Raw genomic sequence first — 54,136 nt, forward strand, 5'->3', positions numbered from 1 at the left:
ATGGAGGTTTCCGGGCCCGGGGGCCCGGGGGGCCCCGCCCCGGCGGGGCGCCGCCCCCCCGGGGGGGGCCCCCCCCCCCCGCGGCACCGAGGCCCAGCACCGCGGCGAGCCCGAGCGCGCTGCGCGGCGCGTAGGCCGCCCGCCACAGCCCGCCGTGGACGGCGGCGTACGCCTCGTCCTGCCACGGCTGCTCGTGCCGCGGCCCGCCTCCGGTGTGCAGGTCGTGCACCAGCAGCGCGGCCATGAGCACGTTCGACGTCGCCGGCTCGAACACCTCGACGCCGAAGCGGTGCGCCCCGGCGTAGGCGGCGGCCAGCGCGCGGTTCTTCACCACCGAGCGGGTGCGGGTGGGCGGCGCGACGTTCATCGACACCGTCGTCCCGGCCGCCCGCGCGACGGTCGCCCGCCACCGCTGCAGCCGCTTGGCCAGCGCGTAGTTCGGGCCCTGCTGCGCGACCAGGCTGTCGCTGATGCCCGGGTCGGTGCCCGGCACGTACGCCCGCTGCAGCAGCCGCCCGGCCGAGAGGGTGCGCAGCGGCCGGCCGAGGAGCTTGCCGGCGCGGGAGCGGCCGGCGTAGGCGCGCGCCGACTGCTCGACGGCGTCGCCCGGGACGGCGAAGACGTCGGTGGGCGTGGCGAGGAAGGCCAGCGCGAGGTCGGGACGGTCGCGCTGCAGGCGGAGGGTGAGCGCGTCGACCGCCGCCGACACCCGCACGTTGGTGGCGCCGTCGGCGTAGACGTAGTCGCCGAGCACCGGGTCGCCGGGCAGGCCGGCCACCCAGTCGCCGACGGCGGGCACCTCGCGCACGAGGTCGGCGCCCGCGGTGCCGGCGAGGTCGCCGTCGTCGGCGGTGGCGGGCAGCAGCAGCCGTCCGGCGCCGCGGCGGGCGGTGTCGAGCACCCGCCGCCACAGGTCCGGCCGCGGCAGGTCGACCCCGGCCACGGTGGCGCCCCACCGCAGCAGCGCCGTCAGCGGGCCCATCTCCGCGCCCGCGCCGAGCACGACGACGGTCCGGCCGGGCAGCGCCAGCCACTCCGGGTGCGCGGCCACGGTGCGCACCGCCTCGCCGAGGCTGGGTTCGGCGATGCCGCCCTCGACCCAGGTGTCCACCTGGCGCAGCAGGTCGTCGCCGCGCAGCCGCCGGCCGTGGAAGGGCAGCGTGAACTCGCGCTCGGGCTCGGCGGTGCCGGCCACCTCGCGGGTCCGCAGCACCCGGCCGGCCGGCGCCGCGGGCAGCGCGGCCAGCGGCTGCTCGCCGTCGTCGGCGGCCACCCGCAGCCGGGCGTGCACGGCGTCCAGGCCCGCCGCGGCGATGGCCCGGGCCGCGTCCGGGGAGGCGAGCCCCGCCTCGACCAGGCGGCGGAAGTGCACCAGGTAGCCCGCCCGCCAGTTGGTCTCGGACTCGGCGGCGCGGGCGCCGGTCGGGTCGACCGGGCGCAGCGCGTCGGCGACGACGGCGCGCCCGACCGCCGCGGTGCTGCGCCGCCCGTCGGGGCCGGCGGGGAAGACGACTCCGGTGTCGTCGGTGCTCATGGGCTCCTCAGTCCGTCACGGTCGGCGGCGGGTCGAGCGGGGCGCCGGCCTCCAGCCAGCGCAGCAGCGTGCGGACGCCGAACCCGGTGCCGCCCTTGACCACCTCGGCGTCGTCGGAGCCGGCCCGGGCCGGGCCCGCGATGTCGAGGTGCGCCCACGGCAGGTCGCCGGCGAACGGGCGCAGGAACAGCGCGGCGGTGGTGCCGCCGGGGTTGCCGGGGGCGTTGTTCGCGTCGGCGACGTCGCTGTCGAGCAGGTCGGCGTACTCCTCGGCCAACGGCATCCGCCAGACCCGCTCGCCGGCGTGCAGCGCGGCGGTGGACAGCGCGCCGGCCAGCCCGTCGGTGGTGGCGTACAGCCCGGCCGTGCGGGCGCCGAGCGCGGTGCGCATCGCGCCGGTGAGCGTGGCGACGTCGACCAGCGCGGTGGCGCCGAGGTGCAGCCGGGCGTGGGCGAGGCCGTCGGCGAGCACCATCCGGCCCTCGGCGTCGGTGTTCCTGACCTCGGTGGTGCGCCCGCCGACGTGCCGGACGACGTCGGCCGGCCGGTAGGACGACCCGGACACCGCGTTCTCCGCGGCCGGGACGACGGCGGTGACCGCGACCGGCAGCCCCAGCCGCGCGGCGGCGTCGACCGCGGCGAGCACCGCCGCTCCCCCGGCCATGTCGGTCTTCATCTCGCGCATGCCGGGGCCGCGCTTGATCTGCAGGCCGCCGGTGTCGAACGTGATGCCCTTGCCGACCAGCACCGGCCGGCCGGGCCGGGCGCCGGGCGGCTCGTACGCGGCGACGACGACCCGCGGCGGGGACGCCGAGCCGCCGCCGACGGCGAGCACGCCGCCGAAGCCGCCCGCGGCGAGCTCCTCGGGGCCGAGCACGGTGACGGTCACGTGCGGCAGCCCGGAGAGCCGCTCGACGGCCTGCCCGGCCAGCCAGGCGGGGTCCTTCGTGTTGCTCGGGGTGTTGACCAGGTCGCGGGCCCAGGCGACGGCGGACCCGGTGACCTGCCCGGCGCGGGCAGCGGCGACGACGGCCGGGTCGTCGGCGCCAGCGGCGACCACGGTGACGGTGGCCAGCCGGCGCGGGTGCGGCTTCGACGTCTCGCGGAACCGGTAGCCGGCCAGCAGCGCGGCCTCGACGGCGGCGCGGACCTCGTCGGCGCCGGCGGGGGCGGCAGCGCCGTCGAGGGGCAGGACCAGCCGGGTGGCGCCGTGCTCGGCGAGGGTCTGCGCGCGGCGCACGGCGGTGGCGACGTAGCCGCGCAGGTGCGGCAGCGTCCCGTCGCCCAGGCCGACGGCGACGACGCTGCGCGGGGAGCGGCCCGGGACGGGCAGGTCGGTGACCTTGCCGGGCCGTCCGGTGTTGCCGGTGTCCTGGAGCGCGCCGGCGAGCAGGTCGGCCGGGACCGGCGGGGCGGTGCCGGGGGCGGGCGAGGTCAGCCAGGTCGGCAGCGTGCCGCCGGACCCGACCGGGACGGCGAGGACGTCGTCCCCTGTGAGGTGCGGCAGGCGGGCCACCAGTTCGACCTGCGGCAAGGGTGCGGCCCCGGTCGCCGGCGTGCTGCCGGTGGCCGGGGCCGCGTCGTCCTGCGCGGTGCTGCCCGAGGGCGAGCTCGCGGGGACGTTCAGCTGGTCGCGCCCTTCAGCGCCTCGGACAGCGCCGCGGCCTCGTCGGGGGACAGTTCGACGACCAGCCGGCCGCCGCCCTCGAGCGGCACCCGCATGACCAGGCCGCGCCCCTCCTTGGTGACCTCCAGGGGACCTTCACCCGTGCGCGGCTTCATGGCCGCCATGCGTGCCTCCTTCGCCGGCCACCCGTCGCCCCTGTGCGGCTGCGGTGTGGCTGTGTCTCGGTGCAGTGAGCTCCGCTACCCATGATCCCGTATGACTGCCGCGGAACCAACCGGAGCCCCCTCCCGGGTGGCGCGGAAGCAGGTCGCGACGTGGTCGTCGACCATGCCGGTGGCCTGCATGAGGGCGTAGGCGGTGGTCGGTCCGACGAAGACGAAGCCCCGCCGCTTGAGCTCCCTGGCCATCGCGGTGGACTCCGGACTGGTGGCCGGGACGTCGGCGAGAGTGGCCGGTCGCGGGCGCCCTCCCGTCGGCGCGAACGACCACAGCAGCGCCGAGAGACCCTCGGGGACCTCCTGCGCGGCGCGGGCGTTGCGGATCGCGGCGGCGATCTTGGCGCGGTTGCGGACGATGCCGGCGTCGGCCATCAGGCGGGCCTCGTCGTCGGCGGTGAAGGCGGCGACGGCGTCGATGGAGAAGCCGGCGAAGGCGGCCCGGAACGCGGGGCGCTTGCGCAGGATGGTGATCCAGGACAGGCCGGACTGGAACGCCTCGAGGCAGAGCCGCTCGAACAGGGCGTCGTCGCCGTGCAGCGGGGTGCCCCACTCCTCGTCGTGGTAGGCGACGTACTCGGGGGCGCTGTCGCCCCAGGCGCAACGCACGCGGTCGGTGGTCGGCACGGGCTCCACGACGGTGACGCTAGTGCCGCCGTCCGACAGGTCGGTCGTCATGGACACCTCCTACGGCCGTCCGGCCCGGCTGCACGACGGCGATCGGAGATCTGTGGACGGACCGCTGACCTGGGGATTCAGGGTGCAGGCGGTCGTCGGACCCACTAGACTTCGATCATGTGTTCGGGTGAGCCGGGAAGCGGTGACGTCCTCGACGACGTCGCCGCGCTGGTCGCCGAGCGCAACCGGATCGACGCCCGCCTCGCCCGCGCGGTCCGTGCCGCGGAGCTGTCCCGGGCGCCGGAGCGCGACGGCCTGGCGTCGATGGCCTCGTGGTTGCGCGGGCACTGCCGGCTCTCCGGTGCCGCCGCCGCGCGGCTGGTGCGCACCGGGCGGGCACTGGAGCACCTGCCCGCCCTCGCCGAGGCACACGACGCCGGACTGGCGACCTCGGAGCAGATGGCGAAGGCGGCCGAGGCGGTGACACTGGAGCGGCTGGCCTCGGCCGTCGAGCAGGGCGTGGACCTGGCGGTGATCGACGCGGTCTTCACCGGCGTGGCGGTCGAGCAGCCGCACGCCGACCTGGCTCAGGTGGTGCAGCACTACTGCAACGACCTCGACCCGGACGGGCCCGAACCGGACCCCACCGAGGGGCGGTCGTTGACGCTGGCCCGGCACGCCGACGGCTCCCTCACCATCCGCGGGCACCTGGACGCCGTGGGCGGCGAGAAGCTGCAGGCCGCACTCGAGGCGCACGTGCAGGCCGACCGCCCCGCCGGCGACGGGCGCACCCGCGCCCAACGCCTCGGGGACGCGCTGGTGCAGGTCGCCGACAACGCCCTCGCCGCCGGGTCGCTGCCGACGCTGCGGGGGCATAGGCCGCAGATCGCCGTCGTCATCGACCTCGACAACCTGGTCGACCCGCACGGGCGTCCGAACGCCGGGCGGATGGGCTTCGGCGCCACCATCTCCGCCGCCCGCGCCCGCTGGCTGGCCTGCGACGGCGCCGTCTCCCGCGTGGTCTTCGGTCCCGACGGCGCCCCGCTGGACCTCGGCCGGGAGCAGCGGCTGATGAGCCGCCACATCCGCCGCGCCGCCGAACTCCGCGACGGCGGGTGCGTGTTCACCGGCTGCAGTGCACCGACCTGGTGGTGCGACGTCCACCACCTGGTCCACTGGATCGACGGCGGCGACACCAGCCTCGACAACGCAGCCCTGCTGTGCGAACGCCACCACACCAAGGTCCACCACGGGTTCCGCGTCGAGCGACAACCGAGCGGCACCTGGCGCACCCGCCGGCCCGACGGCACCGAGATCACCACCCCGGCACCCCTGCTCGCACCCGTCGCCTGAGAGCCACTCCGGTCACGTGCGGGACCAGGAGCTGTCCTGCGGAGAACACGAGCCGTCACTGCTGCCGGTGCCCCTGAGCGGCCCACCATGAGACAGGCCCCGCCGCGGCTGAGCCCCTGTAGCGCATCGCGATTCCACACCACCCCTAGGCCTGCTCGGCGCCCCAGCGTGCGAGCGCGACGATCGCCTCGCGTAGGGCAAGCCCGCGATCGGTCAGCGCGTAGGCCCGGGTGTTGTGCCGGAGCGGCAGACGGGTCAGCACGCCGGCCGCTTCGAGCTCGCGCAGGCGGGTCGCGAGCATGTTCGTCGGCACTCCGAGGTCGCGCTGCAGATCGCCGTAGCGCTGCGGCCCGTCGAGCAGCCGCTCCACGACGAGCAGTGCCCACCGTGCTCCGACGATGTCGAGGGCGGCGGCGAGGTCGCTCACGCGGTCGGATCGTCGTCCGGCTTCATCCAGAACGGCGAGTAGTGGTAGCCGTCGGGGTCGTCGAACTGGCGCTGGTACATGAAGGGGTAGTCGTCGGTGTCACCGATCCGCCCGCCGGCGGCGCCGGCGCGCTCGGTGAGCTCGTCGACCGCCTCGCGGCTGCCGAGGTCGAACGAGACCGTGACCTTCGAGGGCGTGTGAGGTCCGCCGACCAGCTCCTCGACGCCGCCAACGCTCGCGTACATCTCGCGGCTGGCGAGCATGACGTACTGCTCGGGCGCGATCGCGAAGCACGAGACGTTGTGATCGGACATCTCGGCGTTGAGGGTTCAGCCGAGGGCGGTGTAGAAGGCGGTTGCGCGCTCGACGTTCTCGACCGGGCAGGTGATGAAGAGGCTCATGCGGGCCCCACTTGCAAAATGCAAGTGCGACGTCAAGTCCCGGCGGAGCGCTCAAGTCGAGAACGGTTCACCGGAAGCGGCGCCCCAGGAAGCGCCTCATGTCCCCGATCGATGTCCCTCAGGCCGCCTTGAGGGACGCGGTGAGTCTGCGTTCGTCGTCGCCGGAGCCGGATCCCCTGCGGGAGACCGGCGGTTGGCTCCCCGCTTCGCCCGGAGGTCGCCGTTGCGCGTTTCCTGGCGGGACAGCGTCTGCGCCTTGCCGCTCAGGGGCCCTCGGTGGCCGCTGAACTCCTCGACGACCGGGAGGCGGGCCGGATAGCTGCTCGGCCCACGTCCGCGCCTGCAGGGCGCAATTGATCGCCACGGCGCGGTCACTGGCGCGGAACAGGAAGCCCACGCGGGCGGCGGTGCGGACGAATCACCCTGCTCCGTGGCGGAGGGAGCCGGCGCTCCTCGTCCCAGGAGGGCCCGTGACCGCGAGGAGAGTGGAGATTGGCGGTCGGGGAAGTCCGTGCCGACCATCACCCGCAGCGCGTTGGCCTCGAGCGCGATCCGCACCGGCGTGCGTCCGCGGATCTCGCCGTCGACGTCGAGCGCGAGGGGCGGGTCGGTCTCCACCCAGACCTCGCCGGCCGTAAGGAACCGGGTGCGGGCCAGCGGCCGGCGGGGCCCGAGGACCGTCTGGCGGACGGTCGCGAGGCTCAGCCGGAGCCGGTTGGCGTCGCCGAGCCGGTACACCACCAGCTCGCGGTCGTCGAGGCCGGTGTCGGAGGCGATCGCCCGGCCGGCGTGGTGACTGCCGTTGGCGATGTTGAGCTGGTGGGTTACGAGTTCGTGGACCTCCTCGCCGATGCGCAGGCGCGCGGTGAAGGGCCGGTGGCCGGGCAGCAGGGCGAGCGCGGTCAGCGGATAGGCAGCGCGGCCGAGTACCCGCTTGAGCCGGTGCGGAACGTGCTCGGCGACCTGCACCGACAACCCCAGGCTGGTCAGATTGGCGAAGTGGCGCCCGGCCACGTGGCCGAGGTCGACGTCGGCGACCCTGCCGGCGGTGAGCACGCCCAGGGCGGCGGGCAGGCGCAGCGGCAGACCGAGGCCGCGGGCGAAGTTGTTGGTCGTGCCGAGCGGAACCACGCCGAGGCAGACGTCGCGGTGGGCGAGCTGGTGCGCGGCCTCGCTCAGCGTGCCGTCGCCGCCGCCCACCACCACGAGGTCAGCGCCGCTGTCGGCCGCGGCGGCGAGCGCCTCGGGCAGGCCCCCAGGGTCGGCGACCGGGCGCACGTCGACCAGCTGCACGGTGGCCTGCAGCCGTTGGTGCACCGCCGCGAAGTGACGGCGTCCCCGGCGGGACCGGACGTTGACGACCAGCGCGGTGCGGCGCCGGGCGCGGATGTCGGCGTCCAGTGTCGCCTTCGACCGCTGGTGCATAGGTCCCGTCACGACGATCTCCGTCCTCCCGGCGCGGGTGGTTGCCCTCGCGAGCGCCGCCCGGACGGCAGCGGCAACCTCGGCGGGACCTTGACATCCGGGGCCGGAAAGCCCCGTCCGTCGAGGATCCCTCGCCGACGACGGTGACCGCGGGCCCGCTGACGCGTCCCTGAGGGCGGCCTATGGCACCGGCCGCGGCTCGCCGCCAGCTGCTCTGGCAGGCGCCACACCTGCTGGCTTCTGCCGGCGCTTCGCCGAAAGCGGGTCGTCCGGAGTCGAACCGGAACGTGTGGCTCGATGCTCTGCCGTTGAGCTACGACCCTCTTCCTCGTCAGAGGGTGCGGTTGCCTTCGACCGCCTTTCGCAACGCAATCAGCTCACCATGGACCTTTCCGGTTCCAAGTTGAACCGCGAGTGCGATGATGCCGACCTGCAGGGCCAGACCGATCACGAGCAGGATGAGGAATCCGCCTGTGTTCACTTCTTCTGTTCTCCCTGAGTAACAGCGAGGGCGACTGTCCTGGGTCACTTCGGTCGGCCGACGTCATCACTCAAGTCGAGAGACAGGGTCAGCTTCGGTCCGATTGACGTGCGTACCCCCGGGGGACTTGGCCCTGGGTCGCTGACGTCCTTGACTGGCCGCCTCCTCGACCTTCAGACGGCACATCCTCGGCCCCAGCCGTCCGCCTGGTGTGTCCTAAGGTGGGCCGCTCTGTCGCACCCCGGTCCGGCCGGGCGGTCGACGCGGGCCTCTCACACCGATAGGCGACAGCTGATCCCTCGTTCGCGTCTGCTTGGGCAAGGCCGCGGCGCGATCGGGGCCAGTCCTCGGCTGTTGCCCGTCCGGTCGCGTATGACACCTGTGATCTTGCCGTCCTCCGGGCATGCGGCCTGGGATGAGCTCGCCGCCTGGCGGCTGTCCCGCTACAAGCCCTCCACCCAGCAGACCTACGCCAGCTATCTGCCGCGCTGGAGCAGGTGGTGCGCCAACCGGCGCATCGATCCGCTGGCCGCCCGCCGCGCCGACGTCGAGCTGCGGCTGCGCGCCGTCGCCGACTCCGGGCTCTCCCGCGCCTCAGTGGCCGCGCACTACGACGCCGTCGCCAGCCTCTACCGCCTGGCGTATGAGGAGGAGCTGGTCCCGGCCGATCCCTGCGCCCGCGTCACCCGGCCGAAGATCCAGCGCGAGCTGCAGCGCCGGAAGGTGCTCACCGTGCTGGAGTACGCCGCGTTCCTCACCACCGCCCGCACCTTGGGTACCAGCCACCACGCCATCGCGGTGCTCGGCGGAATGATGGGCCTGCGCGCCACGGAGATGGCCACCCTGACCGTGCCGTCCTTCGGCACCGTCCGCGGCTACGCCACCCTCACCGTCCTGGGCAAGGGCGACAAGCCCGCCCGCGTGCCGGTGCCCATCCCCGCCCTCGGCGCCGTCCAGGTCGCCATCGACGGCCGCACCGCCGGGCCGCTGCTGCGGACCCGGACCGGCGCCGGCATGGACCGGCGCACCGTCTACCGCTACGTCGCCGCGACCGCCAAGGCAGCCGGGATCTCCCGGTCCATCGGCCCGCACGCACTGCGTCGCACCGTGGGCACCGTCGGGCTCAACCAGGGCATCCCGCTGCGCGATGTGCAGCGACTGCTGCGCCACGCCCGCCCGGGGACCACCCTGGGCAGCTACGACATCACCGGCGAAGCCCTGGAGCGCCACGCCTCCCACCAGGTCGCCGGCTTTCTCGCCGGCTGGGCCGGCTGAGCTTTGTCCTTGAGCGGCCCACTTTGGGCGATTGGGGCGCGCAGGGCCGTAGTCCCCTCCTGGGCGGGATCGACGACTCTTAGCATCGGCCCATGACTCGGAAGCCACTGCGGTGCCGCTTCGGGTTTCACTCCTACGTCCAGCGACATCCGGACGGCGAGCAGCCCTTGAGTGTGGACGACAAAATCTGCCGGAGGTGCGGCAAGCGCACGGGCGCCCCGTTCGCGTGGGCGCCGCACGTCTTTCCCGGGTGATGTTCTCAGCGATGGTGGCGGAGGGGTAAGCGACCAGAACGTGGCCCTAAAGCCGCCTTCAGGGACACGGGCAGCGGCGCACACGGTCTGCAGGACCGGCCTCAGGCACGCGCGGCGCTGGGCACCGTCGCCCGTCCGTGCACGTCGTGCAACCGACAGTCCGCGACCGCCTCCGCGGGCGGCTGTCCGCCCCGGCGTGACCGCGGGCCTCAGGGGACCGCGGCGTCCACCGCAGCGGGAGCCGGAGCCGGGGCGTTGCGCCGGGTGGCGAGCACGCAGCCGACGAGCACCAGGGGCAGCCCGACGGCGAGGCCGAGGGTGAACGGCTCCCCGAGGAGCAGGACGCCGGCCAGCACGGCGACCGCCGGGTTCACGAACGTGATCACCAGCGCCCGCTGCGGCCCGACCTCGCGGATGAGCGCGAAGAACAGCACCAGCGCCACCGCCGTGCACACCACCCCGAGCGCGACCAGCGACGCCAGGGCGGGCACCGACGCGTCGGCCACCTCCCCGACCCGTGGCAGCGCGAACGGCGCGTACACCAGGGCGGTGATCGTCAGCGCGAGCGCGCTGACCGCCACACCCGGGACGTCGGCCAGCGACCGGCTGGCCACCAGCGGCGCGGTGCCGTAGCCGACGACCACCAGCACGACGGCGAGCACCGGCAGCAGCGCGATGCCCTCCACGTCGAGCCCGAGCAGCGCGGCGATGCCGACGACGCCCAGCCCCATGCCCGCGAGCCGCACCGGCGTCAGCCGCTCCTCACCGCCCAGCAGCCGCGCGGCCAGCGCGGCGACGAACGGCACCGACGCCACCAGCAGCCCGGTCAGCGAGCTCGACAGCGACACCTCGGCGTAGGACAGCAGCAGCCACGGCCCGGTCATCTCCAGGACCGTGAACACCAGCAGCGCCCGCCAGTGCCGCAGCGCCGGCCGCACCTGCCCGCGGGCGAGCGTCCACGGCAGCAGCAGCGCCGCTCCGATCACGCACCGGGCGAAGACGACGACCACCGGCGACGTCTCCTCGACCGCCACCTTGATCAGCAGGTAGGGCACTCCCCAGATGACCGACATGGCCAGGAACAGCGCCCATCCGCGACGACTCACCGCGACATCCTCACCGATCCGGTGCGCGTCCCCGTTGCGCATCCCCGGTGACCGGCGTTGGACTCCTCGTCGTGGACCCCGGCCGGCGCTTCGACCTCCTGGTGGAGGCCCTCGCCACCCGGCCCGGCGTCGGCCCGCCCGGCGCGGGCGGGGGGCGGGGCTTCGGTTCGGGCGCGCTCACCGTCGACGGGTCCATCTTCGCGATGGTCGTCGGCGGCGCGCTGGTGCTGAAGCTGCCGCGTCACCGCGTCGAGGGCCTGGTCACCGCCGGCACCGGACTGCCCTTCGCCGCGGCCAACGGCACCCCGATGCGCGAGTGGGTCGCCATCGACCACGGCACACCCGAGTCCGACCTCGCCCTCGCCGAGGAGGCCATGGCGTTCGTGGCCGCCCGCCGGCGCAGGTGAGGTGCTGGGACGGCCACCCTTCAGGGGCCCGCGCCGAGCTCGCGAGGCGTGGGGGGAAGGGTGGTCCTTCCCCTACTCGGGGCGGCTGAACAGCCAGGCGGCGACGGCGAGCAGCGCGGCGCCCACCCCGGCCACGACGACGACGTCGAGCCAGACCGGCACCGGCCAGTCGCCCCAGTGCAGCGCGACGGCGTCGGCGGCGGCGGGGTCGACGTACCGGAGGACCAGCCGCCGCACGGCGTCGACGCCGTAGGTGATCGGGTTGGCCAGCGCCAGTACGTGCAGCCACCCCGGCAGCGCGCCGCTGACCGGGAAGAAGGCGCCGGACAGGAACATCAGCGGCGCGAGCAGCAGCTGCACCCGGGGCATCACGGTCTGGATCTGGTCGACGCGGACGGCGATGACCAGGCCGAGCGCGGTGATCGAGAACGCGACAAGGAACAGCAGCGCGATCGTGCCCACGATCATCAGCGGCGCGTACGGGACGCCGACCAGCCCGGCGAGCGCCAGCAGGACGACCGACTGCAGCGTCGCCACGGTCGCCCCGCCCAGCGCCTTGCCCAGCACGATGCTGGTCCGGCTGACCGGCGCGACGAGCATCTCCCGCAGGAAGCCGAGCTCGCGGTCCCAGACGATGGAGATCGCCGAGAAGACGGCGGTGAACATGACCGAGGTGGCCAGCACGCCGGGGAACAGGAACGTCGAGTAGTCGGCGTCGCCGAAGGTGTCGACCGGGATCGTGGCGCCCAGGCCCTCGCCCAGCACGAACAGGAACAGCAGCGGCTGGGCGAACGACGACAGGATCCGGCCGCGGTCGGTGCGGAACCGCAGGAGGTCGCGGCGCCAGACGACCTTCACCGCGCGCAGCTCGTGCCGCAGCCCGCGGCCGGCGAGCCGGACGGGAGCGGTGGTCGCCGTCATCGCCGGCCTCCCCGGAGCATCGCCGCCACCATCGGGCTGCGGCCGGCCGCGGCCTGGCGGTCGGCCATGCGCGCGCCGGTGTAGGCCAGGAACACGTCGTCCAGCGTCGGCCGGGACACGCTCACCGAGCGCACCGTGAGGCCGAGCTCGAACAGCCGCGGCACGAACTGCTCGCCGTCGGGGGTGAGGACGACGAGCGCGCCGCCCTCCCGCTCCGTCTCCACGCCCAGCCGCTCGCGCACGAGCGCCTCGGCGGCGTCGTCGTCCGTGGTCACGACCCGCACCCGGTCGTGCCCCACGCTGGCCTTGAGCGCCGAGGGCGTGTCCAGCGCGCCGATCCGGCCCGCGTCGACGATCGCGATGCGGTCGCAGCGCTCGGCCTCGTCCATGTAGTGCGTGGTGAGGAAGACGGTGATGTCCTCCTCGGCGCGCAGCCGGTCGACGTAGCGCCACAACGACGCCCGCGACTCCGGGTCCAGCCCGATGGTCGGCTCGTCGAGGAACAGCACGCGCGGGGAGTGCAGCAGCCCACGGGCGATCTCCAGCCGGCGCTTCATGCCGCCGGAGAAGGTGCGCACGAGCGAGGCGCGGCGGTCGGTCAGGCCGACCATCTCGAGGACGACGTCGATCCGCGGCGCGACCTCGGCCCTGGGCATCCCGTAGATGTCGGCGTGGAAGCGGAGGTTCTGCTCGGCGGTCAGGTGGTCGTCGAGGGTCGTCTCCTGGAACACCAGGCCGATGTGCCGGCGCACCTCGGTGCGGTCGCGGACGACGTCGAAGCCGGCCACGCGGGCGGTGCCGGCGGTGGGTCGCAGCAGCGTGCACAGGATCTTGATGGTCGTGGACTTGCCCGCACCGTTCGGACCGAGGAAGCCGAACAGCTCTCCCCCGCGCACCGACAGGTCGATGCCGCGCACGGCCTCGACCTCGTCGAACGTCTTGACCAGACCGGCGACCTCGACCGCGGGCGGACGGTCGGCAGCGGCCTCCCCCGAAGGGGTCCCTAACGCCGTTAGAGTCACTCTGCCAGCGTCCTCGAACACCGTTAGAGTGTCAAGGTGCCGATCTCGAGGGACGACGTCGTCCGCGCCGCCGTCGAGGTGCTCGACGACGAGGGCCTCGCGGGGCTGACCCTCCGCGGGGTCGCCGCGCGGCTGGGCGTGAGCGCGCCGACGCTCTACTGGCACGTCAGGGACAAGCGGCACCTCCTGGACCTGGTGGCCGACTCCGTCCTGGCGGAGGTGCCGGAGAGCACGCGGGCGCCGCGCCCGGGCGAGCCGGTCTGGGAGTGGCTGGCCGAGGCGAGCCGGGCGCGCCGGGCGCTGCTGCTCGCCCACCGCGACAGCGTCCAGGTGGTGGCCGGCAACCGGCCCACCGAGGTGGCGCTGCCCGGCATCGAGCGCACGCTGCGCGCCCTGGTGGAGGCGGGGCTGGAGCCGGGTGAGGCGGTGCGCGTGGTCACCGCGCTGGGCTCGTTCGTCCTCGGGGACGCGCTGGAGACGCAGACGGCGCTGGACCGGCCGACGGGCGAGCCGGGCGGCGGACCGCCCGGCGACCCGGACCGCTTCCCCATCCTCGCGGCCGCGGTCCCCACGGCCGGCGGCGACGAGGAGCGGTTCGAGGAGGGTCTGGCGCTGTTCCTCGACGGGCTGCGCGCCCGCCTGGAGCGCCGCGACCGCGCCCGGCGCGAGGCGGCCCTCGACTGCCCGGGTCCGGAGGTGGAGCGCCTGGGCCCGGGGGCGCCGGTCCCCGCGCGGGACTGACCCCGGCACCCCTCGGGACGCACCGGCCCGCGGTGGCCGCTGCGTACCGTCGGCCGCGTGGAGTGGTCGGGGTACGGGACCTTCGTCGTCCTCGCGGTCGTGCTGGTCCTCGTGCCGGGGCCGGACGTCGCCGTCGTCATGCGCAACACCCTCGGCGGCGGCCGGGTGCGCGGCTCGTGGAGCGCGGTCGGCATCACCGTCTCCAACGTCCTGCAGGGTGCGGCGGCCGCGACCGGCCTGGCCGCGCTGGTCGTCCGCGTGGAGCCGCTGTTCCAGGCGATCCGCTGGGCGGGGGTCGCCTACCTGACGTTCCTCGCGCTGCAGGCGTTCCGCTCGGCGGTGCGCGGCCGCTACCCCGACCTCGGCGACGGCGGGCCCGACGCCGGGCGGGCCGCGCTCACCGGCCTGCGCCAGGGCTTCCTCAGCAACGTGACCAACCCGAAGGTGCTCGCCTTCTACCTCGCCGTCCTGCCGCAGTTCCTCGCGCCGGGCACCGCCGTGCCGGTGCTGCTGGCCTACGCGCTCACCCACGCGGCGGTCGGGCTGGTCTGGCTGCTCCTGCTCGTGGCGGGGCTGTCCCGGGCGCGGCGGGTGCTGGCGCGCCGCCCGGTCCGCCGGGCCCTCGACGCGTTCACCGGCTGCGCGCTGCTCGCGTTCGGCGCACGGCTGGCGGTCTCGCGCGGCTGACTCAGGCCACCTCGACGTGCGGGGCGTCCGGGTCGGCGTCCCGCGGGCTCCGGTAGACCTCCGCCGGGCTGCCCGCGCGCTCGAGCCCGCGGGCGTCCACCCAGGCGCCGACCGCGTCGTAGGCCCCCAGGATCCCGGGGAACTCCGCCTGCCGGCGGGACAGGCGGGTGACCGCCTCGCGCCCGGCGTGCTGCAGCCGGATCCGCAGCTCCCCCGCCGGCACCACCCGGCCGGTGAACGGCTGCACGACCTCGACCGGCCCGTCGCCGTCCTCGGTGACCGTGCCGTGGTAGACGACCCGCAGGGGGCCGGCGGGGGCGGCGCCGGAGCGCTCCAGGTGGGCGGCGATCTCGCCGGACGCGCCGGTGACGAACCCGTCCAGCTCGTCCACGGTCAGCCGCCGCTCGGCGGTCAGCACGGTCCGCTCGGGCACCGCGCGCAGGGACACCTCGTACACGTCGTCCTCCTCCGTCGGTTCCGCGGTCAGCGCGGCGACCAGCGCGCGGCGGCGCCGGACGTCGTCCTCGACGCCGGCCCACCAGCGGGCGACGGCGGCGCGCCGCTCCCGCGGGCCGAGGTCGACGACGTCGCGCACGCGGGCCAGGGGCATGCCCGCGCGGCGCAGCGCGGCGATCAGCCGGGCCCGCTCGACCTGCCCGGCCGCGTAGCCGCGGTAGCCGCTCCACGGGTCCACCGCGTCGGGCACGAGCAGCCCCTGCTCGGCGTACAGCCGCAGCGCCTTGGCCGACAGCCGGGTGCGCCGCAGGAACTCGCCGGCCCGCAGCAGGTCTCCGCTCACGCCGACGAGCGTGCGGCACGCCCCAGGGGCACGGTCCAGCCGGGCCCGTTTCCCGGCGGCACCGGCCGGGCAGCGCCCGGGGACACGCGACGACGGGAGGGCCCCGTGCCCGACGCACTCCCCCGGCCCGCGCCCCGGCGCCGGCTGCTGGTCTCCGGCCTGCTGCTCGGCGCCGGCACCGCGGGCGCGGTGGACGAGATCGTCTTCCACCAGCTGCTGCACTGGCACCACTTCTACGACCGGGCCGGCGGCGCGGCCGGCCTGGTCTCCGACGGGCTGCTGCACGCCGGCACGTTCTCCGCCGCGGTCGCGGGGCTGGCGCTGCTGGCCGACGCCCGCCGCCGCGGCCCGTTCGCCGCCGTCCTGTGGTGGGGCGCGGTGCTCACCGGCGCCGGCGCCTTCCAGGTGTGGGACGGCCTGGTGCACCACAAGCTGCTGCGGCTGCACCAGGTGCGCTACGGCGTCGACCTCACCGGCTACGACGTCGCGTGGGTGCTGCCCGGCGTGGCGCTGCTGGCCGCCGGGGTCCTGCTGCTCCTGCGCGCGCGGGGACGCCCGGTCCCGCGCCCGTGACCGCCGTCCTCGCGCTGCTGCTCGCCGCGGCCGCCGCCTACGTCGCCGCCACCTGGCGCTGCCGCCGTCCGTGGCCGCTGGCCCGCACCGCCGCGTGGCTCGCCGGGCTGGCCGCCGCCGCGGGGGCGGTCGCCGGGCCGGGCACCGCCCACACGGACCTGCACGCGCACATGGCCGCGCACCTGCTGGTGGGCATGGTCGCCCCGCTGCTGCTCGTGCTCGCCGCCCCGGTCACCCTCGCGCTGCGCGCCCTGCCGCCGCCGGCCGCGCGCCGGCTGGCCCGGCTGCTGCGCACCGCCCCCGCCCGGTGGCTGGCCGACCCGCTGGTCGCCGTCCCGCTCAACGCCGCCGGGCTGTGGCTGCTCTACGGCACGGGGCTCCACACCGCCGTCGCGCACCGGCCGGTCCCGGCCGCGCTCGTCTGGCTGCACGTGCTGGTCAGCGGGTACCTCGCCACCGCCGCGGTGCTCGCCGTCGACCCGGCGCCGCACCGCCGGCCGGTCGCCGTGCGCGCGCTGGCGCTGGCCGGCGGGGCGGCCGCGCACGACGTCCTGGCCAAGGCCCTCTACGCCTCCCCGCCCGCGGGCACCGTCGGCGCCCAGGAGGGCGCGCGGCTCATGTACGACGGCGGCACGGTGGTCACCGTGCTGACGGCGGCGCTGCTGTGGCGGCGCTGGTACGTCAGCCGCGACGCGGTCCGGGCGGCCGCTCAGCCGGGATAGGTGCGGGCGAAGCGGGCGAACCGGCGCAGCGCGACCCGGAAGCCCGCGACGACGAACGGGCGCGCCAGCGGCCAGCCGGCCCGGCCGAGCAGCCCGAACGGCGGGTACCACCGTTCGGTCAGGACCAGGTCGGTGCCGCCCCCGGCGGGCGTCAGCTCGAAGATGCCCGGCCCGCGCACGATCCGGCCGGTGTGCTGGACGACCACCCGCCGCGGCGGGTCCCACTCGGTGACCACCATCGTGTCCAGCACGCCGAGGTGCCGGCCGCGCCGCCACGGCAGCGGGACGCCCGTCCGCGCGGCCAGCCGCACGCCGACCCCCTCCTCCGCGGCGGTGACCACCTCGACGTCGGTCGCCGGCATCCACCGCCCCTGGCCGCGCCAGTCGGTGAGCGCCGCCCACACCTGCTCCTGGGGCGCCGCCACGTGCACCGGCAGGACCAGCTCAGGCATCGCGGCGCGCCCCGTCCCCGGTCGGCGCCCCGCCCGCCCCGTCGCCGTCCGGCAGGGGCAGGTCGGGGTCGGTGTCGGCGTCGGCGGCCCGCGGCGGCGGCACCGCGCGCAGCGCCGCGATCGCCTCGTCCCGCTCGTCCAGCGCCAGGGCCAGCTGCTCGAGCAGCCAGTCCACCTCGCTCATCCGGTAGCCGCGGACGGCCACCGACACCTGCAGGCCGCGCACGTCCTCGCCGGTCACCGGCCGGTCGTCGGGCAACTCGACCGGCGAGCGGTCCAGCTCGGCCGGCGGCTGGGTCTCGCCGCGGCCGAGCAGCAGCGACCCGCCGAGGAACAGCAGCGCCCCCACGACGGCGACCGCGGCGGTCCCGACCAGCAGGGACAGCACGGCCGCCTCAGCCCTCGACCGGCTCGACCGGCGGGGCCAGCGGCGCCCGCATGCCCCCGCCGCCGTCCCCGTTCTGCCGGGCGGTCTCCGCCTCGCGGACCAGCGCGAGGACCTCGTCGACGTCGTCGGTGACGGTGAACAGGTCCAGGTCGCCGGCGTTGATCGTGCCCGCCTCGACCAGCGTGCCGCGGATCCAGTCGACCAGGCCCGACCAGTACGCGCTGCCGAACAGCACCACCGGGAAGCGGGTGACCTTGCGGGTCTGCACCAGCGTCAGCGCCTCGAACAGCTCGTCGAGGGTGCCGAAGCCGCCGGGGAGGATGACGAAGGCCTGCGCGTACTTCACGAACATCGTCTTGCGGACGAAGAAGTAGCGGAAGCTGATGCCGAGGTCGACCCACTCGTTGAGCTCCTGCTCGAACGGCAGCTCGATGCCCAGGCCCACCGACAGCCCGCCGGCCTCCGAGGCGCCGCGGTTGGCCGCCTCCATCGCGCCCGGCCCGCCCCCGGTGATGACCGCGTAGCCGGCCCGCGCCAGCGCCGCGCCGATCTCCACGCCGGCCGCGTAGTGCGGGTGGTCGGGCTTGGTGCGGGCGCTGCCGAACACGCTGACCGCCCGCGGCAGCTCGGCGAGCAGGCCGAAGCCCTCGACGAACTCGCTCTGGATGCGCAGCACGCGCCACGGGTCGGTGTGCACCCAGTCGGTCGGCCCGCGGCGGTCGAGCAGCCGCTGGTCGGTCGTCGTCCCGACCGCCTGCGGGTCCGGCTCGCCGCCGCGCAGCATGATCGGGCCCCGGTGACGGGTCGGGCGCGGCCTCCGCGCCCCGTCGGGCGGCGGGGTGGTCGTCATGCGCTGCCTCCGGACAGGTAGGCGGTCAGGGCGTCCTCGGCCGGCTGCAGCCGGTCCACGAGCACGGACTCCTCGCGGGTGTGCGCGAGTCGGGGGTCCCCGGGGCCGTAGTTGACCGCCGGGATGCCGAGGGCGGCGAACCGGGCGACGTCGGTCCAGCCGAGCTTGGCCCGCGCCGGCCGGCCGACGGCGGCGACGAAGGCCGCGGCGGCGGGCTCGGTCAGCCCGGGCAGCGCGCCGCCGGCGTTGTCGACGACGGTCAGCGTGGCGCCGCCGGCCAGCGCGTCGGCGAACACCTCGCGGACGTGGGCCTCCGCGGCGTCCTCGTCCCGGTCAGGGGCGTAGCGGAAGTTGACCGTCACCCGGCACTGGTCCGGGACGACGTTCCCCGCGACCCCGCCCTCGACGCGGACGGCGTTGAGCCCCTCGCGGTAGGTGCAGCCGTCGATCTCGACCTGCCGCGCCTCGTAGGCCGCCAGCGTGCCGAGGATCCCCGCGGCGCCGTGGATCGCGTTCACCCCGAGCCAGCTGCGCGCCGAGTGCGCCCGGCGGCCGGTCACCTCCAGCACCGCCCGCAGCGTGCCCTGGCAGCCGGCCTCGACCTCGCCGTCGGTGGGCTCCAGGAGGACGGCGAGGTCGCCGTAGAGCCAGCCGCGCCGCTCGCGGGCCACCCGGCCGAGGCCGCTCTTCGCGGACTCGACCTCCTCGTTGTCGTAGAAGACGAACGTGACGTCGTGCGCGGGTCCCGCCCCCGGGACGCCGAAGCGGCCGGCCAGCCGCAGCATGACGGCGTCGCCGGACTTCATGTCGCTGGTGCCGCAGCCGTAGACGCGCCCGTCCTCGAGCCGGCTGGGGACGTTGTCCGCGATCGGCACGGTGTCCAGGTGCCCGGCCAGCACGATCCGGGTGTCGCGGCCGAGCGTGGTGCGGGCCAGCACGGTGTTCCCGACCCGCTCGACCTCCAGGCCGCCGAGCGCCCGCAGCGCGGCCTCGACGGCGTCGGCGAGCAACCGCTCGTCGCCGGAGACCGACGGGGTGTCGACCAGCGCCCGGGTGAGGGTGAGGACGTCGGCGGACGGGTCCAGGTCGAGCGCGCCGGTCACGGTGCCCGAGCCTACGGGCGGGCGGCACGGCGTCGCTGGGTAGCGTCGGGACCGTGACCGCTCCCCGCTCCGCCGCCGCGGCCGGCATCGCGACCATCACCGCCTCCGGCACCGTCCTGGACACCTGGTACCCCTCACCCGCCCTCGGCGGCGACGGGCCGGCCGGGACCCACCAGCTCGGCACCCTGGAGCTGGAGGGCGAGCTCGGGCACGAGTTCTCCGGCCTGGTGCGCACCGACGACGCCCGCGGCGTGCGCGTGGTCGGCGTCCGGACGGTCATCGCCGACCTCGACGCCCCGCCGGCCGACGCCCACGACGTCTACCTGCGGCTGCACCTGCTCTCGCACCGGCTGGTGCGCCCGCACGGGATCAACCTCGACGGCGTCTTCGGCCTGCTGGCCAACGTGGCCTGGACCAGCGCCGGCCCGGTGCTCGCCACCGACCTCACCCCCGCCCGCCGCGCGACCCTGCGCGCGGCGCACGGGCACGTGACCGTGCTGTCGGTGGACAAGTTCCCGCGGATGGTCGACTACGTGGTCCCGTCGGGCGTGCGGGTCGCCGACGCCGACCGCGTGCGGCTCGGTGCGCACCTGGCCGAGGGGACGACGGTCATGCACGAGGGCTTCGTCAACTACAACGCCGGCACGCTCGGCCCCTCGATGGTCGAGGGCCGGATCAGCGCGGGCGTCGTCGTCGGCGCCGACAGCGACATCGGCGGCAGCGCGTCGATCATGGGGACGCTGTCCGGCGGCGGCAAGGAGGTCGTCTCGATCGGCACCGGCTGCCTGCTCGGCGCCAACTCCGGCATCGGCATCTCCCTCGGCGACGACTGCGTCGTCGAGGCCGGCTGCTACGTGACCGCAGGCTCGCGGATCACCCTGCCCGACGGGTCGGTGGTCAAGGGCCGCGAGCTGTCCGGCCGCGACGGGCTGCTGTTCCGCCGCAACAGCGTCTCCGGTGCCCTGGAGGCGCTGCCGCGCTCGGGCCAGTGGGGCGCCCTCAACGCCGCCCTGCACGCCAACGACTAGGACTCCGCGGGCATCTCCGCGGGAGTGCCCCGTGCACTCCCGCGGAGATGCACCTCAGGTCAGGCCGGCGGGCTCCTCGGCGGGGGCGTCGAGGTGCTCGAGCAGCGCGACGACGAACTCCTGCGGCCGCTCGACGTGCGGCGAGTGCCCCACCCCGGGCAGGACCACCTCGCGGTAGGCGCCGCCGGACGCGGCGTAGCGGTCGAGCACGGCGCGGGTCTGGGTGACCGTCGGCTGCGGCGGGCAGGCCTCGGCGCCCGGCCAGCCCGGCACGGCGCCGAGCTGCCCGAGGTACGCCAGGTCGAAGACCGAGGTGTCGGAGACGATCGCGTCGGCGTCGCCCCGGATCCACAGCACCGGCGGCTTGTCGGCCAGGTCGGCGACGCCGGAGACGTCGAACACCGTGGGCGCCATGGTGTTGAGCACCCCGCGCGTCCCCGGCGCGGTCCCCGGCCAGGTGTCGCTCGGCACCGCGTCGCCCGGGTAGTGGTCCTCGCCGGTGCGGGTGGACAGCATCGCGGCGACGAAGACGTCCTCGAGCTCCGGGTCCAGCGGCAGCGCGCCCGGCGCCACGTAGAAGGCGCGCAGCACCGACCGCGGTGAGGACGGCGACGCGTCGGAGGTGTCGCCCGCCGCCAGCGCCGCCACGAACTCCGGGTTGGCCAGTCCCCCGCCGGAGCCGGCGCCGTCGTCGGCCAGCCGCCGGCCGTCCGGTCCGGTGGTGCCGCCGAAACCGTGGGGCGACACCGGCGCGACCAGCGTCACCGAGGCCACCCGGCCCGGCGCGTCGAGCAGGTGCTGCAGGACGACGCCCCCGCCCATGCTCCAGCCGACCAGGTGCACCCGGTCCAGGCCCAGCGCGTCCAGCAGCGCGCCGAGGTCGTCGGCCCACTCGCGGACCCCGCGGCGCGCGTCGACCGGCAGCGGGTCGGTGTCGCCGTAGCCGCGCAGGTCGACGGCGAGCACCCGGTGCCGCCCGGTCCCGTGCACCGCCAGCAGCGTCTGCTGCCAGAACAGCGCGGAGCTCACGTTGCCGTGCACGAGGAGCACCGCCTCGCCGGGGCCGGCCGGGTCGGTGCCCTCGGGGTGCAGCACGTTCTGGGTGAGCCGCGCGGTGGGCACGCGGGTGGCGGTGATGCCGGGCAGCAGGACGTCGGGCATGCGGGCTCCAGGGGATCGCGGGCGGGAGGACGGCGGAGGCGGCCGTCACGGTAGCGATCACGCCCGTCCCACGACACCCGTCCGCACCGCGACGTCCGGGGTCCCGCCGGGGAGCGCACCTACAGTCGGGGGCGATGACCAGCGCACGGACGGCTCCGCCCCGCCGGCCGGCGACGGGTACCCGGCGCCCGCCCGCCAAGCGCCCCTCCGGCGGCCGGCCCGCCCCGAAGCGCACCCCCGCCCGGCGTCCCGCCGGCCGGACCCCGCGGCGCGGCGGCCCGGCCGCCCTGCGCACGTGGTGGCCCGCCTACCTGATCGGGATCGTCGTGGTGTTCGCCCTGGCGTGGAAGGCCGACCGGTCCGAGCCGCCCGCTCCGGCGGCGACCGGGATCTGCACCGTCCCCTCGACGTCGGTGACGCTGTCCGCCGAGCAGTGGAGCAACGCCCAGACGATCGCGGCCGTCGCCCGGCAGCGCGGGCTGCCCGAGCGGGCCGTGGTCATCGCGCTGGCCACGGCGATGCAGGAGTCGACGCTGCACAACCTCGACCACGGCGACCGCGACTCCCTCGGCCTGTTCCAGCAGCGGCCCTCGCAGGGCTGGGGCACCCCGGCGCAGGTGCAGGACCCGGTGTACGCGGCCGGCCAGTTCTACGACCGGCTGGTGCGGGTGCCCGGCTGGGAGACGATGCGCCTGACCGACGCCGCGCAGTGGGTGCAGCGCTCCGGTTTCCCCGAGGCCTACCAGCGCTGGGACGGCTTCGCGCAGGCGCTCACCACGGCGCTGGGCTCCGACGAGCGCGAGCGCAACTGCGGGTAGCTCAGCTCAGCCGGGCGCGGCTCCTGCCGTGGAGCTCGGGGCGGTCGAGGGCCACGGGCACCCCGGCCGGGCCGGCCAGGCTGCGGTTGCGGTGCAGGTGTGCCTCGAGCGCGACCAGCGCGACGAGGACGGCGACGGGGAACAGCAGGAACAGCACGAGGAACACGGCAGGGCCTCCGCGACGGGGCCGGGCGGGCTGCCCGGCTGACGGGGACCACCGTGTCGGTGCGCCCTTGCGGTGCTCTGGCGGAGGACTGACGCCTGCTTGCGGGCGGCTAGTGGCGGCCGCGGTCCCCGGCGGTGAGGCGCTGCACCGCGGCGTCGATCCGCTCGTCGGTGGCGGTCAGCGCCATGCGCACGTGCCGCGCGCCGGCCGGGCCGTAGAACGAGCCGGGCGCGGGGACGATGCCGAGCCCGGCCAGCCAGTCGACGGTCGCCCAGCAGTCCTCGTCGCGGGTGACCCACAGGTAGAGGCCCGCCTCGGAGTGGTCGATCCGCGCGCCGGTCGCGCGCACCGCCGCGGCCAGCCGCTCCCGGCGGGCGCCGTAGCGCTCGCGCTGCGCGTCGACGTGCGCGTCGTCGGCCAGCGCAGCGGCCATGGCGGCCTGGACGGGCCCGGGCACGAGCAGCCCGAGGTGGCGGCGCACCTCCCACACCTGCCGGACCAGCGCCGGGTCGCCCGACAGCAGCCCGGCGCGGTAGCCGGCCGCCGTCGACTGCTTGGACAGCGAGTGCACCGCCAGCAGGCCGGTGTGGTCCTCCCCCGCGACGGCGGGGTGCAGCAGCGAGCGCGGCTGCACGTCCCAGCCGAGCGTCGCGTAGCACTCGTCGGCGACGACCGGCACGCCGTGCGCCCGGCCCCAGGCCACCCAGGTGCGCAGCTCGTCGTCGGACAGGACGCGGCCGTGCGGGTTGCCCGGGGAGTTCAGCCAGACCAGGACGACGCCCGCGGGGTCGTCGGGCGGGGTGTCGGTGCGGCGCACGGCGAGCCCGGACAGGACCGCGCCCACCTCGTAGGTCGGGTAGGCCACCTCAGGGATCAGCAGCGTGCCCTCGTGCAGGCCCAGCAGCGTGGGCAGCAGGGCGACGAGCTCCTTGGAGCCCACGGTCGGGATCACCGACGGGTCCGCGCCGAACGGGTCGGCCACGGTGACGCCGAGCCGGCGCCGCAGCCAGCCGGCCGCCGCGGCCCGGAGCTCACGGGTGCCGAGCGCCGTCGGGTAGCCCGGGGAGTCGCCCGCCGCGGCGAGCGCCGTGCGCAGGACCTCGGGGGTCCCGTCGACCGGCGTCCCGATGGACAGGTCGACGAGGCCACCCGGGTGCTGCGCGGCGCGCGCCCGGGCGGCCTCCAGGCTGTCCCAGGGGAAGTCGGGCAGCCGGCCGGCCGCCGTCCCCGGGGCGGTGGTCGTCAGTGCCCCTCGCCCTGCGGCGGGAGGGCCGCCACCAGCGGGTGGTCCTTGCCGATCTTCCCGGTCTTGGCCGCGCCACCGGGGCTGCCGAGGTCGGAGAAGAACTCCACGTTGGCGTTGTAGAAGTCCTTCCACTTGTCCGGGACGTCGTCCTCGTAGTAGATGGCCTCGACGGGGCAGACCGGCTCGCAGGCGCCGCAGTCGACGCACTCGTCGGGGTGGATGTAGAGCATCCGGTCGCCCTCGTAGATGCAGTCCACCGGACACTCGTCGATGCACGCCTTGTCGAGGACGTCGACGCAGGCCTGGGTGATCACGTAGGTCACGGTGGGTCCTCCCTGGGGACGTGCGGGCAGCGGCCCCGGCTCCCGCCGGGCCCGCGTGTCGCCCGCCAGTATGGCCCCGGCTCCCGGGGCCGGGCGCGACGGGTGGACCCCGCCCGCCCCGGTGGAGGGACGCCGGGGGCGCACCCGCAGGATCGGGGCGTGGGACAGAGCCGATCGTCCCTCGGCGTGGCCGACCTGGAGCGGGTGGCCGCGCGCGGCTGGCGCGGCACCGAGGAGGAGCCGCTCGGCGACTGGCTGCTGCGCGCCGGGGGCGGGTTCACGGGCCGGGCCAACACCGCGCTGGTCACCGGCGACCCCGGCCGGCCGCTGCCGGAGGCCGTCGGCGCGGTGGCCGCCTGGTACCGCGGGCGCGGGCTGCGGCCCGGCGCGGCGCTGCCCGGGGTGCAGGCCCGCCGCGCCGACGCGGCGTTCGCCGCCGCGGGGTGGGAGCGGGGCGAGGACGTCCTGGTGCTCACCGCCCCGCTGGTCCCCGGCGGCGACGACGGGGTGCCGGTCGAGCTCTCCCCCACCCCCGACGACGGCTGGCTGGGCGCCTACCGGCACCTCGGGAACGCGCTGCCGCCCACCGCGCCCGCCGTGCTCGGCAACGCCCCTGTCGTCGTGTTCGCGGCCGTGCGGCCGGAGCCGGGCGCGGCGCCGGTCGCGGTGGCCCGCGGCGTGGTCACCGACGACTGGCTGGGCGTCAGCGCGGTCACCGTCGCCGAGGACGCCCGCCGCCGGGGCCTCGCGACGGCGGTGATGGCGGCGGTGACCCGGTGGGGCGCGGACCACGGCGCGCGCTGGGTGTACCTGCAGGTCACCGCCTCCAACGCCCCGGCCCGGGCGCTGTACCGCCGGGCCGGCCACGTCGAGCACCACCGCTACCACTACCGGTGGGCGCCGGTCTGAACGCCCGGCTGCCCCCGCAGGGGGGACACGTGCCGCGCGCCGGTGCGCGGCGCGGGCCCCGCAGCAGCGGGCGGCGCGCCGACCCTCAGGCCGGCGGGCCGGCCGGACGGCGCGGCGTCGCCAGCACCCGGCCCACGGCGACCGCCGCGGCGAGCACCCCGAGGCCGAGGAAGGCGAGGGTGACCGCGCCGAGCCCGCCGGTGCCGACGGCGACCAGGTCGCCCTCGGGCCGCGGCACCATCGCGGCGACCGCGACCACCAGCCAGGTGACCGCCGGCAGCAGCGCGACCACGCGCGAGCCGGTCAGCCGGTGCGCGCCGGTGACCAGCAGGTAGTTGCCGGCGACGGCGGCCAGGACCGACAGCGGCAGCAGGACGCCGGCCACCCGCAGCGGCAGCCAGAAGACCTCGACCAGCGCCAGCCACCCGGCGGTCAGCACCGCCGCGAGCCCGGCGAGGACCAGCCCGGGGACCCGGCTCACGCGTCCAGGCCGGCGAACAGGTCGTCCTCCCAGCCGTGCGGCCCGTCCCCCGCGGGGCCGCGCTCGCCGCGGACCAGCCGGTAGTGCTCGACGCCGAGCACCTCCTGGCCGTGGTTGTTGGACAGCGCGAAGAACGGCCCGTCGACGGTGATCTGCGTGGCGTGCGCCCGCATGGCGGCGTCCTTGCGGGCGGCGTACGCGCGGCCGTCGACGGCGGCGGTGACCAGCTCGTCGGGGACGGCGTAGGGGACGTCGTCGACCTCGCCGAGCTGCTGGAACGGCGCGGCCTCCCCCAGCGCGGCCAGGGCCTCGGCGCCCTCGCGCAGCACCGACCGCGGCACGCAGGCCCAGTAGACCTTGGCGACGTCCCACACCGCGCCCAGCTCGGGTCGCCACGCGGGGTCGGCGGCGCGCTCGACGGCGGCCATCGCGACCCGGTGGGCCTGGATGTGGTCGGGGTGCCCGTAGCCGCCGTTCTCGTCGTAGGTGACCACGACCTGCGGCCGCACGTCCCGCACGACGGCGACCGCGGAGCCCACCGCCTCGTCGAGATCGGCGTTCCAGAAGGCGCGCGGGTGCCCGTTGGCCGGCGTCCCCATCATCCCGGAGTCCCGGTAGCGGCCGGCGCCGCCGAGGAAGCGGCTGTCGGTGACGCCGAGGGCGGCCATCGCGGCGGCCAGCTCGCCGATCCGGTAGCCGCCGAGCTGGTCGGCCTGGTCGGGGGCCAGCTGCGCCAGCTCGGGGACGAGGACCTCGCCCTCCTCCCCCAGCGTGCAGGTGAGCAGCGTGACCTGCGCCCCCTCGGCGACGTAGCGCGCCATCGTCGCGCCGCTGGTGATCGTCTCGTCGTCGGGGTGGGCGTGGACCAGGAGGATGCGGCGGGCGGCGGTCACGGGCGCACAGTCTCCCACCGTGCCCGGACACGACGACGGCGCGGTGACCACCCCGGGAGGTGGCCACCGCGCCGTCGTCGTGCGGCAGGCGCTACTCGGCGTCGACCGGGACGACCGTCCGGGCCTCGGCGAAGTGGCAGGCCGAGGGGTGGCCCTGGCCGCGGTCGACCAGCGCCGGGGCCTCCTGCGCGCAGACGTCCTGCGCCTTCCAGCAGCGGGTGCGGAAGCGGCAGCCCGAGGGCGGGTCCGCGGGGCTGGGGACGTCGCCCTGCAGCAGGATCCGGTCCTTCTGCCCGCGCAGGTGCGGCTCGTGCAGCGGCACCGACGACAGCAGCGCCTGGGTGTAGGGGTGCGACGGCGAGGTGTAGACCTGCTCGTCGGTGCCCTCCTCCACGATGCTGCCGAGGTACATCACCGCGACCCGGTCGGAGATGTGCCGGACCACCGACAGGTCGTGCGCGATGAACAGGTAGGACAGGCCGAACTCGTCCTGCAGGTCCTCGAGCAGGTTGACCACCTGCGCCTGCACCGAGACGTCGAGCGCCGACACCGGCTCGTCGCAGACGATGACCTCCGGCTGCAGCGCCAGCGCCCGGGCGATGCCGATGCGCTGCCGCTGGCCGCCGGAGAACTGGTGCGGGTAGCGGTTGACGTAGTCGGGGTTGAGGCCGACGCGGTCGAGCAGCTCCTGCGTGCGCTTGAGCCGGCCCTTCCGCGGGGCGACGTCGTCGTGCACGGCCCAGCCCTCGGCGACGATGTCGCCGACGGTCATCCGCGGGTTCAGCGACGCGTACGGGTCCTGGAAGATGATCTGGACCTCGCGCCGGTAGTCCTTCAGCGCCCGGCCGCCCATGCGGGCGACGTCCTTGCCCTTGTAGAGGATCGACCCGGCGGTCGGCCGCTCCAGCGCCACGATCAGCTTGGACACCGTCGACTTGCCGCAGCCGGACTCGCCGACCAGTCCCACGGTCTCGCCGCGGCGCAGGGTGAGGTCCACGCCGTCGACCGCGCGGACGTGGCCGATGGTGCGCTTGAAGACGATGCCCTGGGTCAGCGGGAAGTGCTTCTGCAGCCCGCGGATCTCCAGCAGCGGCTCCCCCGTCGCGCCCCGGGCGCCCGACGGCGCCGGCTTCGCCAGCGTCGGGGCGCCCGGCACCGCCTCGGTGGACGGCGACGACTTCGACAGGGACGACGCCGCGGTGGCGCCGGACTCACTCGGCTGCGACACCGAGGACCTCCTCGCTGTAGTGGCAGGCCGCCTCGCGTCCCGGCACGACCAGCCGCAGCGGCGGGGCGTCGGTGGCGCACTCCCGCCCCGGCGCGGCCGCGGCGCCGAGCCGGCGGTGCGGGCACCGCGGGTGGAACGGGCAGCCGCTGGGGATGCGCGCGAGGTTCGGAGGCTGGCCGGCGATCGGCTGCAGCCGTCCGCCCTTCGCCTCGACCTGCGGCACCGAGCCCATGAGCCCCTCGGTGTAGGGGTGCGCGGGGCGGGTGAAGACGTCGTCGACGGTACCCCGCTCGACGATCTCGCCGGCGTACATGACCGCGACGTTGTCGGCGACCTCGTTGACGACGCCGAGGTCGTGGGTGATGAGGATCAGCCCCATCCCCGTCTCGTCCTGCAGGTCCTTGAGCAGGTCCATGACCTGGGCCTGCACGGTGACGTCGAGGGCGGTGGTCGGCTCGTCGGCGATGAGGATCCGCGGGTCCAGGGCGATGGCCATGGCGATCATCACGCGCTGGCGCATGCCGCCGGAGAACTGGTGCGGGTAGTCGTCGACCCGGCGGGCCGCCGCCGGGATGCGCACCCGGTCCATGAGCTCGATGGCCCGCTGGCGGGCCTCCTTCTTGCTCGTCCCGCGGTGCGCCCGGAACATCTCGCCGATCTGGAAGCCCACGCTGTACACGGGGTTCAGCGACGACAGGGCGTCCTGGAAGATCATCGAGATGCCCGGGCCGCGGATCTTCCGCTGGTCCTCGGCGGACATCTCCAGCATGTTCCTGCCCTGGAACCAGATGCCGCCGCCGGTGATGACCGCGGGCGGGGTCTCGAGGATCCCCATGATCGCCTGGGCCGAGACGGACTTGCCGGAGCCGGACTCGCCGAGGATGGCCAGGGTCTCCCCCGCCGCCAGGCTGTAGCTCACGCCGTTGACGGCGTGCACCGTGCCCGCGCGGGTGCGGAACTCCACGTGCAGGTCGTCGACCTCGAGCAGGGGCGTGCCCTGCCCGGCGAGCTCCGCGGTCGGCTTGGTCAGGTCGAGGTTGGTCATGCGCGCTGCCTCGGGTCGAGGGCGTCGCGCAGGGCGTCACCCATCATCACGAACGCCATCACGGTCAGGGTCAGGATCAGGCTGGGGAAGAGCACCAGGTGCGGGGCGCTGCGGATCTGGCTCTGCCCGGCCGCGATCTGCAGGCCCCAGGAGATCGCCGGTCGCTGGAGACCGACGCCCAGGTAGGTCAGCGTCGCCTCGGCGGCGATGAAGACACCGATGGTGATCGTCGCGTAGACCAGCACCGGGGCCACGGCGTTGGGCAGGATGTGCCGGACCAGGATCCGCCGGCCCGAGGCGCCCATGGCCCTGGCCGCGGCGACGTAGTCCTGGCTCTTCACCGCGATGACCTGCGAGCGGACCAGCCGCATCGCCGTCATCCAGCCGAACAGCGCGATGGCGATCGCGACCGCTCCCGGCCCCCGGCTGTTGATGATCGGGATGCCGGTCGAGGGTCCGACCCGGAGCAGCACCAGCGCGCCGAGGATCAACGGCAGCGCGTAGAAGATGTCGGCGAGCCGGGACAGGAGCCCGTCGGTGAAGCCCCCGAGATAGCCGGCGATGGCCCCCACGATGACGCCCAGCACCAGCACGCCCAGCACCGCGGTGACACCGATGATCAGCGAGCTGCGCGCCCCGTAGACGACGTTGGCGAGGTAGTCGCACCCCTGCTGGTCGAAGCCGAACCAGTGCTGCGCCGACGGCCGGCCCTGGGAGTTGGCCAGGTCGCAGTCCCGCGGGTCGGCACCCCGGGCGAACACCTGCGGGATCAGCGCCATGAGCAGGAAGAACAGGCCCAGGACGGCGCCGATCCAGAACAGGGGGTTGCGCTTGAGCTCGCCCCAGGCGTCGCTCCAGAGGCTGTTCTGCCGCTCCTTGGTGACGTCGACCGAGGGGCTCGCCAGGCCGGTGGTGGTGCCGGCCTCGACCTCGTCCTTGCGCAGGTCCAGCTGCTGCTGCTCAGTCATAGCGGATCCTCGGGTCGAGGACGGCGTAGAGCACGTCGACGACCAGGTTGAAGAAGATGAAGAAGAACACCATCAGCGTGACGATGCCGACGACGACCGCGCCCTCCTGGGCGCGGATCGAGTTGAACACCTCCCGGCCGATGCCGGGCAGGTTGAACACCGACTCGGTGACGATCGCCCCGCCCAGCAGCGTGCCGATGTCCGCGCCGATGAAGGTGACCACCGGGATCAGGCTGTTGCGCAGCGTGTGCCGCACGATGACGGTGCGGCCGGGGAGGCCCTTGGCGCGAGCCGTGCGCACGTAGTCGGCCCGCAGGTTCTCCGCCAGGCTGGTGCGGGTGAGCCGCGCGACGTAGGCCAGCGACCCGGAGGCGAGCACCAGCCCCGGCAGGAGGTAGCTGTAGAAGCCCTCCTGGGTGCCGGCGATCGGGAACCAGCCGAGCTTGAGGCCGAACAGCAGCTGGGCGACGAAGGCCAGCACCAGGATCGGGATCGAGACGATCAGCGTCGTCGAGACCAGGACCAGGTTGTCGAAGAAGCTGTTGCGACGGATGCCGGCCAGCACCCCGGCGACCAGGCCGATGACGACCTCGAACATGATCGCGGCCAGGGCCAGCTTCACGGTCACCGGCAGGGTCCGCTCGATGGTGTCGATCACGGGACGGCCGCGGAAGTCGGTGCCCAGGTCCCCCTGGAACAGGTTCTTCAGGTACTCCCAGTACTGGACGTAGAGCGGGTCGTTGAGGTTGAACCGCTCGCGCAGCTCGGCGATCACCGCCGGCGAGAGCGGCCGGTCACCGCCCAGTGCGCGGATGGGGTCGCCCGGCAGGGCGTAGACCATCGCGAAGATCAGGAACGAGGCGCCCAGCAGAACCGGGATGGTGAGCAGCAGGCGGCGCGCGACGTAGCGGCCCATGGTCCCCCTCGGGGTGTGTGCGCCGCCGGGTCACGGCGGCGCCGGTGTCCATCGTGCCCGCAGGGCCGCACACGCGCCGCCGGGGGCGACCGTCCTGGTCGGACGGGCGCCCCCGGCGGGTGGTGCGGGTCCTGCGGGGTGGGGTCAGGCGTTGTTGACGGTGACCTCGGAGGTGACGATGCGCTGGAACAGGTCCAGGCGGACGTTGGAGACGTTCTCGGAGGTCACCGACTGGACCTCCGTGAAGAACATCGGCGCCATCGGCATCTCCTCGGCGATGATGTCCTCCGCCGCCTGGTAGTCCTCCACGCCGGCCTCGGGGCTCTCGGCCTGGTCACCCTGGGAGATCAGGCTCTCGACCTCGGGGTTGGTCCAGAAGGAGTAGTTCGAGCCGGCCGGTGCGAGCGACTGCGTCGTGAACAGCGGGGTCAGGTAGCTGTCCGGGGCCGGGTAGTCGAAGCTCCAGCCGTAGCGGAACGGCCCGGTCCCGCCCTGCGACTCCAGCAGCGGCAGGTACTCCGCGAAGTCCAGGTTGCCCTGCAGGACGTACTCGACGCCCAGGTTCTCGCGCAGCTGGTTGCCCACCGCCTCCATCCACGCGTCGTGACCGGCGCCGGAGTTGAACCACAGGTCGACCGGCTGGCTGCGGTCGAAACCGGCCTCGTCGAGCAGCTGGTTGGCCTGGTCCGGGTCGAAGGTGCAGTAGGTGCAGCTGCCCTCGCGGTAGCCGTCGACGACCGGCGGGATGAACGAGTCGGCCGGGGCGCGGGTGCCCTGGAAGATCGCCTCCGAGATGGCCTCCCGGTCGACGGCCATGGAGATCGCCTGGCGGACCCGCGGGTCGGCGAAGCGCTCGTCGTAGGTCGGGAAGCCGAGGTAGGTGATCTGCGAGGACTCGGTCTCGATGAACCGGTCGCCGAACTCCGACCGGGCCGACTCGATGACGTCCGGCGGGATGACGTCGACGATGTCGAGGTTGCCGGCCTGCACGTCGGTGTAGGCGGTGTTGACGTCGGCGTAGACGACGTAGTCGATGCCGTCGGCCTGCGCGGCGTCGTCGCCGGCGTAGTCCTCGTAGCGGGTCAGCGTGATGCCCTGGCCCGGGACGAACTCCTCGTCGGCCTTGAACGGGCCGTTGCCGATCGGCTTGGTGCCGAAGGCCTCGGGGTCGTCGAAGAACGCCTGCGGCAGCGGGTAGAAGGAGTTGTAGCCCACGACCGCCGGGAAGTTCGAGAACGGCGCGGACAGCGTCACCGTGAAGGTGCGGTCGTCGACGACCTGCAGGCCGCTCATCTGCTGGGCGGCCGGCTCACCGGTCACGTTGCCGGCGTCGTCGGTCGGCGCCTGCAGGTCGGCGTAGCCCGCGATCCGCGACAGGTAGGACGCGGCGCCCTGGGCGTTGGGGCTGTAGGCGGTGTAGTTCCACGCGTTGACGAAGGACTCGGCGTCGACCGGGGTCCCGTCGTGGAAGGTCCAGCCGTCCTTGAGCGTGACGGTCCAGGTGGTGTTGTCCTCGGACTCGATCGACTCGGCGACACCCGAGTACTCGACGGAGCCGTCCTCGGCGTACTTCACCAGGCCGGTCCACAGCGAGTTGACGACCTGGTCACCCTCGGACTCGGTGGTGTTGCCCGGGACGAGCGGGTTCTCCGGCTCACCGATGTAGACGCTGAAGGTGCCACCGCTCGCGCCGCCGCTGCCGCTGTCGCCGGAGCCGCTGTCGTCGCTGCCGCCGCCGCAGGCGGACAGCAGGAGGGCGCCGGACAGGCCGACGGCGACGAGCGCCGACCGGCGCTTGCTCAACTTCACGTGTGTTGCCTCCCTCGTCCCGCGCGTGCGGGGGGAACGGACTGGTCTCTGCGTGCCGGGACACCGCGCACCCGGGCGCACTGGCCGGGCGTCGGCGTCCTCCGGGTGAACACCGCGGAACGGAGCCGGTACGCCGTGGGCGACCCTAGGCACCCCCGACGAGGACCGTCCACGTCCGCAACCGATTTGTGACCGAGGCTCACGACTCCTGTCACACCAGTGCAACAGCAGCGGTCGACGAGGGGGCGGACCGCAGGGCTTGCGGTCCGCAGTCGCTCACCCCGGAGGACTTCCGCCGTTCAGGCGAACCGGGTGTGCTCAGCCTACTCCCGGGTACTCCACGGCCATCCGAGAGGGAGGAGTCCACCGTGAGCGGCATCGACAAGCTGCAGAACAAGGCCCAGGAGCTGGCGGGCGAGGGCAAGGAGCGCGTCGGCGAGGCCACGGGCGACCGCGACCTGCAGGCCGAGGGCGCCAACGACAAGGCCGCCGGCAACCTCAAGCAGGCCGGCGAGAAGGTCAAGGACGTCTTCAAGGGCTGAGCCCGGACGACTGCACCAGGGGCGCCGTTCCGCACGGGACGGCGCCCCTGGTGCGTTCAGAGGCGGCCGAGCAGGTCCCGGACCGCGGGCAGCAGGGGGCGGTCGGCGGCGATCCAGTCCAGGCCGTCGAGGTCGGCGGCGCCCACCCAGCGCAGCTCGCGGTGCTCGTGCGCGACCGGCTCGCCGGAGGCCAGCCGGGCCCACCAGACCCGCAGCGTCGAGGCGCCGGGCGCCCCGCCGGCCACCCGGCCGTCCAGCGGCACCTCGCCGAGGAACGCCTGGGGCGCCACGACGACCCCCATCTCCTCGGCGCACTCGCGCACCAACGCCGCGACGTCGTCCTCCCCCGGCTCCACCTTGCCGCCGGGGAACTCCCACAGCCCCGCGAGCGGCCCCGACCCGCGCTGGGCGACCAGCACCCGGTCCCCGCGGACGACGGCCGCGCCCACCACCTGGACGACGTCGAGGGCGCGCAGCGCGGCCGCGGCGGCGTAGCCGTCCAGGTGGCGGCGCATCGCCCGCAGCACCCGCCGGCGCAGGACGGTCTGGTCGACCAGGCCGCCGAGCGCCCCGGGCAGGCCGGTGTCCCAGTCGACCTGCTCGTCGACGACGGTGCCGGCGCCGGTCGCGGTGAACCGGCGCTCGTGGGTGAGGCTGCGCCACCCCCGCCCCGGCCCCGCGGCGTACAGGTCGCGCACCGGGCGGACCGACTCGACCTCCTCCAGCGGGAACGGCCAGGGGCGGCCGAGGGCCCGGGCGACGTCGAAGGCGACGGTCAGCGGCGCCGCCACGACCGTGGTGAAGCGCAGCCGGTACACGCCGTCACCCTCGCAGACCGGGCAGGATGGGCCCGCGGGACCCGGCAGCCGGCCCGCAGGAGGGAGCACCGTGCGCATCACCGCCCGGGTCGACTACGCCGTCCGCGCGGCCCTCGAGCTGGCCGCCGCGGCGCCGGGCGCGCTGACCTGCGACCGGATCGCGACCAACCAGGGCCTCCCCTCGCGCTTCCTGCAGGGGATCCTCGGCGACCTCCAGCACGCCCGGCTGGTCACCAGCCAGCGGGGCCGCGAGGGCGGGTACCGGCTGGCGCTGCCGCCGTCGGAGATCTCCATCGCCCGGGTCATGCGGGTGGAGCAGGGCTTCCTCGCGGAGGTGCACGGGCAGCGGCCCGAGGACGTCAGCTACCCCGGCGCCGCCGAGGAGCTGGCCAGCGTGTGGGTCGCCGCCCGCGCCGCCTACCGGCGGGTGCTGGAGGAGGTCACCCTCGCCGACGTCGTCGCCGGGAAGCTGCCCGGGTACGTGGCGGAGCTCGCCGCCGTCGAGAGCGCCTGGCGCTCGTTCGGCGACGGGGCCCCTGACGAGGCCCCCTGACGACGCCCCTGCGGACGCCGCCGCCCGAGCTCACACCGGCCGGCGCCGGACGTGTGCGACCATGGGGGGCGTGACGGACCGCGGCAGCCTCCTCGTCGCGCGTCTGCACGTCGACCTCGCCCTCGTCAGCAGCGCCGTCTGTCGCGCCCCGCGCTGACCACCAGTCCTCCCCCGCGGCCCGCAGCCGCGACCCCGACCTGGCAGCGCCCTCCCGCGCGGGTGCAGACCGGCGCGGACGGCGCAGGAAGAAGTGCACCGTGTCCGCACCTCCCCGTCCGAGCAACCGGCCCCAGCGTGGCCAGGGTCAGTGGGCGCTGGGCTACCGGGAGCCGCTGAACCCCAACGAGCGGATGAAGAAGGACTCCGACGGGCTCGAGGTCCGTCAGCGGATCCTCGACATCTACTCGCGGACCGGCTTCGACGGCATCGACCCCGGCGACCTGCGCGGCCGGATGCGGTGGATGGGCCTCTACACCCAGCGGGCCCCGGGCATCCCCGGCGGCAAGACCGCCGTGCTGGAGCCCGAGGAGCTCGAGGACTCCTACTTCATGATGCGGGTGCGCACCGACGGCGGGGCGCTGACCAGCGAGCAGCTGCGCACCCTCGGCGCCATCAGCACCGAGTTCGGCCGGGACGTCGCCGACGTCACCGACCGGCAGAACATCCAGTACCACTGGATCCGCATCGAGGACGTCCCCGAGATCTGGGACCGGCTCGAGGCGGTCGGCATGACCACGACCGAGGCCTGCGGCGACACCCCGCGCGGCATGCTCAACTGCCCGCTGGCCGGCGTCCTGGAGGACGAGGTCGTCGACGCCACCGACGTCATGGCCCAGACGGTCGCCCGGTACGTGGGCGACCCCGCGTTCAGCAACCTGCCGCGCAAGTGGAAGACGTCGATGTCCGGCTGCGTCGACCACTGCACCGAGCCCGAGATCGACGACGTGTCCTTCGTCGGCGTCGTCGGTCCCGACGGCGAGCCCGGCTACGACCTGTGGGTCGGCGGCGGCCTGTCGACCAACCCGATGTTCGCCCAGCGCGTCGGCGTGTTCGTGCGGCCCGAGGAGGTCACCGAGGTGTGGGCGGCCTGCACCTCGGTCTTCCGCGACTACGGCTACCGCCGGCAGCGCAACCGGGCCCGGATCAAGTTCCTGATGGCCGACTGGGGTCCCGAGAGGTTCCGGCAGGTGCTGCAGGACGAGTACCTGCACCGCGCGCTGCCCGACGGCCCCGCCGCCGCGCCGCCGAAGAACGAGTCCCGCGACCACGTCGGCGTCGCGCGGCAGAAGGACGGCCGCAACGCCGTCGGCTTCGCGCTGCGCACCGGCCGGATCAGCGGGACGGTGCTCACCCGGATCGCCGACCTCGCGGACGAGTACGGCGCGGGCCGCATCCGGACGACGACCCAGCAGAAGATGGTCGTCCTGGACGTGCCGGACGAGCACGTGGAGGACCTCGTCGCCGCGCTCGCCGAGCACGACCTGCTGGTGCGCCCGAGCGCCTTCCGCCGCGGCACCATGGCCTGCACCGGCCTGGAGTTCTGCAAGCTCGCCATCGTCGAGACCAAGCAGCACGCCCAGGACCTCTACGCCGAGCTGGAGAAGCGGCTGCCCGGCTTCGACGAGCCGATCGGCATCAACGTCAACGGCTGCCCGAACAGCTGCGCCCGCTTCCAGACCGCCGACATCGGGTTCAAGGGCTCGATGGTCCGCGACGGGAACGGCGAGATGGTCGAGGGCTTCCAGGTGCACCTGGGCGGCCACCTCGGCGTCGACGCCGCCTTCGGCCGCAAGTTCCGCGGCCACAAGGTCACCAAGGCCGAGACGGCGGACTACTGCGAGCGGGTGCTGCGCGGCTACCTGGAGCGGCGCGAGCCCGGCGAGCGGTTCGCCGCCTACGTGGCCCGCGCCGAGGAGGCCTGGCTGCTGTGAGCGAGGAGGAGCCGTCCCCGTCGGGAAGGCAGCGCCAGCTGCCCGTGTTCCACTGCCCGTACTGCGGGGACGAGGAGCTGACCCCGCACGGGGACGGGGGCGAGTGGCACTGCGCCGCGTGCCTGCGGACCTTCACCGTCCGGCTCACCGGGACAGGAGTGCAGGCATGACGACCGCCGTCCGGCCCACGCCGGAGCTCGCCGCCGAGGCCGACGCCCGCTTCGAGGGCATCGCCGACCCCGTCGAGCAGGCCCTCGCCGTGCTGCGCTGGGCCGGGGAGACCTTCGGCGACGACTTCGCCGTCACCTCGTCGATGGCCGACGGGCTCCTCGCGCACCTGGCCTCCCGGGCGGTGCCGGGGGTCAACGTGGTCTTCCTCGACACCGGCTACCACTTCGCCGAGACGATCGGCACGCGGGACTGGATCAGCAGCGTCCTGCCCATCACGCTCGTGAACGTGACGCCGCCGCAGACGGTGGCCGAGCAGGACGCCGAGCACGGCCCGGCGCTGCACGACCGCGACCCGGACCTGTGCTGCTCGCTGCGCAAGGTGCAGCCGCTGGCCACCGCGCTGGCCGGCTACGCCGCGTGGGGCTCGGGCGTCCGCCGCGACGAGGCCGCCACCCGCGCGGGCACGAGGGTCGTCGACTGGGACGCCAAGCGGGGCATGGTGAAGGTCAACCCGCTGGCCGCCTGGACGCAGGACGACGTCGACGCCTACATCGCCGAGCACCAGGTGCCGGTCAACCCGCTGCAGGAGATCGGGTACGCCTCGATCGGCTGCGCGCCGTGCACCCGCCCGGTCGCTCCGGGCGAGGACCCGCGTGCCGGACGCTGGGCCGGCCGCGGCAAGACCGAGTGCGGCCTGCACCTGTAGGAGCATCCCGACGTGCCCCGGCCGCCGCGCCTGTCCCCCGACGAGGTCGCGGCCGGGCTGCGCGCGCTGCCGCTGTGGTCCGGTGACGTCACCGGCCTGCACCGGACCGTGCAGCTGTCCTCGTTCCGCGCCGCGGTGGAGGCGATCGTCGCCATCGCCGACGTCGCCGAGGGGATGGACCACCACCCCGACGTCGACCTGCGCTGGCGGACGCTGCACCTCACCCTCGTCAGCCACTCCGAGGACGGGGTGAGCGCGCTCGACCTCGAGCTCGCCCGCCGCATCGACGAGCTGCTGCCCGGCTAGGCGGAGGACCCCGTCCCGGCCCGTCCCGCCGGACGGGGCTCAGTCCTCGACCGGCAGCACCAGCAGCCGCAGCAGCCGGTCGGCCTCGGCGTCGGGGTCCTCGGTGAGCCCGGTGTGCACCGGGCCGGGCTGGACGACGGTGCTGCGCGGCGCGGTGAGCCAGCGGAACCGCGAGCCCAGCGCCTCCCGGCCCGCGGCGCCGGCGGCGGGGTCGGCGGCGCACACGTCGGCGGCGGCCTGCAGCGCGCGGCCGATGGCGGCGGGGTCGGCGGTCGGGTCCAGCGCCCGCAGCCGGTCGACGTCGAGGTGCACCCGGCTGCCCAGGTAGTCGCGCTGCCGGCAGTAGACGAGGACGCCGGCGTTGAGCGCCTCGCCCCGCTCCACCCGCGGCACCACCCGCAGGACGGCGTACTCGAAGGTCTCCCGGCTCACCGCTGGGTCACCCCCGGCGGCGGGGGCGGGCCCAGCCAGGCCGGCCGGTTCTCCCCGCGCGGCGAGCGGCGGCGTGCCCCCGCGCCCGCGGCGGCCGCGGCCACCACGCCGGGCAGCCACGCGTCGCGGGCGGCCAGGCGGGCCAGCAGCTGGGACGCGTAGCGCTCCCGGACGGCGGCCGGCGGCTCGCCGGGCTCCGGTCCCTCGAGCCAGTCGTCGGGCACCTGTGCCAGCACCCGCTCCAGCAGCGGCCGGGTGACCCGCGGCGCGAGGTCGGCGTCGGCGGCGCGCAGGTCCGGCGAGCACTCCACCAGCGCGTGCTGGGCGGCGTCGTAGGGGCGGGCGACGGCGGCCGGCGCCCCCGCCCACGAGTGGTGGAAGGTGAGCGCGGCGCCGTGGTCGATCAGCTGCAGCCGGCCGTGCCAGAACAGCATGTTGGGGTTGCGCCAGGACCGGTCGACGTTGCCCACCAGCGCGTCGAACCACAGCACCCGGCCGGCCAGCTCGGGCTCGACCTCGCCCACCCCGGCCTCGAAGTCCAGGGCGCCGGGCAGGTAGTCCAGCCCCAGGTTGCGCCCGGCCGAGCGCTGCAGCAGCTCCTGCACCTCGGGGTCGGGCTCGCCCACGGCCAGCTCCGGGACGACGTCGACGGTGACCAGCGCCGGCACCGGCAGCGCCAGCGCCCGGGCCAGCTCGCCGCACACCACCTCCGCCACCAGCACCCGCACGCCCTGGCCGGCGGCCCGCCACTTGACCACGTAGGTGCCGAGGTCGTCGGCCTCCATGAGCCCGGGCAGCGAGCCCCCCTCGCGCAGCGGGGTGACGTAGCGGGTGGCGGTGACGGCGGGCAGCACAGTGCCGGTCAACCTACGCCGGTCCGGATCCCGACCACGGGCCCGTTCCGGGCCGTGTCGCCCGAGGGCCTGCGCGACACACCGCTCACCCGTGCAGGCGGACCATGCGCCCCCGCGACCCCGCCGCCGACCCGGCCGGGGCGTCGAGGCGACGATCCCGCGTCGCTCCGCCTTCCCCGACGCGGACCCGACCGTCATGCTGCGGCCGCACGGGGACGGGCACGGCGGTCACACGCTCCCGGTGCACCACGGGGGCGACGGGCGGAGCGCGCTGTGGACGGGCGGGGACGGGTGCGGGTGCTCCCCCGGTGCCGGCTGTCCGGTGTCACGCCGGACCCCGAGCCGCGCCCGTGTCGCCGGGACGACGGCCCCCGCCCCCGCGTCCCCCGACCCTCGGCGGACGCGGAGCCGCCGCCGGCCGAGGGGTGACCGGCCCGGCCACCGGGACGAGGGAGGGACCGTGTTCGAGGCACTGGGTCGCGCCGTGTACCGGAGGCGCCGGTGGGTCCTGGCGCTGTCGGTGGCGTTCGTCGCCTTCGCCGGCGTCTGGGGTACCGGCGTCTTCGGCCAGATGACCGGCGGCGGGTTCTTCGACCCCGACAGCGAGAGTTCCCGGGCCGCCGAGGTGGCCGAGCACGAGCTGGGCCGCAGCGCGGCCGACGTCGTCGTCCTGTACTCCAGCGACGCGTCGACGGTCGACGACCCGGCCTACGCCGAGGCGGTCACCTCCACGCTCGGCGCCCTGCCCGAGGACGACGTGCTGCGCACGGTGTCCTGGTTCGACACGGGCGCGGCCTCCCTGGTGAGCGAGGACCGGCGCAGCACCTACGCCGTCCTCAGCCTGCGCGGCGACGAGGACGGGCGCGAGGACGTCCTCGACGCCATCGAGGGCGACCTGGCCGCCCCTGGGCTGACCACCCGGATCGGCGGCGAGGTGACCCTCAACCGGGACATGAACGTCCTGGTGAGCGAGGACATCGCGACGGCCGAGACCATCTCGCTGCCGGTCCTGGCGGTCCTGCTCGTCGTCGTCTTCGGTGGCCTCGCCGCGGCCGCCCTGCCCCTGGCGATCGGGGTGACCGCGATCCTCGGCTCGTTCGCGGCCCTGCGCGCCTTCGGACTGGTCACCGACGTGTCGATCTTCGCGGTCAACGTGGTCACCGTGCTCGGCCTCGGGCTGGCCATCGACTACGGGCTGTTCGTGGTCAGCCGGTTCCGCGAGGAGGTGCGCCGGCAGGCGACGGTGGAGGACGCCCTCGCCCGGACCATGGCGACCGCCGGGCGCACGGTCGCCGTCTCCGGCACCACCGTGGCGGTCTCACTCGCGGGCCTGCTGATCTTCCCGCAGGTGTTCCTGCGGTCGATGGGCTTCGGCGGGATGAGCGCCGTATTCATCGCGATGCTCGCCGCGCTCACCCTGCTGCCGGCGCTGCTGGCCGTGCTCGGCCCCCGCGTCGACGCCCTGTCGGTGCGGCGTCCGGTGCGCCGACGGCGGCGCCCGGCGCACGCGGACGTCGAGCGGAACGGGGTCTGGTACCGCATCGCGCACAGCGTCATGCGCCGTCCGGTCCTGTACACGCTGGTCGTGGGGGCGCTGCTCGTCGCGCTGGCCCTGCCGTTCACGCGCGCGGAGTTCGGCGGCATCGACGTGCGCGCCATGCCCGAGGGCGCGGAGAGCCGGGTGGTCGCCGAGACGATCGAGCGGGACTTCCCGCCGAGCCCGTCCGGTCCGGTCGAGGCGGTCCTCACCCTCCCCGCTCCTGCCGACACGGCGGAGGGCAGCGCTGCGCTGCAGTCCTACGTCGCCGCCGTGGAGGCCGTCCCACGGGTGGACGGCGCCACGGTCGCCGAGGTCGCCGGCAGCACGGCACGGGTGGTGGTCGCCGCGGACGTGAACGCGATGGGGGCCGAGGGCCGGGACCTGGTGGCCGCGGTCCGGCAGGTGCCCGCGCCGGACGGCGCCGAGGTCCTCGTCGGCGGCACCGGCGCGGTGTACGCCGACCTGCTGGACAGCCTGGGTGCGCTGCTGCCGTGGATGGCGCTGCTGGTGGCGGTGACGTCGTTCGTCCTGCTGTTCCTGGCCTTCGGGTCGGTCGTGCTGCCGGTCAAGGCCGTGCTCGTGAACGTCCTGTCGCTGGGCGCCTCCTTCGGCGCGCTGGTGTGGATCTTCCAGGACGGCAACCTCTCCGGCGTCCTGGACTTCACCCCGACCGGGTTCATCGAGGCCACCTCACCGATCCTGGTGCTGGCCATCGTCTTCGGGCTGTCGATGGACTACGAGGTCTTCCTCATGTCCCGGATCCGCGAGCAGTACGACCTGACCGGCGACAACACCACCGCCGTCGCCACCGGGCTGCAGCGCACCGGCGGGATCATCACCAGCGCGGCGCTGCTGCTGCTCGTGGTGATCGGCGCGTTCTCCGTCTCCGGCGTCGTGCTGATCAAGATGATCGGCGTGGCGATGCTCATCGCCATCGTGGTCGACGCGACGGTGGTGCGGACCCTGCTGGTCCCGGCCTCCATGCGGCTGCTGGGCCGGGCCAACTGGTGGGCGCCGGGGCCGCTGGGCCGGCTCTACGCCCGCTACGGCATCCGCGAGTCCGACGCCGCGCCCGTGCACGCGGCCGGCCGGCACCTGGCCGGCGTGCGCTGAGCCGGCGGCGCCGGCCACCGCCCGTCGCCGTGGCACGGCGCACAGACTCGGCCCATGGGTCTCCTCCGTGCCGTCTCCCCCGCCGACCTGCGCGACGCGCCGCTCACCTACGCCGAGGTCGGCGCCACGCGCGCCGCCGAGCTCCCCGCCGGCTACCGCACCGGCACGTGGACCGAGGTCGTCGGCTCCGGCCGCGCGGCGTTCGAGCGGGTCGCCGCGGCGGTGTTCACCTGGGCGCCGCAGCGCAGCACCGGCCTGCGGGTGCGCGCGACCGGCTCGCCCGGCGAGGTCGGCACCGTCGTCGTCCTCACCGCGGGGCTGCCGCGGCTGGGCTACGACATCCCCTGCCGGGTCGTCTGGGCGGCGACGACCGGCGACGAGCGCGGCTTCGCCTACGGCTCGCTGCCCGGCCACCCCGAGAGCGGCGAGGAGTGCTTCACCGTCCGGCTCGACCCCGGCGGCGACGTCGTCGCCTCGATCCGGGTGTTCTCCCGGCTGGCCTCGCCCGCCGCCCGCCTCGTGCCGCCGGCGAGCTGGGCCCTGCAGCGGCTGGCCACCGCCCGCTACCGGGCGACGCTGCGCCGGGCCGCCCGCGACCGATGAGCCCGGGCTCCCCGGGCGGTCACCCCTGCATGGGTCCGGCCGAGGAGATCGAGCAGGTGGTGTCCGGCGCCGTGGCGGCCGGGGCGGTGCCGGGCGCCGCGTGGCTGGTGCGGCGCGGGGACGAGGTGGCCCGCGGCGCGGCAGGCACCCACACCCCGGGCGGGGACGACCCGGTCGCCCCGGACACCGTCTTCCGCATCTCCTCGGTGACCAAGCCGGTGGTGGCCACGGCCGCGCTCACCCTCGTCGACGACGGCACGCTGGCCCTCGACGAGCCGGTGGACCGGCTGCTGCCCGAGCTGGCCGGCCGGCGGGTGCTCGCCGACCCCGCCGACGCGGGCGCGGGCACGGTCGAGGCGCGGCGGGCGGTCACGGTGCGCGACGTCCTCACCCTCCGGCTCGGTCTGGGCATCGACTTCACCGCGCCGTGGCCGACCCCCACCGTCGCCGCGCTCGGCGAGGCGGGCCTGCCCGCCGGGCCGCCGGCACCGCAGGCCGCTCCCCCGCCGGACGAGTGGCTGCGCCGGGTGGCCGGCGTCCCGCTGGCGCACCAGCCCGGCGAGCGCTGGCTCTACCACACCGGCGCGAGCGTGCTCGGCGTCCTCGTGGCCCGCGCGGCCGGCCGGCCGCTGCCCGAGGTGCTCGCCGAGCGGGTGCTGGTCCCGCTCGGGATGACCGACACCGGCTTCGGCGTGCCGGCGCCGGCCCGCGGCCGGTTCGGCCCGCACTGGACGCCGCCGGACGAGCGGGGCCGGCGGCAGCTGTACGACCCCGCCGACGGCCAGTGGGCGTCCCCGCCGCCCTTCCCCGACGGCGGGGACGGCCTGGTCTCCACCGTCGACGACCTCGCCGTCCTCGCCCGGGTGCTGCTCGCCGGCGGGGAGCCGGTGCTGCGCGAGCAGACGGTGCGGGCGATGCTCACCGAGCAGGCCGGCCCGGTCGACGACGAGGGCGGCGGCTGGGGCCTGGGCCTCGGCGTCCGCCGCACCGACGAGCCCGGCGGCCGGCACGCCGGCTCCTTCGGCTGGGACGGCGGGCTGGGCAGCACCTGGTGGACCGACCCGGTCACCGGCACCACCGCGGTCCTGCTGACCAACCAGATGTGGTCCTCGCCGGCGCCGCCGGCGGTCTTCGAGGCCTTCCGCTCGGTGGCCTTCCGCGCGGTCGCGTCCGGTCCCCGCTAGGCGCGCCGGGCCGCCACCGCCGCGGCCACCCGCTCGACCAGGTCCTCGGGCACCGGGCGGCGGTAGGGCAGGTGCACCGCGTCCTTGCCCGAGCGGTGCGGCGCGACCTCGGCCTCCAGGTCGCCGTCGAACACGGGCACCGGGTAGAGCGCCGCGTGCCGCTTCCAGGCGGCGTAGTGCAGGCCGTAGCGGCCGCCGAGCACGGCGGCCGGCATGCCGTAGCGGATCGTCTCGGTGGCCCCGGGCATGCCGCGGAGCACGGCGGCGCGCACCTGCTCCAGCGCCGTCCGGGCCTCCTCGGGCAGGGCCGCCAGGTACTCCTCGACGGTGGCGGGGACGGGCATCGCGGGCTCCTCGGGGTCGCGCGGCTGCCGGGATGCTGCCGGGTGGCCGGCTCGGGCGCCAGACCGCGCGGCGCTAGGCGTCGCGGCGCTCGACCACGCCCGCGCCCAGCACCCAGGCGGCGACCGCCCACGCCGCCGACACCGCCAGGCCCACCTGCCAGCTCGTCGGGACGGCGAGGAAGGGCTCCCCGCCCACCCGCAGCGCCGGCAGCGCCTGCGACAGCAGCTCGGCGGTCCGCCCGCCGGCCAGCGCCAGCGCGGGCGGGGCGACGAACACCAGCGCGACGCCCAGCCCGAGCGCGCCGGCGGTCGAGCGCAGCACCGCCCCGAGCCCGGCGGCGAGCACCGTCACCAGCACCGCGCCGGCCACCTGCAGGCCGGCCGACCGCAGCACGTCCGGGTCGTCGAGGGGCACGCCGCCGGGCACCGCGACCAGCGTCCGCGCGGCCAGGGCGCACGCGGCCACCAGCAGCGCGGTGAGCAGCGCCGCCCACGCCGCGACGACGGCCGTCTTGGCCACCAGCAGCCGGGTGCGGCGCGGCACGGCGACCAGCGAGGACAGCGCCATCCCGCTGCCCAGGTCGGCGGTGACCGCGAGCACCCCGAGGACGACGAGCACCACCTGGCCGAAGGCGAACCCGATCAGCGCGACGCCGACCGCGGCGTCCGGGTCCGGCGCCGTCGGCGTGGTGGCCGCGGCCAGCCACCCGAACGCGCCGACGACGAGCAGGTAGACGGCGCTGCACCACCAGGTGGAGCGCAGCGTCCGCAGCTTGGTCCACTCGGCGCGCAGCACCGCCGTCAGGCCGACCCTCACGCCGCACCCGCCCGGTACTCGACGTCCTCGCCGGTCAGCTCCAGGTAGGCCGCCTCCAGCGAGGCGACCACCGGGGTCAGCTCGTGCACCGGCACCCGCGCGGCGAAGGCGACGTCGCCCACCGCGGCCGGGGCGAGGCCCTCCACCCGCAGCGCGCCGTCGGTCTCCAGCGCCACCCCGGCCCCGGCCCGGCGCAGCGCGGCGGCCAGCAGCGGCGCCTGCGGGCTGCGCACGCGCACCGCGGCGTGCCGGCCGAGGAGGTCGGCCATCGGGACGTCGGCGAGCAGCCGGCCGCGGCCGAGCACGACCAGGTGGTCGGCGGTGTCCTCCATCTCGCTCATCAGGTGGCTGGACACCAGCACCGTGCGGCCCTCGTCGGCGAGGTCGCGCAGCAGGCCGCGCACCCAGCGGATGCCCTCCGGGTCCAGGCCGTTGACCGGCTCGTCGAGCAGCAGCACCTCGGGGTCGCCCAGCAGCGCCGCGGCGATGCCGAGGCGCTGGCCCATCCCCAGCGAGAAGCCGCGCACCCGCTCGTGCGCCACCGCGCCGAGGCCGACCAGCTCGACGACGTCGTCCACCCGGGAGGCGGGCAGGCCGTTGCCCTGCGCCAGCGCGAGCAGGTGCGCGTACGCGGTGCGGCCGGGATGGCGCGCCCGCGGGTCCACCAGCGCGCCGACCCGCCGCATGGGCACGTCGAGGTCGCGGTAGGGCACGCCGAGCACCGTCGCCGTCCCGGCGGTGGGCCGGGTCAGGCCGAGCACGCAGCGCATCGTCGTCGTCTTGCCCGAGCCGTTCGGGCCGAGGAAGCCGGTCACCCGGCCCGGGTGCACGGTGAAGCCGACGTCGTCGACCGCGACCCGCGTCCGGTAGTGCTTGGTCAGCCCGTCGACCTCGATCACGCGGACAGTGTGGCGACCGGAGGCCGGGGAGCCCGGCAGGCTAGTCCCGGGCGGCCGCGGCGCGTTCCCGCTGGATCAGCTCCTTGCTGCGCACCAGCCGCAGGAGGGTGACCACGATCAGCCCGCCGGCCATGTTGAGCAACGTGACGTACCAGAACCAGGCCAGCCATTCGCCGTAGCCGAACGGCGCGGTGCCGGTGTGGATCGCGCCGAAGGCCAGCAGCGAGTCCAGGATCGAGTGGAACAGCTGCAGCCCGGCCAGGACGAACGCGCCGGCGACCGCGGCGACGATCTTGGCGCCGTCGGCGGAGGTGCCGTTCTGCATGCGGGTCATGAGCGTGATGCCGACGCCGCCGAGGAAGGCCAGGCACACCGCGCGCAGGTCCAGCGGGGACTCGACGAAGTGCCGCGCCGACTCGACGACGGTGGGCCCCAGCTGCGGGAAGCCGTGCACCACCACCCACATCGCCAGCCACCCGCCGACGAGGTTGCCCACCAGCGTCCCGGCCCACAGCTTCCCCAGCTGCGACCAGCTCGCCCGGCCGGCGACGACGGCGGTCACCGGCAGCAGGAAGCCCTCGGTGAACAGCTCGCTGCGGGCCAGCAGGAGGGCGATGAACCCGATCGAGAACGCCAGCCCGGCCAGCAGGTGGCTGCCGGTCTCCGCGTAGACCGCGAGCAGCGCGAGGACGCCGATCGCGACCTCCAGGCCGCCGGCGAGCCCGGTGGTGAGCACCTCCCGCCAGGTGCGGTGCAGCCGCTGCGCGCCCTGGCTGACCACCCGGTCGAAGGCCTGGACGACCTCGTCCTCCGCGGGCGCGTCGGTGTCGCCGAGCTGGATCCGCCGCTGGTCGGTCACCGTGCGCACCTACCCTCGGCCGCGTGCGTCCATCCGAGCCCGGACCGGTGACCCTGCACCTGTGGGGTGTCCCCGGCCGCGCCGTGCCGCGGGCGGTGCTGCGGATGGCCTCCGTCCGCCCGGCGCTCGCGCGCCTGCCGGGGCTGCGGTTCGCCAAGCTGCTGGGCACCGGCGACGGGCGGACGTTCACCGCCCGCGACGCCGACCCCCGCCGCTGGGGCCTGCTGGCGGTCTGGGACGACGACGCCGCCGCGGACGCCCTCGACGACTCCCCCGTCGCCGCGAGCTGGCGGCGGATCGCCGAGGAGGAGTGGTCGGCGCGGCTGCGCCCGCTGGCGGCGCGCGGGCTGTGGTCGGGCCGCGAGCCGTTCGGCCGGCCGCGGCCGCAGCGCTGGGACGGGCCGGTGGCCGCGGTGACCCGGGCGCGGCTGGTGCTGCGCCGGGCGGCCCGGTTCTGGTCCGCGGTGCCGCCGGTGTCGGCGGACCTGCACCGGGCGCCGGGGCTGCGCATGGCCGTCGGCATCGGCGAGGCGCCGCTGGGCCTGCAGGGCACCTTCAGCGTCTGGGACTCCGCGGCGGCGCTGAACGCCTTCGCCTACGACCGCCCCGAGCACGCCGCGGTGGTCCGGCGGACGGCGCAGGAGCGCTGGTACGCCGAGGAGCTGTTCGCCCGCCTGGCGGTGCTGTCGACCCGCGGCACCGTCGACGGCGCCGACCCCGCGGCGGGTCACAGCTCCACGTAGAGGTGGATCTCCTCGCGGTCGTCGCCGGGGGCGAGCCGGATCGCGCCGGGCATCCGGCCGAACTCGCGGTAGCCGAGCCCCTGGTAGAAGCCCTCGATGCCGTAGCCGCCGCGCACGGTGAGGTGCAGCATCTCCAGCCCGAGGTCGCGGGCGGCGTCGTGCACCCCGCTCATGAGCGCCCGGCCCAGCCCCTGCCCCTGCCGGGCCGGGTGGACCTGCACCCGCAGCACGGTGGCCCAGTGCCGGCGCAGCGGGCTGACCGACAGCGACAGCACCGCCCAGCCGGCGAGCTCGCCGTCCGCGCGCAGCACCACCACCCGCTCGCGGCCCTGCGCCACCCGCTCGAGCAGGGAGTCGAGCACGGGGGCGACGTCGTCCCGGCTGACCGGGGGGACGAAGCCGACCGCGCCGCCGGCGTTGGAGACGTCGGTCCAGCAGGCCAGCAGGGCCTCGCGCAGCTGCGGGTCGACGTCCTCGACGGCGGTGGCCACGGCAGACGGCACGGCGCTCGGCATGCCCCGATTCTCGTCCGCGACGCACGTCACGGACCGCCCGGCCCCTGGACCCCGGTGCACCCGCGGGGCCAGGCTCGGCGTCATGACCGACGCTCCCGGCCCCGTCCCGACCCGGCGCTCCGACGAGGACGAGATGCGCGTCCCGTTCTGGATCGTGCTCGCCGGCGTGGGCGCCGGCGCGTTCTGGGCGCTGGCCGGCGTGGCCCTGGGCTCCTGGCTGCGCTCCCGCCGCTGAGCCCGCGGGACCTCAGCCCGACGAGCCGCTGGGGCCGAAGCGCTCCACCCGCACGTCCGGCTCCGGCACGCCCAGGCCGACCAGCAGCCGGCCGGCCGCCTCGGCGAACGGCGTGGACCCGCAGACGTAGGCGGTCTGGCCCGGCTCCCACAGCGGCACGAGGTCCGCGGCGGTCAGCCGGCCGGCGGGGCGGATCCCCGACGGCTCCCGGGTGGTGACCACCAGCGCCCCGGCCGCCCGCAGCTCGTCGGCGTACGGCAGCTCGGCCAGCGTGCGGGTGGAGACGGCGACCCGCAGCAGGTCCTCGCGGCCCAGCTCGCGCGCGGTGCGCAGCATCGACACGAACGGGACGACGCCGGTGCCCCCGCCCACGAGCAGCGCCGGCCCGTCGCCCTCCCAGACGAACCAGCCGCCGATCGGCCCGCGGACCTCCAGCTCGTCACCGACCTCGACGACGTCGGCGAGGTAGGTGGACACCTCGCCGTCGTCGAGCCGCTCGACCAGCAGCTCGAGCAGCGGGTCCCCCGGCGCCGACGCCAGCGAGTAGGACCGCTGGGCCCGGTAGCCGTCCTCGGCGGTGAGCCGGACGACGTAGTGCTGCCCGGCCAGGTGGTCGACGCGGTCGGGCACCTCCAGCCGCAGCCGGACGGTGCGCGGGGTGGGGCGGTCGACCTCGCGGACGGTCGCCGTGCGCCAGCCCCCGGCCGGTGCCCGCCGCCGCAGGCGGGGCGGGGGATCGGTCGGCCCCGCTGCAGGTTGCCCGTCGGCCTCGGGACGAGGTCCTCCCTCAGTCACCCTGGTACCGCTGCTCGCGCCACGGGTCGCCGCGGTCGTGGTAGCCGTTCTGCTCCCAGAACCCCTGCTGGTCGCGCTGCAGGAGGGTCAGCCGGGTGACCCACTTGGCGCTCTTCCAGAAGTAGAGGTGCGGCACGAGCAGCCGCACCGGGCCGCCGTGCTCGATCGGCAGCGGCTTCCCGTCGAACTCCCAGACGATCCACGCCCTGCCGCCGGTGACGTCCTCGAGGGGCAGGTTGGTGGTGTAGCCGGTCTTGGACGTCGCGATCACGAAGTGCGCGTCGGCGGTGGGACGGGCGGCCTCCAGCAGGGTGTCCACGCTGACGCCGGCGAAGTGCGTGTCGAACTTGGACCACGTGGTGACGCAGTGGATGTCGCCGCGGTAGTCCGAGGCCGGGAGCCGGTGGACGTCGTCCCAGGTCCAGGTGGTCGGGTTCTCCACCCGGCCGTCGACGGTGATGCTCCAGGTCTCCGGCGCGATGCGCGGGGTGGGCTCGGCGGTCAGCACGGGCCAGTCGCGGCCGACGTCGTACTGGCCGGGGGGCAGCCGCGGGTCGCGTTCGCGCCGGCTGCGGCCGAGGAAGCCCCTGGTCGGTCCTGCCACGCGTCCTCCTCCGATCGGGGTGGGTGTGCCGACACGCTCCCACGCCCCGGCAGGCCGACACCAACGTCCTGACCAGCGCTGAGGGTTCCCTTACGAGAGGTGAGTCACGTCGTGTTCACATGGCCGACACCGGGGCATGGAGCCTAACTTTGGTGCCGTGGTGACGGTGACGAACTCGGGCCAGCGCAGGACCCCGAAGGTCGCGAAGACCAGCTCGGTCGCGAAGAAGGCCGTGATGGCGGTCAGCGGGATCATCCTGGTCCTGTACCTGGTCGCCCACATGGTGGGGAACCTCAAGCTCTTCGCCGGCGCGGAGACCTTCAACGGCTACTCGGAGTGGATCCGCCGCATCGGCGAGCCGGCCGTCCCGGGCCAGACGGTGCTGTGGATCATCCGCGTCGTCCTGCTGGCGGCCGTGGTCGCACACATCTGGGCCGCGATCTCCCTGTGGCGGCAGGCCAAGCGCGCCCGGCCCACCCAGTACGTGGCCCGCAAGGCGGTGGCCCAGAGCTACGCCTCGCGCACCATGCGCTGGGGCGGCGTGATCCTGGCGCTGTTCATCGTCTACCACATCCTCGACCTCACGCTCGGGGTCGCGAACCCCGAGGGCCACGACTCCACGCCCTACGACCGCGCGATCGCCGGGTTCTCCAACCCGTTCGTCACCCTGGTCTACGTCGTCGCGCTGCTGGCTCTGGGATTCCACCTGCGGCACGGCATCTGGAGTGCCACCCAGACGCTGGGCCAGAGCAACAGGACGCGCGAGCGGACGGTCAACGCGTTCGCCACCGTCTTCGCCGTCGTCCTGACCGCCGGGTTCCTGATCCCGCCGCTCAGCGTCCTCGTCGGCATCATCGAGTAGGAGCACTCCCCATGGCCCTCGACCTGTTCACCGTCGGCGACCCGATCGCCGACACCAAGGCCCCTCGGGACGTCCCGATCGGCGAGCGCTGGAGCGAGCGCCGCTTCCGGGCGAAGCTGGTCAACCCGGCCAACCGCCGCAAGCTGACCGTCATCGTCGTCGGCACCGGCCTGGCCGGCGGCTCGGCCGCCGCCACGCTCGGCGAGGCCGGCTACAAGGTGAAGTCGTTCTGGTACCAGGACAGCCCGCGCCGCGCGCACAGCGTCGCCGCGCAGGGCGGCATCAACGCCGCCAAGAACTACCGCAACGACGGCGACTCGGTGCACCGGCTGTTCTACGACACGGTCAAGGGCGGCGACTTCCGCGCCCGCGAGGACAACGTGCACCGGCTGGCCGAGGTCAGCGTCAACATCATCGACCAGTGCGTGGCGCAGGGCGTGCCCTTCGCCCGCGAGTACGGCGGCCTGCTCGACAACCGCTCCTTCGGCGGCACCCAGGTGTCGCGGACGTTCTACGCCCGCGGCCAGACGGGCCAGCAGCTGCTGTACGGCGCCTACCAGGCCCTCGAGCGGCAGATGGCGGCCGGCACCGTCGAGCAGTTCCCGCGCACCGAGATGCTCGACCTGATCGTCGTCGACGGCCGGGCCCGCGGCATCGTGGCCCGCGACCTGATCACCGGCGAGATCAGCACGCACTTCGCCGACGCCGTCGTGCTCGCCACCGGTGGCTACAGCAACGTCTTCTACCTGTCCACGAACGCCAAGGGTTCCAACGCCACGGCGATCTGGCGGGCGCACAAGCGGGGCGCGCTGTTCGCCAACCCCTGCTACACGCAGATCCACCCGACCTGCATCCCGGTGCACGGCGAGTACCAGTCGAAGCTCACGCTGATGAGCGAGTCGCTGCGCAACGACGGCCGCGTGTGGGTGCCCAAGGAGCGCGGCGACACCCGCGACCCGCGGCAGATCCCCGAGGACGAGCGCGACTACTACCTCGAGCGGATCTACCCCTCGTTCGGCAACCTGGTCCCCCGCGACATCGCGTCGCGGCAGGCCAAGAACGTCTGCGACGAGGGCCGCGGCGTCGGCCCCAACGGCCTGGGCGTGTACCTCGACTTCGCCGAGGCCATGCAGCGGCTGGGCCGGCCGGCCATCGAGGCCAAGTACGGCAACCTCTTCGACATGTACGCCCAGATCACGGGTGAGGACCCCTACGAGGTCCCCATGCGGATCTACCCGGCCGTGCACTACACGATGGGCGGTCTGTGGGTCGACTACGACCTGCAGTCGAACGTCCCCGGCCTGTTCGTGATCGGTGAGGCCAACTTCTCCGACCACGGCGCGAACCGGCTCGGCGCCAGCGCCCTCATGCAGGGCCTGGCCGACGGCTACTTCGTGCTGCCGAACACGATCAACGACTACCTGGCCTCCGGCCCGTTCGACAAGGTCGACCCGCAGCACCCGGCCGCGGTCGAGGCGCTCGAGGGCGTCCGCGCGCAGACCGAGAAGCTGCTGTCGATCAACGGCAACCGGACCACCGCCTCCTTCCACCGCGAGCTCGGCCGGCTGATGTTCGACCTGTGCGGCATGGAGCGGTCGGAGGAGAGCCTGCGCAAGGCGCTCGACCGGATCCCCGAGATCCGGCAGGAGTTCTGGACCAACGTGAAGGTCCCCGGCGAGGCCGGGCGCTTCAACCAGAGCCTGGAGCACGCCGGCCGCGTCGCCGACTTCATCGAGCTCGCCGAGCTGATGTGCGTCGACGCACTGCACCGCAACGAGAGCTGCGGTGGTCACTTCCGGGCCGAGAGCCAGACCCCCGACGGGGAGGCCCTGCGCGACGACGAGAACTTCGCCTACGTCGCGGCCTGGGAGTGGACGCCCGAGGGCGTCCCGCCGGTCCTCCACAAGGAGGACCTCGAGTTCGAGTACGTCCACCTCGCCCAGCGGAGCTACAAGTAATGAACCTCAAGCTGCGTGTCTGGCGTCAGCGGAGTGCGGCGGAGAAGGGGCAGATGGTGACCTACGAGGTCACCGACGTCTCCCCGGACATGTCGTTCCTCGAGATGCTCGACGTCCTCAACGAGCAGCTCATCCTGAACGGCGAGGACCCGGTCTCCTTCGACCACGACTGCCGCGAGGGCATCTGCGGGTCGTGCGGCGTCATGATCAACGGCCGCGCGCACGGCAACGGCCTGTTCGAGAACCACCCGCAGACCACCACCTGCCAGCTGCACATGCGGTCGTTCAAGGACGGCGACACGATCGACGTCGAGCCGTGGCGGGCGACGGCGTTCCCGGTCATCAAGGACCTCGCCGTCGACCGGTCGGCGTTCGACCGGATCATCCAGTCGGGCGGCTACATCAGCGCCCCGACCGGCACCGCCCCCGAGGCGCACTCGATCCTGGTCGCCAAGAAGGACTCCGACGCCGCCTTCGACGCCGCCACCTGCATCGGCTGCGGCGCCTGCGTGGCGGCCTGCCCGAACGCCTCGTCGATGCTGTTCACGGCCTCGAAGGTCACGCACCTGGGGCTGCTGCCGCAGGGTCAGCCCGAGCGGAACGACCGGGTGATCAACATGGTCCACCAGCAGGACCTCGAGGGCTTCGGCGGCTGCACCAACATCGGCGAGTGCTCGGCGAGCTGCCCCAAGGGCATCTCGATGGAGAACATCTCCCGGCTCAACCACGACCTGCTGGGCGCCCTGCGCGCCGGCGCGCGTCCCAAGAGCTGAACCCGGCACCCTGACGACCGCCGACGGGCGGGGACCCCTCACGGGTCCCCGCCCGTCGGGGTTCCCGGGGCCGGACGGTGGCGCCGGGTCGGTTCGAGGTGCAAACTGACGGCGTGACCGCGCTCTACGACCTCGCGGACCTGCCCGGCCGCCCGTGCACCATCGCCGCCGCCCTGGAACTGGTCGGCGAGCGGTGGTCGCTGCTGGTGGTCCGGGAGGTCTCGCTGGGCAACCACCGCTTCAGTGACATCGCCCGCGGCACGGGGGCGCCCCGGGACCGGTTGACGGCGCGGCTCAACGCGCTGGTCGCCGCCGGCGTGCTCGAGCGCCGGCGGTACAGCGACTCGCCGCCCCGGTCGGGCTACCACCTCACCGCCTCCGGCCGCGACCTGCTGCCGGTGCTGCAGGCGCTGCTGCAGTGGGGCGACCGCTGGGCCGCCGAGGAGCCGCCGGTGCGGCTGACCCACGCACCGGCCGGGCACGAGGAGCACACCGTCGACGCCGAGTGGGTGTGCCGCACCTGCGGCGAGCCGGTCAACGCCTCGCGGGTCGAGCGGGTGCTGACACCGGCCGGCCGCGCGCTGTCCGGGCTGCCGGCGGACGAGACGCATGAGCACTGAGGCCCGCACCGGGACCGACCCGGCCACCGGCGCACCGGCCGGGTGGGGTGAGCCGCGCTCCCGGACGGTCACCTGGTTCGACCCGCTGGTCACCGCGGCCGGCGGCCGGGAGCGCTCGGGGCTGGAGACGCTGGAGGCGGTGCGCGACGGTGTGCTGCCGCCGCCCCCGATCGCCCAGCTGCTGCAGATGGACCTGGTTGCCGTCGAGGAGGGCCGGGTCGAGTTCGCCTGCGCCGTCGACGAGTCGGTCTACAACCCGATCGGCGTCGTGCACGGCGGGCTGGTCTGCACGCTGCTGGACTCCGTCGCCGGCTGCGCGGTGCACACCACGCTGCCGCACGGCGTCGGCTACACCTCGATCGAGCTGAAGGTGACCTACCTGCGGGCGGTCACCCAGGCCAGCGGGCCGCTGACCGCCGTCGGCACGGTGGTCAAGCCCGGCCGGCGGGTCGCCTTCGCCGAGGGGCAGGTCACCGACGCCGCCGGCAAGGTGGTCGCGACGGCGTCGAGCTCGCTGCTGGTCTTCCCGCTGCCGGCCTGAGTCAGCGGCGGCGGATCCGCACGTCGTCGGTGCAGGTGGCCGTCGAGCGCAGCCGCCGCCAGCCCAGGCCCGCGTCCTCGAGCCACCGCAGCGCCGAGAGCTCCCCGGCCGTGCACGCCTCGGCCTCCTCGCCGGGACCGGGCTCGACCCGCACGACGACGCGGTGGCTGAAGGCGGCGAGGCGGTCGTCGTAGGTCGTCGTCCCCTCCTCGGTGAAGGCGGAGACGAACAGGTCGTGCCCGGCGGCGCGCTCGCGCAGCCAGGCACGGCGGCCGTCGTCGAGACCGTCGAAGACGCCGCGCACGACGACGCGGTAGGTGCGGCTGGACACGGCGGGCGACGGTAGCGGCGCGACCGGGCGCGGTCACCCGGTTTCCCGGCTCCCCCGGAACCGGTCGACGACGAGCTCGGGGACGACGTAGGGCTCCCCCGGCACCGCCTTCTCC

At 75.1% G+C, this 54,136-nt stretch carries 64 protein-coding genes (1 of these 64 cut by a window edge); 25 read left to right on the forward strand and 39 right to left on the reverse strand.

Annotation, left to right across the window (positions count from 1 at the left end):
* The 4 genes from ACI8AB_RS13805 to ACI8AB_RS13820 form a co-directional block, all read right to left on the reverse strand.
* On the reverse strand, positions 1-1,534 hold a 1,534-nt coding region (locus ACI8AB_RS13805), incomplete at its 3' end, for a hypothetical protein (RefSeq protein WP_456950571.1).
* A gap of 7 nt (positions 1,535-1,541) precedes the next feature.
* Entirely contained in the window at positions 1,542-3,050 is a 1,509-nt protein-coding gene (locus ACI8AB_RS13810; RefSeq protein ID WP_456950572.1) for a leucyl aminopeptidase family protein, read from the reverse strand.
* A gap of 107 nt (positions 3,051-3,157) precedes the next feature.
* A complete protein-coding gene (locus ACI8AB_RS13815) occupies positions 3,158-3,325 on the reverse strand; it encodes a DUF3117 domain-containing protein (RefSeq protein WP_012947303.1) in 168 nt (55 codons plus the stop codon).
* A 75-nt stretch (positions 3,326-3,400) separates the two neighbouring features.
* Positions 3,401-4,054 (reverse strand): DNA-3-methyladenine glycosylase I, encoded by a 654-nt coding sequence (locus ACI8AB_RS13820; protein ID WP_456950573.1) that lies wholly within the window; start codon positions 4,052-4,054, stop codon positions 3,401-3,403.
* A gap of 117 nt (positions 4,055-4,171) precedes the next feature.
* Between ACI8AB_RS13820 and ACI8AB_RS13825 the strand changes: the two genes are divergently transcribed.
* Positions 4,172-5,347 carry a DUF222 domain-containing protein gene (locus ACI8AB_RS13825; protein WP_456950574.1) on the forward strand — a complete coding sequence of 392 codons (1,176 nt, stop codon included), beginning with the start codon at positions 4,172-4,174 and terminating at the stop codon, positions 5,345-5,347.
* A gap of 145 nt (positions 5,348-5,492) precedes the next feature.
* Here the strand turns inward: ACI8AB_RS13825 and ACI8AB_RS13830 are convergent, their stop codons facing one another.
* The 4 genes from ACI8AB_RS13830 to ACI8AB_RS13845 all read right to left on the reverse strand — a co-directional run bounded on the left by ACI8AB_RS13830 (position 5,493) and on the right by ACI8AB_RS13845 (position 8,081).
* The gene (locus ACI8AB_RS13830; protein ID WP_179717690.1) at positions 5,493-5,774 is read right to left on the reverse strand and encodes a winged helix-turn-helix transcriptional regulator; all 282 of its coding nucleotides are present in this window, start codon (positions 5,772-5,774) and stop codon (positions 5,493-5,495) included.
* A complete protein-coding gene (locus ACI8AB_RS13835; RefSeq protein WP_456950575.1) occupies positions 5,771-6,088 on the reverse strand; it encodes a VOC family protein in 318 nt (105 codons plus the stop codon). Before ACI8AB_RS13835 ends, ACI8AB_RS13830 begins: the two co-directional genes overlap by 4 nt.
* A 183-nt stretch (positions 6,089-6,271) precedes the next feature.
* Entirely contained in the window at positions 6,272-7,600 is a 1,329-nt protein-coding gene (locus tag ACI8AB_RS13840) for a YegS/Rv2252/BmrU family lipid kinase (protein WP_456950669.1), read from the reverse strand.
* A 331-nt stretch (positions 7,601-7,931) separates the two neighbouring features.
* Positions 7,932-8,081, reverse strand: coding sequence for a hypothetical protein (locus tag ACI8AB_RS13845; protein WP_456950576.1), 150 nt, complete (start codon positions 8,079-8,081; stop codon positions 7,932-7,934).
* A 381-nt stretch (positions 8,082-8,462) separates the two neighbouring features.
* Between ACI8AB_RS13845 and ACI8AB_RS13850 the strand changes: the two genes are divergently transcribed.
* Positions 8,463-9,356 (forward strand): tyrosine-type recombinase/integrase, encoded by an 894-nt coding sequence (locus ACI8AB_RS13850; RefSeq protein ID WP_456950577.1) that lies wholly within the window; start codon positions 8,463-8,465, stop codon positions 9,354-9,356.
* A gap of 463 nt (positions 9,357-9,819) precedes the next feature.
* On the opposite strand, the gene ACI8AB_RS13855 is transcribed toward ACI8AB_RS13850, so the two are convergent.
* Entirely contained in the window at positions 9,820-10,716 is an 897-nt protein-coding gene (locus ACI8AB_RS13855) for a DMT family transporter (RefSeq protein ID WP_456950578.1), read from the reverse strand.
* A gap of 71 nt (positions 10,717-10,787) precedes the next feature.
* Between ACI8AB_RS13855 and ACI8AB_RS13860 the strand changes: the two genes are divergently transcribed.
* Positions 10,788-11,123: a hypothetical protein gene (locus ACI8AB_RS13860; RefSeq protein WP_456950579.1), complete on the forward strand. Its 336-nt coding sequence runs from the start codon at positions 10,788-10,790 to the stop codon at positions 11,121-11,123.
* 72 nt (positions 11,124-11,195) lie between these two features.
* On the opposite strand, the gene ACI8AB_RS13865 is transcribed toward ACI8AB_RS13860, so the two are convergent.
* Both ACI8AB_RS13865 and ACI8AB_RS13870 read right to left on the reverse strand, forming a co-directional pair.
* Positions 11,196-12,044, reverse strand: a complete 849-nt coding sequence (locus tag ACI8AB_RS13865; RefSeq protein ID WP_456950580.1) for an ABC transporter permease — start codon at positions 12,042-12,044, stop codon at positions 11,196-11,198.
* The gene (locus tag ACI8AB_RS13870; protein ID WP_456950581.1) at positions 12,041-13,087 is read right to left on the reverse strand and encodes an ATP-binding cassette domain-containing protein; all 1,047 of its coding nucleotides are present in this window, start codon (positions 13,085-13,087) and stop codon (positions 12,041-12,043) included. Before ACI8AB_RS13870 ends, ACI8AB_RS13865 begins: the two co-directional genes overlap by 4 nt.
* A 15-nt stretch (positions 13,088-13,102) precedes the next feature.
* Here ACI8AB_RS13870 and ACI8AB_RS13875 point away from each other — a divergent pair, with 15 nt between their 5' ends.
* Both ACI8AB_RS13875 and ACI8AB_RS13880 read left to right on the forward strand, forming a co-directional pair.
* Positions 13,103-13,807 carry a TetR/AcrR family transcriptional regulator C-terminal domain-containing protein gene (locus ACI8AB_RS13875; protein ID WP_456950582.1) on the forward strand — a complete coding sequence of 235 codons (705 nt, stop codon included), beginning with the start codon at positions 13,103-13,105 and terminating at the stop codon, positions 13,805-13,807.
* Between the two features lie 57 nt (positions 13,808-13,864).
* Positions 13,865-14,494: a LysE family translocator gene (locus ACI8AB_RS13880; RefSeq protein WP_456950583.1), complete on the forward strand. Its 630-nt coding sequence runs from the start codon at positions 13,865-13,867 to the stop codon at positions 14,492-14,494.
* Between the two features lies 1 nt (position 14,495).
* On the opposite strand, the gene ACI8AB_RS13885 is transcribed toward ACI8AB_RS13880, so the two are convergent.
* Complete coding sequence (locus ACI8AB_RS13885) at positions 14,496-15,293, reverse strand: MerR family transcriptional regulator (protein WP_456950584.1); 798 nt, start codon at positions 15,291-15,293, stop codon at positions 14,496-14,498.
* A gap of 105 nt (positions 15,294-15,398) precedes the next feature.
* Between ACI8AB_RS13885 and ACI8AB_RS13890 the strand changes: the two genes are divergently transcribed.
* Together ACI8AB_RS13890 and ACI8AB_RS13895 are read left to right on the forward strand one after the other, a co-directional pair.
* Positions 15,399-15,866, forward strand: a complete 468-nt coding sequence (locus tag ACI8AB_RS13890; RefSeq protein WP_456950585.1) for a DUF2243 domain-containing protein — start codon at positions 15,399-15,401, stop codon at positions 15,864-15,866.
* Complete coding sequence (locus tag ACI8AB_RS13895) at positions 15,863-16,588, forward strand: cytochrome c oxidase assembly protein (RefSeq protein ID WP_456950586.1); 726 nt, start codon at positions 15,863-15,865, stop codon at positions 16,586-16,588. The genes ACI8AB_RS13890 and ACI8AB_RS13895 overlap by 4 nt, the downstream gene beginning before the upstream one ends.
* Here the strand turns inward: ACI8AB_RS13895 and ACI8AB_RS13900 are convergent.
* From ACI8AB_RS13900 to dapE, 4 genes are read right to left on the reverse strand one after another with little or no spacing between them, the layout of a single operon-like run.
* The gene (locus ACI8AB_RS13900) at positions 16,576-17,040 is read right to left on the reverse strand and encodes an SRPBCC family protein (RefSeq protein ID WP_456950587.1); all 465 of its coding nucleotides are present in this window, start codon (positions 17,038-17,040) and stop codon (positions 16,576-16,578) included. The genes ACI8AB_RS13895 and ACI8AB_RS13900 overlap by 13 nt on opposite strands.
* On the reverse strand, positions 17,033-17,428 hold the full coding sequence (locus tag ACI8AB_RS13905) for a DivIVA domain-containing protein (RefSeq protein ID WP_456950588.1): 396 nt from the start codon (positions 17,426-17,428) through the stop codon (positions 17,033-17,035). The genes ACI8AB_RS13900 and ACI8AB_RS13905 overlap by 8 nt, the downstream gene beginning before the upstream one ends.
* 7 nt (positions 17,429-17,435) lie before the next feature.
* Entirely contained in the window at positions 17,436-18,278 is an 843-nt protein-coding gene (locus tag ACI8AB_RS13910) for an LOG family protein (protein WP_387986273.1), read from the reverse strand.
* Entirely contained in the window at positions 18,275-19,381 is a 1,107-nt protein-coding gene (gene dapE / locus ACI8AB_RS13915) for a succinyl-diaminopimelate desuccinylase (RefSeq protein ID WP_456950589.1), read from the reverse strand. The genes ACI8AB_RS13910 and dapE overlap by 4 nt, the downstream gene beginning before the upstream one ends.
* A 53-nt stretch (positions 19,382-19,434) precedes the next feature.
* Between dapE and dapD the strand changes: the two genes are divergently transcribed.
* Positions 19,435-20,409: a 2,3,4,5-tetrahydropyridine-2,6-dicarboxylate N-succinyltransferase gene (gene dapD / locus ACI8AB_RS13920; protein WP_456902307.1), complete on the forward strand. Its 975-nt coding sequence runs from the start codon at positions 19,435-19,437 to the stop codon at positions 20,407-20,409.
* A gap of 54 nt (positions 20,410-20,463) precedes the next feature.
* On the opposite strand, the gene ACI8AB_RS13925 is transcribed toward dapD, so the two are convergent.
* Positions 20,464-21,570: an alpha/beta fold hydrolase gene (locus tag ACI8AB_RS13925; RefSeq protein ID WP_456950590.1), complete on the reverse strand. Its 1,107-nt coding sequence runs from the start codon at positions 21,568-21,570 to the stop codon at positions 20,464-20,466.
* A 134-nt stretch (positions 21,571-21,704) separates the two neighbouring features.
* Here ACI8AB_RS13925 and ACI8AB_RS13930 point away from each other — a divergent pair, with 134 nt between their 5' ends.
* The gene (locus tag ACI8AB_RS13930) at positions 21,705-22,388 is read left to right on the forward strand and encodes a hypothetical protein (protein WP_456950591.1); all 684 of its coding nucleotides are present in this window, start codon (positions 21,705-21,707) and stop codon (positions 22,386-22,388) included.
* 1 nt (position 22,389) lies between these two features.
* Here ACI8AB_RS13930 and ACI8AB_RS13935 read toward each other — a convergent pair whose 3' ends face one another.
* The 3 genes from ACI8AB_RS13935 to fdxA all read right to left on the reverse strand — a co-directional run bounded on the left by ACI8AB_RS13935 (position 22,390) and on the right by fdxA (position 24,123).
* Positions 22,390-22,554: a hypothetical protein gene (locus ACI8AB_RS13935; RefSeq protein ID WP_456950592.1), complete on the reverse strand. Its 165-nt coding sequence runs from the start codon at positions 22,552-22,554 to the stop codon at positions 22,390-22,392.
* A 109-nt stretch (positions 22,555-22,663) separates the two neighbouring features.
* Positions 22,664-23,800, reverse strand: a complete 1,137-nt coding sequence (dapC, locus tag ACI8AB_RS13940; RefSeq protein ID WP_456950670.1) for a succinyldiaminopimelate transaminase — start codon at positions 23,798-23,800, stop codon at positions 22,664-22,666.
* Entirely contained in the window at positions 23,797-24,123 is a 327-nt protein-coding gene (gene fdxA / locus ACI8AB_RS13945) for a ferredoxin (protein ID WP_012947287.1), read from the reverse strand. The genes dapC and fdxA overlap by 4 nt, the downstream gene beginning before the upstream one ends.
* 159 nt (positions 24,124-24,282) lie before the next feature.
* On the opposite strand from fdxA, the gene ACI8AB_RS13950 reads away from it, so the two are divergent.
* Positions 24,283-25,032 carry a GNAT family N-acetyltransferase gene (locus tag ACI8AB_RS13950; protein WP_456950593.1) on the forward strand — a complete coding sequence of 250 codons (750 nt, stop codon included), beginning with the start codon at positions 24,283-24,285 and terminating at the stop codon, positions 25,030-25,032.
* 85 nt (positions 25,033-25,117) lie between these two features.
* Here ACI8AB_RS13950 and ACI8AB_RS13955 read toward each other — a convergent pair whose 3' ends face one another.
* From ACI8AB_RS13955 to ACI8AB_RS13985, 7 genes are all read right to left on the reverse strand, one after another.
* Entirely contained in the window at positions 25,118-25,513 is a 396-nt protein-coding gene (locus ACI8AB_RS13955; RefSeq protein ID WP_456902303.1) for a hypothetical protein, read from the reverse strand.
* Positions 25,510-26,406 (reverse strand): N-acetyl-1-D-myo-inositol-2-amino-2-deoxy-alpha-D-glucopyranoside deacetylase, encoded by an 897-nt coding sequence (gene mshB / locus ACI8AB_RS13960; protein WP_456950594.1) that lies wholly within the window; start codon positions 26,404-26,406, stop codon positions 25,510-25,512. Before mshB ends, ACI8AB_RS13955 begins: the two co-directional genes overlap by 4 nt.
* 91 nt (positions 26,407-26,497) lie before the next feature.
* Positions 26,498-27,634, reverse strand: coding sequence for an ABC transporter ATP-binding protein (locus ACI8AB_RS13965; RefSeq protein ID WP_456950595.1), 1,137 nt, complete (start codon positions 27,632-27,634; stop codon positions 26,498-26,500).
* The gene (locus tag ACI8AB_RS13970) at positions 27,618-28,679 is read right to left on the reverse strand and encodes an ABC transporter ATP-binding protein (protein WP_456950596.1); all 1,062 of its coding nucleotides are present in this window, start codon (positions 28,677-28,679) and stop codon (positions 27,618-27,620) included. The genes ACI8AB_RS13965 and ACI8AB_RS13970 overlap by 17 nt, the downstream gene beginning before the upstream one ends.
* Complete coding sequence (locus tag ACI8AB_RS13975) at positions 28,676-29,647, reverse strand: ABC transporter permease (protein ID WP_456950597.1); 972 nt, start codon at positions 29,645-29,647, stop codon at positions 28,676-28,678. The genes ACI8AB_RS13970 and ACI8AB_RS13975 overlap by 4 nt, the downstream gene beginning before the upstream one ends.
* The gene (locus ACI8AB_RS13980; protein ID WP_456950598.1) at positions 29,640-30,563 is read right to left on the reverse strand and encodes an ABC transporter permease; all 924 of its coding nucleotides are present in this window, start codon (positions 30,561-30,563) and stop codon (positions 29,640-29,642) included. The genes ACI8AB_RS13975 and ACI8AB_RS13980 overlap by 8 nt, the downstream gene beginning before the upstream one ends.
* A gap of 144 nt (positions 30,564-30,707) precedes the next feature.
* Complete coding sequence (locus ACI8AB_RS13985; protein ID WP_456950599.1) at positions 30,708-32,372, reverse strand: peptide ABC transporter substrate-binding protein; 1,665 nt, start codon at positions 32,370-32,372, stop codon at positions 30,708-30,710.
* Between the two features lie 368 nt (positions 32,373-32,740).
* Between ACI8AB_RS13985 and ACI8AB_RS13990 the strand changes: the two genes are divergently transcribed.
* On the forward strand, positions 32,741-32,914 hold the full coding sequence (locus ACI8AB_RS13990) for a CsbD family protein (RefSeq protein WP_387986309.1): 174 nt from the start codon (positions 32,741-32,743) through the stop codon (positions 32,912-32,914).
* A gap of 56 nt (positions 32,915-32,970) precedes the next feature.
* On the opposite strand, the gene ACI8AB_RS13995 is transcribed toward ACI8AB_RS13990, so the two are convergent.
* Positions 32,971-33,732 carry a (deoxy)nucleoside triphosphate pyrophosphohydrolase gene (locus ACI8AB_RS13995; protein ID WP_456950600.1) on the reverse strand — a complete coding sequence of 254 codons (762 nt, stop codon included), beginning with the start codon at positions 33,730-33,732 and terminating at the stop codon, positions 32,971-32,973.
* Positions 33,733-33,802: 70 nt separating this feature from the next.
* On the opposite strand from ACI8AB_RS13995, the gene ACI8AB_RS14000 reads away from it, so the two are divergent.
* The 4 genes from ACI8AB_RS14000 (at position 33,803) to ACI8AB_RS14015 (ending at position 37,399) form a co-directional block, all read left to right on the forward strand.
* Positions 33,803-34,285: an RrF2 family transcriptional regulator gene (locus ACI8AB_RS14000; RefSeq protein ID WP_456950601.1), complete on the forward strand. Its 483-nt coding sequence runs from the start codon at positions 33,803-33,805 to the stop codon at positions 34,283-34,285.
* 257 nt (positions 34,286-34,542) lie between these two features.
* On the forward strand, positions 34,543-36,216 hold the full coding sequence (locus ACI8AB_RS14005) for a nitrite/sulfite reductase (protein ID WP_387986317.1): 1,674 nt from the start codon (positions 34,543-34,545) through the stop codon (positions 36,214-36,216).
* 166 nt (positions 36,217-36,382) lie between these two features.
* On the forward strand, positions 36,383-37,093 hold the full coding sequence (locus tag ACI8AB_RS14010; protein WP_456950602.1) for a phosphoadenylyl-sulfate reductase: 711 nt from the start codon (positions 36,383-36,385) through the stop codon (positions 37,091-37,093).
* A gap of 12 nt (positions 37,094-37,105) precedes the next feature.
* On the forward strand, positions 37,106-37,399 hold the full coding sequence (locus ACI8AB_RS14015) for a 4a-hydroxytetrahydrobiopterin dehydratase (RefSeq protein WP_456950603.1): 294 nt from the start codon (positions 37,106-37,108) through the stop codon (positions 37,397-37,399).
* A 39-nt stretch (positions 37,400-37,438) separates the two neighbouring features.
* Here ACI8AB_RS14015 and ACI8AB_RS14020 read toward each other — a convergent pair whose 3' ends face one another.
* Together ACI8AB_RS14020 and ACI8AB_RS14025 are read right to left on the reverse strand one after the other, a co-directional pair.
* Complete coding sequence (locus tag ACI8AB_RS14020; RefSeq protein ID WP_387986328.1) at positions 37,439-37,831, reverse strand: DUF3037 domain-containing protein; 393 nt, start codon at positions 37,829-37,831, stop codon at positions 37,439-37,441.
* A complete protein-coding gene (locus ACI8AB_RS14025) occupies positions 37,828-38,685 on the reverse strand; it encodes a HipA family kinase (protein WP_387986331.1) in 858 nt (285 codons plus the stop codon). Before ACI8AB_RS14025 ends, ACI8AB_RS14020 begins: the two co-directional genes overlap by 4 nt.
* 460 nt (positions 38,686-39,145) lie before the next feature.
* Here ACI8AB_RS14025 and ACI8AB_RS14030 point away from each other — a divergent pair, with 460 nt between their 5' ends.
* The 3 genes from ACI8AB_RS14030 to ACI8AB_RS14040 are packed head-to-tail and all read left to right on the forward strand — an operon-like array spanning position 39,146 to position 43,125.
* Positions 39,146-41,338, forward strand: a complete 2,193-nt coding sequence (locus ACI8AB_RS14030) for an MMPL family transporter (RefSeq protein WP_456950604.1) — start codon at positions 39,146-39,148, stop codon at positions 41,336-41,338.
* Positions 41,339-41,392: 54 nt separating this feature from the next.
* A complete protein-coding gene (locus ACI8AB_RS14035; RefSeq protein ID WP_456950605.1) occupies positions 41,393-41,941 on the forward strand; it encodes a DUF1990 family protein in 549 nt (182 codons plus the stop codon).
* A gap of 29 nt (positions 41,942-41,970) precedes the next feature.
* Positions 41,971-43,125, forward strand: coding sequence for a serine hydrolase domain-containing protein (locus ACI8AB_RS14040; RefSeq protein WP_456950606.1), 1,155 nt, complete (start codon positions 41,971-41,973; stop codon positions 43,123-43,125).
* Here the strand turns inward: ACI8AB_RS14040 and ACI8AB_RS14045 are convergent.
* The 4 genes from ACI8AB_RS14045 to ACI8AB_RS14060 form a co-directional block, all read right to left on the reverse strand.
* The gene (locus ACI8AB_RS14045) at positions 43,122-43,469 is read right to left on the reverse strand and encodes an iron chaperone (RefSeq protein ID WP_387986342.1); all 348 of its coding nucleotides are present in this window, start codon (positions 43,467-43,469) and stop codon (positions 43,122-43,124) included. The genes ACI8AB_RS14040 and ACI8AB_RS14045 overlap by 4 nt on opposite strands.
* 73 nt (positions 43,470-43,542) lie before the next feature.
* Positions 43,543-44,286, reverse strand: a complete 744-nt coding sequence (locus ACI8AB_RS14050; protein WP_456950607.1) for an ABC transporter permease — start codon at positions 44,284-44,286, stop codon at positions 43,543-43,545.
* Complete coding sequence (locus ACI8AB_RS14055; protein WP_456902292.1) at positions 44,283-45,185, reverse strand: ATP-binding cassette domain-containing protein; 903 nt, start codon at positions 45,183-45,185, stop codon at positions 44,283-44,285. The genes ACI8AB_RS14050 and ACI8AB_RS14055 overlap by 4 nt, the downstream gene beginning before the upstream one ends.
* A 40-nt stretch (positions 45,186-45,225) precedes the next feature.
* Positions 45,226-46,044 (reverse strand): formate/nitrite transporter family protein, encoded by an 819-nt coding sequence (locus tag ACI8AB_RS14060; RefSeq protein WP_387986351.1) that lies wholly within the window; start codon positions 46,042-46,044, stop codon positions 45,226-45,228.
* A gap of 23 nt (positions 46,045-46,067) precedes the next feature.
* On the opposite strand from ACI8AB_RS14060, the gene ACI8AB_RS14065 reads away from it, so the two are divergent.
* On the forward strand, positions 46,068-46,787 hold the full coding sequence (locus tag ACI8AB_RS14065; RefSeq protein WP_387986353.1) for a monooxygenase: 720 nt from the start codon (positions 46,068-46,070) through the stop codon (positions 46,785-46,787).
* Here the strand turns inward: ACI8AB_RS14065 and ACI8AB_RS14070 are convergent.
* Positions 46,772-47,302 carry a GNAT family N-acetyltransferase gene (locus tag ACI8AB_RS14070; RefSeq protein WP_387986356.1) on the reverse strand — a complete coding sequence of 177 codons (531 nt, stop codon included), beginning with the start codon at positions 47,300-47,302 and terminating at the stop codon, positions 46,772-46,774. The two genes, ACI8AB_RS14065 and ACI8AB_RS14070, sit on opposite strands and share 16 nt — an antisense overlap.
* Positions 47,303-47,384: 82 nt before the next feature.
* On the opposite strand from ACI8AB_RS14070, the gene ACI8AB_RS14075 reads away from it, so the two are divergent.
* Positions 47,385-47,537, forward strand: a complete 153-nt coding sequence (locus tag ACI8AB_RS14075) for a hypothetical protein (protein WP_456902291.1) — start codon at positions 47,385-47,387, stop codon at positions 47,535-47,537.
* A 12-nt stretch (positions 47,538-47,549) separates the two neighbouring features.
* Here ACI8AB_RS14075 and ACI8AB_RS14080 read toward each other — a convergent pair whose 3' ends face one another.
* The gene (locus tag ACI8AB_RS14080; RefSeq protein ID WP_456950608.1) at positions 47,550-48,332 is read right to left on the reverse strand and encodes an FAD-binding oxidoreductase; all 783 of its coding nucleotides are present in this window, start codon (positions 48,330-48,332) and stop codon (positions 47,550-47,552) included.
* Positions 48,325-48,936 carry a sulfite oxidase-like oxidoreductase gene (locus tag ACI8AB_RS14085; RefSeq protein WP_456950609.1) on the reverse strand — a complete coding sequence of 204 codons (612 nt, stop codon included), beginning with the start codon at positions 48,934-48,936 and terminating at the stop codon, positions 48,325-48,327. Before ACI8AB_RS14085 ends, ACI8AB_RS14080 begins: the two co-directional genes overlap by 8 nt.
* Before the next feature lie 157 nt (positions 48,937-49,093).
* Here ACI8AB_RS14085 and ACI8AB_RS14090 point away from each other — a divergent pair, with 157 nt between their 5' ends.
* The 5 genes from ACI8AB_RS14090 to ACI8AB_RS14110 all read left to right on the forward strand — a co-directional run bounded on the left by ACI8AB_RS14090 (position 49,094) and on the right by ACI8AB_RS14110 (position 53,690).
* A complete protein-coding gene (locus tag ACI8AB_RS14090; protein ID WP_456950610.1) occupies positions 49,094-49,798 on the forward strand; it encodes a succinate dehydrogenase cytochrome b subunit in 705 nt (234 codons plus the stop codon).
* A gap of 11 nt (positions 49,799-49,809) precedes the next feature.
* A complete protein-coding gene (locus tag ACI8AB_RS14095) occupies positions 49,810-51,756 on the forward strand; it encodes a fumarate reductase/succinate dehydrogenase flavoprotein subunit (RefSeq protein WP_387986370.1) in 1,947 nt (648 codons plus the stop codon).
* Positions 51,756-52,529, forward strand: coding sequence for a succinate dehydrogenase/fumarate reductase iron-sulfur subunit (locus ACI8AB_RS14100; protein ID WP_456950611.1), 774 nt, complete (start codon positions 51,756-51,758; stop codon positions 52,527-52,529). The genes ACI8AB_RS14095 and ACI8AB_RS14100 overlap by 1 nt, the downstream gene beginning before the upstream one ends.
* A 113-nt stretch (positions 52,530-52,642) precedes the next feature.
* Positions 52,643-53,149, forward strand: coding sequence for a winged helix-turn-helix transcriptional regulator (locus tag ACI8AB_RS14105; protein WP_456950612.1), 507 nt, complete (start codon positions 52,643-52,645; stop codon positions 53,147-53,149).
* Complete coding sequence (locus tag ACI8AB_RS14110; protein ID WP_456950613.1) at positions 53,139-53,690, forward strand: PaaI family thioesterase; 552 nt, start codon at positions 53,139-53,141, stop codon at positions 53,688-53,690. The genes ACI8AB_RS14105 and ACI8AB_RS14110 overlap by 11 nt, the downstream gene beginning before the upstream one ends.
* A 1-nt stretch (position 53,691) precedes the next feature.
* On the opposite strand, the gene ACI8AB_RS14115 is transcribed toward ACI8AB_RS14110, so the two are convergent.
* A complete protein-coding gene (locus ACI8AB_RS14115) occupies positions 53,692-54,021 on the reverse strand; it encodes a DUF6204 family protein (protein ID WP_387986381.1) in 330 nt (109 codons plus the stop codon).
* Between the two features lie 33 nt (positions 54,022-54,054).
* Positions 54,055-54,136, reverse strand: the 3' end of a protein-coding gene (locus ACI8AB_RS14120) for a glycoside hydrolase family 16 protein (protein WP_456950614.1). The gene runs 704 nt beyond the window's last position; 82 of the gene's 786 nt are visible here — the last part of the coding sequence; the start codon falls outside the window, past its right edge; it ends in the stop codon at positions 54,055-54,057.

The sequence above is a fragment of the Geodermatophilus sp. SYSU D00698 genome, assembly GCF_054050335.1.

Coding starts and splice junctions, on each gene's coding strand:
- ACI8AB_RS14110 (WP_456950613.1), top strand. CDS start 53,139: ATGAGCACTGAGGCCCGCACCGGGACCGACCCGGCCACCGGCGCACCG.
- ACI8AB_RS13815 (WP_012947303.1), bottom strand. CDS start 3,325: ATGGCGGCCATGAAGCCGCGCACGGGTGAAGGTCCCCTGGAGGTCACC.
- ACI8AB_RS14035 (WP_456950605.1), top strand. CDS start 41,393: ATGGGTCTCCTCCGTGCCGTCTCCCCCGCCGACCTGCGCGACGCGCCG.
- ACI8AB_RS14100 (WP_456950611.1), top strand. CDS start 51,756: ATGAACCTCAAGCTGCGTGTCTGGCGTCAGCGGAGTGCGGCGGAGAAG.
- ACI8AB_RS14045 (WP_387986342.1), bottom strand. CDS start 43,469: ATGCCCGTCCCCGCCACCGTCGAGGAGTACCTGGCGGCCCTGCCCGAG.
- ACI8AB_RS13925 (WP_456950590.1), bottom strand. CDS start 21,570: ATGCCCGACGTCCTGCTGCCCGGCATCACCGCCACCCGCGTGCCCACC.
- ACI8AB_RS13910 (WP_387986273.1), bottom strand. CDS start 18,278: ATGACGACCACCCCGCCGCCCGACGGGGCGCGGAGGCCGCGCCCGACC.
- ACI8AB_RS13835 (WP_456950575.1), bottom strand. CDS start 6,088: ATGTCCGATCACAACGTCTCGTGCTTCGCGATCGCGCCCGAGCAGTAC.
- ACI8AB_RS13865 (WP_456950580.1), bottom strand. CDS start 12,044: ATGACGGCGACCACCGCTCCCGTCCGGCTCGCCGGCCGCGGGCTGCGG.
- ACI8AB_RS13980 (WP_456950598.1), bottom strand. CDS start 30,563: ATGGGCCGCTACGTCGCGCGCCGCCTGCTGCTCACCATCCCGGTTCTG.
- ACI8AB_RS13930 (WP_456950591.1), top strand. CDS start 21,705: ATGACCAGCGCACGGACGGCTCCGCCCCGCCGGCCGGCGACGGGTACC.
- ACI8AB_RS14070 (WP_387986356.1), bottom strand. CDS start 47,302: ATGCCGAGCGCCGTGCCGTCTGCCGTGGCCACCGCCGTCGAGGACGTC.
- ACI8AB_RS13825 (WP_456950574.1), top strand. CDS start 4,172: ATGTGTTCGGGTGAGCCGGGAAGCGGTGACGTCCTCGACGACGTCGCC.
- ACI8AB_RS14075 (WP_456902291.1), top strand. CDS start 47,385: ATGACCGACGCTCCCGGCCCCGTCCCGACCCGGCGCTCCGACGAGGAC.
- ACI8AB_RS14095 (WP_387986370.1), top strand. CDS start 49,810: ATGGCCCTCGACCTGTTCACCGTCGGCGACCCGATCGCCGACACCAAG.
- ACI8AB_RS14010 (WP_456950602.1), top strand. CDS start 36,383: ATGACGACCGCCGTCCGGCCCACGCCGGAGCTCGCCGCCGAGGCCGAC.
- ACI8AB_RS14040 (WP_456950606.1), top strand. CDS start 41,971: ATGGGTCCGGCCGAGGAGATCGAGCAGGTGGTGTCCGGCGCCGTGGCG.
- ACI8AB_RS13975 (WP_456950597.1), bottom strand. CDS start 29,647: ATGACTGAGCAGCAGCAGCTGGACCTGCGCAAGGACGAGGTCGAGGCC.
- ACI8AB_RS13840 (WP_456950669.1), bottom strand. CDS start 7,600: ATGCACCAGCGGTCGAAGGCGACACTGGACGCCGACATCCGCGCCCGG.
- ACI8AB_RS13970 (WP_456950596.1), bottom strand. CDS start 28,679: ATGACCAACCTCGACCTGACCAAGCCGACCGCGGAGCTCGCCGGGCAG.
- ACI8AB_RS13900 (WP_456950587.1), bottom strand. CDS start 17,040: ATGCCTGAGCTGGTCCTGCCGGTGCACGTGGCGGCGCCCCAGGAGCAG.
- ACI8AB_RS13820 (WP_456950573.1), bottom strand. CDS start 4,054: ATGACGACCGACCTGTCGGACGGCGGCACTAGCGTCACCGTCGTGGAG.